This window comes from uncultured Lutibacter sp., from assembly GCF_947495725.1.
Lineage (GTDB): Bacteria > Bacteroidota > Bacteroidia > Flavobacteriales > Flavobacteriaceae > Lutibacter.
Genome location: NZ_CANLZZ010000003.1, coordinates 519,043 through 576,713 on the forward strand (window position 1 = coordinate 519,043; position 57,671 = coordinate 576,713).

Below are 57,671 nucleotides of genomic sequence, written 5' to 3' on the forward strand. Positions count from 1 at the left end.
AAGATTCTTTATCAATGAAACAAAAATACCCTAATGATGAAGTGCTATCTCCTGGTACAGTAATAATTACAGCAGCTGGACATTGTGATGATGTAACTAAGGTAGTTGAGCCAGTCCTGCAAAAAAATGACTTAAACAAAATATACTACGTAAATTTATCTAAGGATAATTTTAAATTAGGTGGTTCATCTTTTGCACAAACGCAAAATAAAGTTGGTACTGAAACTCCAACAATTAAAGATGCTGCTAGTTTTAAAAATGCTTTTAATACCATTCAACAATTAATTAAAGATGATACTATTTTAGCAGGACATGATATTTCTGCTGGAGGTATGCTAACTACGTTGTTGGAAATGACCTTTGCTCAAGAGAATATTGGTTTAAACATTGATATTTCTGCTTTAAATGAAGCTGACACTGTAAAAGTATTATTTGCTGAAAATAGTGGAATTATTTTCCAAAGTGCTTCAAATGATGTTCCTCAAATTTTAAAAGAAAACAATGTTGAATTTTTTGAAATAGGAAATGCAGTTGGAGGTGAATCAGTTAAAATCAAAAATAATGGAGAAGAATTAGAATTTAATGTTCCTGAATTACGAGACACTTGGTACGAAACTTCTTATTTATTAGATGATAAACAAACTGCAAACGGTTTAGCAAAAGATCGTTTTGATAATTATAAAAAACAACCTTTAAAATTTACATTCCCAAAACATTTTACTGGAAAACTTCCTGAAATTGATGCAACCAAACCAAGACCTAAAGCAGCAATCATTCGCGAAAAAGGAAGTAATAGTGAACGTGAAATGGCTAATGCAATGTATTTAGCTGGGTTTGATGTAAAAGATGTTCATATGACCGATTTAATAAGTGGTCGTGAAACGTTAGAAGATATTCAATTTGTTGGTGCAGTTGGTGGATTTAGTAATTCAGATGTTTTAGGTTCGGCAAAAGGTTGGGCTGGAGCATTTTTATACAATGAAAAAGCAAACACAGCTTTACAAAACTTCTTTAAAAGAGAAGATACACTTTCAGTAGGTATTTGTAACGGTTGTCAGTTATTTATGGAATTAGAAGAAATTAACCCAGAACACGAAGTTCACGGAAAAATGCTTCATAATGATTCTCACAAACACGAGAGTAATTTCACCTCTGTAACAATTCAAGAAAATAATTCTGTAATGCTTTCTTCTTTAGCAGGTAGTACATTAGGAGTTTGGATTTCGCATGGAGAAGGTAAGTTTAACCTACCTATGGAAGAAAGCGCTTATAATATTGTTGCCAAATATGGCTATGAAAGTTATCCTGCAAATCCTAATGGATCGGATTATAATACTGCTATGATGAGTAGTAAAGACGGCAGACATTTAGTTATGATGCCTCATATTGAACGTTCTATATTCCAATGGAACTGGGCAAACTACCCAACTAATAGAAACGATGAAGTTTCTCCTTGGGCAGAAGCTTTTGTCAATGCTAGAATATGGATTGAAAAAAATTCTTAATAAATTATACATCTAAAAACTCCTTCAATTGAAGGAGTTTTTTTTAACAAACTTATTTTATTTTTAATTATTATATAAAAACAAGCCCCATTTTCAATAGAAAAAAATGGGGCTTGTTTTATTTAATTTATAAATTTTTAAGCTGAAACTGATTTGTTTTCTTTACTAAATAAATATCCATAAAGCATCCCAACAAAGAGAGCTCCACCAACTATATTTCCAATTGTTGCAGGAATAAGATTTTTTACAATAAAGGTATTCCAAGTAATATCTGCACCTTCAAATATAGCCAAAGGAATAAAATACATATTTGCAATACTATGCTCAAATCCCATTGTTACAAAGGCCATAACCGGTAACCAAATTGCAAATATTTTCCCGGTAGTATCCTTAGCTGCCATTCCTTGCCAAACTGCTAAACAAACCAACCAATTTGCTCCAACTCCTTTTATAAATGTTACTAAAAAGGTATGACTTGTTTTCCCTAAAGCAATTTTATGCACTGAATCCACATATGGAGAACTACTTAAAATATGAGTTAAATGTGTAATTACATAAGCCACAAAAACAGCTCCTATAAAATTCCCAACATAAACCAATCCCCAATTTTTAAGAACCGTATTAATGCTTTGATTTTTATTCAATACATTTGGAATAAAGTAAGCGTTGTTACCTGTAAATAACTCGGCTCCAACAACTACAACCAAAATAAGACCTAATGGGAAAGCTGCTCCAAAAAAGAACTTTGCCAACCCTGGATTTCCTGCCGCTATCTCTGGAGAACCTCCTCCTATTATAATTGCTAACAAACCACCAAATGCTATATAAGCTCCTGCCAAAAAGGCTAAAATCAATGTTTTATTTATACTATAACTTGCTTTCTTTTCAGCTAATTTATTTACAATCTCAATAACTTCTTTTGGGGCATTCATGCTATTCAATTTCTATTGTTAACAACAATATTTTTTAATTAATTTTTACTTCTTTAAAATATTGACTTAATATTTTAGATGCTTCTTCCAATTCTTCAGGAGTGTTTTCTCTTGCGTCCTTTAATTGATATTCCCAACCTAATGCTTCCCATTTATGCATTCCTAATTTATGGTAGGGTTGAATTTCAATTTTTTCAATGGTTTTGTAATCTTTAAAATAACTTCCCATTGCATGTAACAATTCAGGTTTATTTGTGATTCCAGGAATTAACACATAGCGTAACCACATTTTTTTTCCAGATTTTTCTCTGTATTTAGCAAAATTAAATGTAGTTTCTTTACAACTCATTCCTGTTAATTCTAAATAGCCTTCTTCAGTCATATGTTTAATATCTAACATTACCAAATCGGCATATTCATCTAACAATTCTTGAGTGAAATGGTTTAATATTCTACCATTTGTATCTATATTTGTATGTATTCCTTCTTCCTTTAATCTTTTAAAAAAAGGAATTAATTCTTTGGATTGTAATAGCGGTTCACCACCTGAAACGGTAACGCCTCCTTTTTTTCCAAAATATGGTTTCATTTTTAATGCAAGTTCAACCAAATCTTCAATATGATATTCGGTTCCTCCCGAATTTTCAATTGTATCTGGATTATGGCAATACAAACATTTTAATTTACAACCTTGTAAAAATATTACAAGTCTAATTCCTGGTCCATCATGAGTTCCAAACGATTCTATCGAATGAACTCTTAGTATGTTCTCTTCTGTTTTGATAAGCTTTCTATTTAATTGTTAGTAGTAGTAATAGTAATTAGAAAACAAACCGAAAGGTTGAATAATCAACCTTTCAGTATATAAAAATATTTAGTAAAGTTTACATAGATTCGTGGAACGAACGTGTAATTACCTCTAATTGTTGTTCTTTTGTCAAACGTACAAAATTTACAGCATAACCTGAAACACGAATTGTTAATTGTGGATATTCATCTGGATTTTCCATTGCATCTAACAACATTTCTTTGTTTAATACATTAACATTTAAATGTTGAGCATTTCTTGAAAAATAACCATCTAAAGTAGTTGCTAAATTTTCTATTTGCTCTTCTTCATTAGCTCCTAATGATTTTGGCACAATTGAAAAAGTATTAGATATACCATCTTTAGAATCATCGTAATTAATTTTCGAAACAGAATTTAAAGAGGCAATTGCTCCGTTACAATCACGCCCGTGCATTGGATTTGCTCCTGGTGCAAATGCAACTCCTTGATTTCTACCATCAGGTGTTGAACCAGTTTTTTTACCATAAGATACGTTAGATGTAATTGTTAATACCGACATTGTTGGCTCGGCATCTTTATAAACTGGTAATTTTTTTAATTCATTATTGAAATCTGCAACAGCAGCACTTGCCAATAAGTCCACTCTATCATCGTCATTTCCATACTTTGGAAACTCTCCTTCAATTTCAAAATCAACAGTTAAACCTTGTTCATTTCTAATTGGTTTTACTTTTGCATGTTTAATAGCTGACAATGAATCTGCTACAATTGATAAACCTGCAATACCGTAGGCAATATTAATACTAGGATTTGTATCGATTAAAGCCATTTGGGCTTTTTCGTAATAGTATTTATCGTGCATATAGTGTATAATATTCATAGAGTCGTTATAAACTCTTGCAACTTCTTTCATGGCTATTTTAAAATTAGCCATTACTTTGTCAAAGTCTAAATACTCATCATTATAAGCTGGAATTCCTTTTACCATTTCAGTTCCAGTAAACTCGCAACGACCACCGTTTAAGGCTAATAATAATGTTTTAGCTAAGTTTGTACGTGCTCCAAAAAACTGAATAGATTTTCCTAATTCTTGGTAAGATACACAACAAGCGATACCATAATCATCAGAACCTCTTAAACTTCTCATTAATTCATCATTTTCAAATTGAATTGATGATGTATCAATAGAAACTTTAGCACAATAGTCTTTAAAGTTTTGCGGTAAACTATAAGACCATAGTATTGTAATATTTGGTTCAGGTGATGGACCTAAGTTATATAATGTATGTAAAAAACGGAATGAAGTTTTTGTAACTTTAGTTCGTCCATCTTCAAACATACCTCCAATTGCTTCTGTTACCCAAGTTGGATCTCCTGCAAATATTTCGTCATATGCTTCCATTCTTAAATGGCGTACCATTCTTAACTTCATTACAAACTGATCAATGTATTCTTGTGCTTCAACTTCAGTTATAACTCCTTCTTCTAAATCTTTTTCAATAAAAATATCTAAAAATGAAGAAACATTACCTAAAGACATTGCAGCTCCGTCTTGTTCTTTAACAGCTGCTAAATAAGCCATATAAGTCCATTGAACAGCTTCTTGAGCATTTTGTGCAGGACGAGCTAAATCTAAATTGTAATAGTTACCCATTACAACCATTTCTTTTAAAGCTTTTATTTGTTCTGAAACTTCTTCACGTAAACGAATTACTTTATCGCTCATTGGTCCTTCTATAGCTTCTAAGTCTGCTTTTTTGGCCTCAACTAATCTGTCTACACCATATAAAGCAATTCTTCTATAATCACCAATTATTCGTCCTCTTGCATAATTATCTGGTAAACCTGTTAAAAACCCTAAAGATCTAAATTTTTTAATTTCAGAAGTATATGCATCAAAAACACCATCGTTATGAGTTTTTACATATTTAGTAAATAATTCTGAAATATCTTTATTTGGTTTTAAACCGTGCTCTGATAACGCTTTTTGAACAACTTTAAAACCTCCAAAAGGTTTCATAGCTCTCTTTAAAAGTTCATCTGTTTGTAATCCTACAATTACTTCGTTTTCTTTATCAATATAACCAGCTGTAAAAGCGCTTACGCCTGAAACAATTTCCGTATCTACCGAACGAACACCATTATTTGCTCTCTCTTCTTTTGTTGCTTCTTTACAAACTTCCCATAATTTTTGAGTTTTTTCACTTGGCCCTACCAAAAAATCATGAGTTCCATGATAAGGAGTAACATTCTTTGTTACAAAATCTCTTAAATTAATAACATTGTTCCAAATTCCTTTTTTAAATTTTTCAGCTATCATATAATTATTATTTAATTTCAAATTTGTTTTTGATTTTACACCACAAAAATAAGTCATATTTAATCTATAAAAATGACATTTATCATTATTAAACAAGTGCCATAAGGTTGTGTTTTTTTTATTGTTTACTAAAACGTTTGAAGTATATAGTTAAGGATTTTATTTTTTTTATTTTTTTTTTACAAAAATATATTAGGTGTTAATTTTACACATAACAATGGTAATATTCAGTATTTAAACATTAGCAAATACATTTAAAAAGCATTGTTTTTTTAAGTAAATTTTCTTTTTTCGGAATTTTTCTAGATTTTATTAGGATATTCATATTTATTCTTAAAAATAATATTAATAAAATATTACCCTTAAAACTTAATAAACTATACTTTTTTGCAATTTCCCCTTTTTATCTTTATTTTTCATTATTCAATATATATAAATGACGAAGAAACCTACACGTTTATTTGATTTTGCATACAATCAATTAGAAAATAATCCAATAACTAATTGTTTTAATTCTAAAATAAATAATGATTGGGTTGCCACATCAACTCAAAGCTACATTAATCAAGCCAATACCATAAGTAGAGCTTTATTAAAGCTAGGTGTTAAAGCCAACGATAAAATTGCAGTAGTAACAACAACAAACAGAGTTGAATGGAGTATTTTGGATATTGCTGTTTTACAAATTGGGGCAGTTAATGTGCCTCTTTACCCAACCATTTCGTCGAACGATTATAAGTATATTATAAATCATTCCGATGCAGTATTTTGTTTTGTATCTGATAAAGAATTAGCAAACAAGGTAAATGTTATTAAAAAAGATACACAATTAAAAGATATTTATTCATTCGATACAATTGACGGTATTTCTAGTTGGAAATCTTTACTCGAACTTGGAAAAGACACCTCAAATCAAAATACAGTCGACACTTTAAAAAATGGAGTCTTAGAAAATGATTTAGCAACAATTATTTATACATCTGGAACAACAGGCACACCAAAAGGTGTAATGCTTTCTCACAAAAATATAGTTGATAATACCTTAGTTAGTGCGAAAGCGTTAGACTTAGCACCTGGCACATACAAAGTTATTAGTTACTTACCTATTTGCCATATTTATGAGCGCTTTGCCTTGTATTATTATCAATATATTGGATATCAAATTTATTTTGCTGAAAGCATTGAAAAATTAGGCGACAATTTAAAGGAAGTAAAACCCCATTTTATTCCTGTTGTACCTAGATTATTAGAGAAAATTTATGACAAAATTATTGATAACGCCTCTTCCCTATCCAAAATTAAAAAAGCACTTTTTTTCTGGGCTTTAGAACTAGCAAAAAAATACGAACCTTATCAAAAAAATGGATGGTGGTATTATTTTAAATTAAAAATAGCCAACAAAATTATTTTTCCAAAATGGAGGGAAGCATTGGGAGGAAATATAAAATTTTTAGTATCAGGAAGTGCTCCTCTTCAACCAATTCTAATTCGTGTTTTTACAGCAGCTAAAATTCCTATTTTTGAAGGATACGGTATGACAGAAACATCTCCGGGTATATCTGTAAACGATTTTAGAAATAATGGATTTAAAATTGGAACAGTTGGCAAAGCATTAGAGAGTATTGAAATAAAAATTGCTGAAGATGGAGAAATATTGGTAAAAGGAACCAGTGTTATGCAAGGTTATTATAAAAACAAAGAATTAACCGATAAAACCATTATTAATAATTATTTGCATACGGGAGATATTGGAAATTTAGATAATGAAGGCTTTTTAACCATTACAGATAGAAAAAAAGAAATATTTAAAACTTCTGGAGGAAAATATATAGCCCCAACACATTTAGAAGGTACCTTAAAAGAATCTCGCTTTGTTGAACAAGCAATGGTTATTGGTGAAGGCAGAAGAATGCCTGCAGCTATTATCCAACCTCATTTTGAGTTTTTAACCCATTGGGCAAAACGAAAAGGAATTAAATACAACAACTCTTTTGAAGAATTAATTAAAAATAAAAAGGTTATTAAAAGAATTCAAAAAGAAGTTTCTAAGGCCAATAAAAATTTTGGTAAATGGGAACAAATTAAACTATTTGAACTAACACCAAATGTTTGGTCTATTGAAAATGGCAACCTTACACCTACAATGAAAATTAAACGACAAGTAATTAAAGAAAAATACAAGCACTTAATATCAAAAATGTACGCCAAATAAATCTAAGTTCATCGATACGGAAATTCTTGTAAAATCATATTAATTTTTATACTTTGCAAAGTACAACCAAACCAAATTATAATGTCAGTAGAAGTTACAAGATTATTTGATTTTGCATATTATCAACTCGAAAATTACAACCTAAATAAAGCATTTACAACTAAATATAATGGAGAATGGGTTTCTACTTCAACAAAAGAATTTATAAAAAAAGGTAACGAAATTAGCAGAGGTTTATTAAAACTTGGTATTAAATCTGGTGATAAAATTGCTGTAATTTCTACAAATAATAGAACCGAATGGAATATTTTAGATTTAGGAATTTTGCAAATTGGAGCAATTAGTGTTCCAATTTATCCAACTATTACTAAAGATGATTTTGAATATATTTTTAATCATGCCGAAATTACTCATTGCTTTTTGTCCGATAAAGATTTATATAAAAAAGTAAAATCTGTTAAGAAAAACATTCCTACTCTTCAAGAAATTTATTCATTTGACGAAGTTAAAAAATGTAAAAATTGGACTAAAGTTATTGAACTTGGTAAAGATGAAACATCTCAAGTCGAAGTTCAAAAAATTATGGACAGCGTTAAACCTGAAGATTTAGCCACCATTATATATACTTCAGGAACAACAGGAAGGCCAAAAGGTGTTATGCTTTCTCATAATAACATTGTTACAAATGTTATTGACAGTATGCCTAGATTACCTTTAAAATTAGGAGATTTTAAAGCTTTAAGCTTTTTACCAGTTTGCCATATTTTTGAAAGGATGTTACATTATTTATACCAATATGCCGGATGTTCTATATATTTTGCAGAAGGTATTGATAAAATTGGTGATAATTTAAAAGAAATAAAACCTGATTTTATGACTGTAGTTCCTCGTTTACTTGAAAAAGTGTTCGATGGTATTATAAATAAAGGTTCGGAATTAAAAGGTATAAAAAAAGCACTATTCTTTTGGGCAGTAGATTTAGGTTTAAAATGGAAGCCTTACGAAGCAAATGGGTGGTGGTATTCTAAAAAACTTAAACTTGCTAATAAATTAATATTTAGTAAATGGAGAGAAGCTTTAGGTGGTAATTTAAGTACAATGGTATCTGGTAGTGCAGCCTTACAACCTCGATTAGCAAAAGTATTTGCCGCGGCAGGAATGCCAGTAATGGAAGGCTATGGATTAACCGAAACTTCTCCCGTTGTTGCCGTAAATATGTTAAAAGACAACTTGTTAAAAGTTGGTACTGTTGGTAAAGCAATTGGAAACGTTGAAGTTAAAATTGCAGACGATGGTGAAATTTTAATAAAAGGTCCAAATGTTATGATGGGATATTATAAGGATCCCGAAAAAACTGCAAGTGTTATGACTGGAGATTATTTTCATACAGGCGATAAGGGAGAATTAGATTCACAAGGATTTCTAAAAATAACTGGACGTAAAAAAGAAATTTTTAAAACCTCTGGAGGTAAGTATATTGTTCCTGCATTGTTAGAGAATTCTATGAAAGAATCAAGGTTTATTGATCAAATACTTGTTATTGGCGAAGGTCAAAAATTACCAGCAGCTATAATTCAGCCCGCTTTTGATTTTGTTAGAGAATGGGCCAGAATTCATCACGAACCAATTCCTGGCAACAATGAAGATTTAATTGCAAATCCACATGTTATTGAAAGAATTGAAAAAGAAATTAAAAAAGGAAATAAAGGTTTTGGTAAATGGGAAACAATTAAAAAATTTGAATTAACTCCTGATATTTGGGGAATTGAAAATGGACTATTAACTCCTACTATGAAACCAAAAAGAGACGAAATTCTAAAAAAATACAAGCATTTGTATAATAAAATATATGAAATTGAAAACTAAAAAATAGCGCTTAGCTTAACTATCTATAAAACTCTAGTCTGTAATTGGCTGGAGTTTTTTTTGTAAACATTTTAAATTGTCTGTAAAAAAACGAAAGATTTGGATAACCTGTTTCATAAGCAATTTGTTCAACTGAACCCTCCGTTTCTTTAAGTAATTCACAAGCCTTACTTATTATGCATTGTTCACACGCATCTATGAAAGAATTATACAATGAAATTGGAAAAGATATTGCATCTGCATATCCTCCATATTTAATGAAAGAAGTAATTCCAAAAATAAAAAATGTAGTATTAGAAAGGTTAAATGCTGTTAACTTGGAAAAACTGTTGATAAAAAATATTTAATTCAAAAAAAACATAATACAATTAAGTTATAAGCAAGGTTGCGAATTCATATTCCGTAATCTTGTTTTTTTATTTAATAAAATGAGACTTTCCCAATTGTTTTTATATTTTTGTAACACAACGAAATTTTATTAAATGGAACAATTTATAGTATCAGCACGTAAATACAGACCCCAAACTTTTGAGGATGTTGTAGGGCAAAAAGCCATTACAAATACGTTAGATAATGCTATAAAAAGTAACCATTTAGCGCAAGCTTTATTATTTACTGGACCACGAGGAGTTGGTAAAACAACTTGCGCCAGAATTTTAGCAAAAAAAATCAATGAAAATGCAGGAGAAACTAGTGAAGATGATTTTGCTTTCAATATTTTTGAATTAGATGCTGCATCTAACAATTCAGTAGATGATATTCGAAATTTAACCGATCAGGTTCGTATTCCACCACAAACAGGAAAATATAAAGTTTATATTATTGATGAGGTTCATATGCTATCTCAGGCAGCATTTAATGCTTTTTTAAAAACATTAGAAGAACCACCAGCACATGCCATCTTTATTTTAGCAACAACCGAAAAACATAAAATTATACCAACTATACTTTCTAGATGTCAAATATTCGATTTTAAACGAATTGGAGTTATTGATGCAAAAGAATATTTGGCTAAAATTGCTGTCCAAGAAAATGTAAATGCGGAAGACGATGCTTTACATATTATTGCTCAAAAAGCAGATGGAGCAATGCGTGATGCTTTATCTATTTTCGATAGAGTTGTTAGTTTCTCGGGTAATGAACTTACTCGTAAAGCTGTTACTGAAAATTTAAATGTTTTAGATTATGATGAATATTTTAAAACAACCGATTTATTATTAGAAAATAAAATACCTGAAGTTTTAATTCATTTTAATACAATTTTATCAAAAGGATTTGAAGGTCAGCATTTTATAAGTGGCCTTGCGTCTCATTTCAGAGATTTACTAGTAGCTAAAGATAAAATTACACTAGATTTATTAGAAGTTGGAGATAATGCCAAAAAGAATTATTTAGAACAATCTAAAAAATGTGATATTAGATTTTTATTGCAAGCTATTGATATGGCAAATGATTGCGATTTAAAATATAAAAGCAGCAAAAATCAACGTCTATTAGTTGAACTAACTTTAATGCAATTAGCCTCCATTACTTTCGATGGAGAAAAAAAAAACAATAAACCCTACATAATTGCGGCTATTCATTTTCAAAATAAAATTAAAAGAAAATCACAATCTAAACCTGCATTAGTTAAAAAAGAAATTGAGCCAGCAAAAGTTGTACCTTCAAAAGTTGTAACTAAAACAACTGCGGAAAAACAAGAACTTCCAAAACCTAAATTTGAAGTTAAAACAACAAGAAGAAGATCTGCACTTTCATTAAAAAGTATCAATCGAAAAAAAGAGCTTGAAACTTTGGAGGTTGAATATGACCAGGTTGAAGGCTTACCAACTGATGATTTTGACCAAAATAAAGTTATATTAATTTGGAATAAATATTCTGAAATACTTAAGGAAAAGGGTAAAAAAAGTTTAATGTCTGTATTAAATGCAAATACTCCTAAAGTTGAAGGTAATAATATTTTATTCGAACTTCCAAATCATTTAATGAAGGATCAATTGTTACAAGGAAAACACCCTTTATTAAAATATATTAGAGAAGGTTTAAATAATTTTAAAGTTGATATTGTAGTTAAGGTAAATGAAGTAGAAATGAAAAAATATGCCTATACACCTCAAGAAAAATATGTAAAGTTTAGAGAAAAAAACAAGGCAATTGATTTATTGAAAAAAACATTCGATTTAGATTTATAATAATTAAAAATTAGAAAATTCATTACAGATTATGATGCTAGGACTACAGTTTGAAACCGAAACTTCTTGGGCAGAAATTGCCAAAAATAATTTGCAGCAAATCTTAACCGATCACGCATATGCCGAACAAAAAGCATCTGCAAATGCAACATCTATAATTATTAATTATTCTGAAGAAACAGAATTAGTGCAAGAAATGGCGCTTATTGCTATTGAAGAAATGGAACATTTTAAAATGGTACACGATATTATGGTTAAGCGCGGAATGGTTTTAGGCAGACAAAATAAAAATGATTACGCAGCTCATCTTCAAAAGTATTTTCCAAAAACAAAAGATCGTTTAGAAAGTTTAATTCAGCGTTTGTTGGTCGCGGCTTTAATTGAAGCTAGAAGTTGTGAACGTTTTAAAGTTTTTGCAAACAATATGAAAGATGAAGAATTATCTAAATTTTATCTAGATTTAATGGCTTCAGAAGCAAATCATTACACTACTTTTTTAAAATTTGCTCGAAAATATCAAGATCGAGAAATTGTAGACAAAAAATGGAAGGCACTATTAAAATATGAGGCCGATTTTATGAAGGAAAGAGGAATTAAAGCAAAAGTACACGGTTAATGAGCGTCTTAAACTCCTACAAAACTGTTATTTGGGATTGGAATGGTACACTTTTAAACGATGTTCAATTATGTATTGACATTGTAAATGAGTTTTTACAAATCCAAAATAAAACTAAACTTAACAAAGAAAGCTATCAAAACGTATTTGATTTTCCAATAGTTGATTATTATAAAGCAGCTGGATTAGATTTTGAACAAAATTCATTTGAAGAACTTACTTATAAGTTTATATATAAATACAATTCAAACGTTTTAAAACAATCACTTCACAACAGTGCTCTTGAAGTACTTGACTATTGTAAAAAGAACAATAAAAATCAATATATACTTACCGCAGCAAATGAAAAAGATGTTTTGCAATTTGTAAATAAATTTAAAATTGAAAACTATTTCAAACAAATTACCGGTTTAAATAATTACAAAGCTGAAAGTAAAACAAACATTGGCATTAAACTAATGAACTTAGAACAAATTTGCACAAATTCAACAGTATTAATTGGAGATACCACACATGATTTTGATGTTGCCCAGCATTTAAATATTGACTGTATATTAATTGCTGATGGCCATCAAAATAAAGAGAAATTAAAATCTAAATCGAGTAATAATACTGTTATTATGTCTTCATTAAAAGAATTATTATATGTTTAGCAAAGAAGAATCGGCATTATTAAGAAAAGAATTTTGGACCAGTTTTGGAAAATCCTTTCCAAGAAAATGGTTACTATACAATACACAAATTAAGGATTTTAATTTTAAGTTTGTAGCTAACAAATCAGAAGCAATGGTTTGTTTAGATATTGAATCGTTCGATAAAACAAAAAATGAATTGCTTTTTGAACAAGTTTTAGAATTAAAGAATAATTTAATTGAAGATTATTTACCAGATGCTATATTTGATGAATTATACCCTTTGGAAAGTGGAAAAATAATTCATAGAATCTATGTAAAATATAATGGTGAATTTAATATTCATAACAAAAATACCTGGCAAGGTGTTTACTTATTTTTTAATGAAGCTATGCATCAATTTGAAGAATTCTATGAAGATTTTGAAGATTTTATTAAAAGAGCCATTTATTAAAAAGTAGAATTTACTTGTTGGTTTTCATTTTATAAAGTATAAAATTCTCATCTAAAAAATCCCTACTTTTGCACTATGAATTCTATTAAAAATGATACAATTATTGCTTTGGCAACATCGGCTGGTGTTGGTGCAATTGCCGTTATAAGGCTTTCAGGCCTAAATGCTATCGAAATTGTAAACAAGCACTTTAAATCTAAATTTGGAAAAAAAGAATTAACTACAGTAAAATCACATACAATTCACTTAGGAAACATTGTTGATAATGACCGAATTATAGACGAAGTTTTGGTATCTATTTTTAAAAATCCCAATTCATATACGGGTGAGAATGTAGTAGAAATAAATTGTCATGGATCGGTTTATATTCAACAAGAAATAATTCAACTATTTATAAAAGAAGGAGTTAGAAATGCCGATGCCGGAGAATTTACGCTTCGTGCTTTTTTAAATGGTAAAATGGATTTAAGTCAGGCTGAAGCTGTAGCCGATTTAATTTCTTCAACCTCGGCTGCCTCTCATCAAGTTGCTTTACAACAAATGCGTGGTGGTTTTAGTACCGAAATAGAAAATTTACGTCAACAATTATTAAATTTTGCTAGTTTAATTGAATTAGAATTAGATTTTGCTGAAGAAGATGTTGAATTTGCAGATAGAACCGAATTTACCAATTTAATTAATAAAATTAGTATAGTTTTAAAACGTTTAATTGATTCATTTGCATTAGGAAACGTGTTAAAAAACGGAATTCCAGTTGCAATAGTTGGTGAACCTAACGTTGGCAAATCAACCTTATTAAATGCACTTTTAAATGAAGATAAAGCAATTGTAAGTCATATTGCAGGAACTACAAGAGATTCAATTGAAGACGAAATAAATATTGAAGGTGTTGCTTATCGTTTTATTGATACCGCAGGTATAAGAAATACTGAAGATTTTGTTGAAAATATTGGAATTAAAAAAACTTTTGAAAATATTGAAAAAGCACAATTAGTATTGCATTTAATTGATGCTTCTAAAATAATTTTTCTTGAAAAAAGTATTAAAGAATTAAAAGAAAAATATCCTTCTAAAAAAATATTAACAATTGTAAATAAAGCTGATTTACTAACTGAAAATGACATTTCAAAACTAAATTCTCAATTCTCAGATTTATTAATTCTATCCGCAAAACAAAAATCAGGAATTGAAGAATTAACAAATACATTAACGCAATTAGCAAATAAAGGTGCGTTAAGTAATAATGAAACTATAGTTAGTAATTCCCGTCATTTTGAAGCTTTAAATAATGCTTATAACTCTATAAAGGAAGTTCAAAAAGGATTGGAAGCTCAAATAAGTACTGATTTATTTGCAATTGATATTAGACAAGCTTTATTTCATTTAGGAGAAATTACAGGTGAAGTGACCACTGAAGATTTGTTAGGTAATATTTTTGCTAATTTCTGTATCGGAAAGTAAAATCGTTTCCAATAAATGATAATAAACTTTAAATTTCTACAGAAATACATAATTTCTAAAAAAAACAAAACCCAACTGAAAAAACAGTTGGGTTTTTAATTCATTTTAATTTTTAAGCTTAAAGCACTTCAATAATATCTTTCTGAGCTAAACGTGCTTTTGGCAAACCAAAGTTATAATCCTCCGACTTTTTGTGATAACCCATTGCAATAGCAAAAGTACATTCATAGCCTTCAAATTCTTTAGCAAAAATTTCACCAATAGCTTTGGAATCCACGCCTTCCATTGGAGTTGAATCAATTCCTAAACGTGTTAAAGTATGTAATAAATTACCTAAAGCTATATATGTTTGTGCCTTTGTCCAATTTCCATTAAAACCATTTTCATCTGAATTTAATTCTGCAAAAGCAAATGCACCATTAAGCATATCTTCTGCTCTTTCTTGTGGTAAATGACCCGATGAAACTTCAACATCTACAACTTTTTTATAATCCTCTTTGGTATAGTGTGTTTTATTTCCAAATAAAATACAATGGGACGCTTTTGTTGCGTGGTGTTGGTTAAACTGAAAATTGTTTTCGAATGTTTTTGAGAAGCGTTGTTTGGCCTCATCACTTTCAATAACTACAAATTTCCAAGGTTGCGAATTAATTGAAGAAGCACTCATACGCAAAGCTTCTTTAATCACTTGCATATCTTCTGTTGAAATACGCTTTGTTTCATCGTACATTTTGGTTGTATAACGCCAGTTAAGGTCTTTTATAATTTGATTCTCCATTTTTAATCTATTTTTTTAAACTTGTATTTACTTATTCTCTGTTTAATTGAGATACAAAAATGTAGCTTTTAAACTAACAAAAAAAGGTAAATTTCATATATAAAATGGTAAAAAACGAAGTTATTTTATTACCAATTATTCTTTCACTAATTTTTATCTTGTTAAAAAATCCTAAACATAAAACTAAACTCATACGTTTCTACTGGAAGTAAATACTGTTTTAATGGTATTGGACCACAACTTGCATTACCCAAGCCTAAAATTTTAGCATCTAAATTTAAAACTGTTTCGTTTCTGCTTTTTAAAAATGCAGGTCTACTAGCTTTATCCAAATCGCTTGCATCATAATGTAATGCAGAAAAAACAAATGGTGCATCTGCTTCAATTTTTAAAGCAGATTTCTTATTATTTTTGAAAGCTAACGCTAACCAGCGAGCATCTGAACGTGCTCCATTTTCTTGTGGAACTAAATATGGTGTAAATAAATCTGTAGCTGTTGAATTGTAAATTCCTAGATGTGCAGATTCGTTTCTATCAGGGTAGTTTTCCTGCGGACCTTTTCCGTACCATTCTACGTTTTCTAAACCTGAAACCAATCCTAATTTAACACCAACTCTTGGTAAAGTTACCATATCATCAAATCCTGTTGGTATTACTTTATTATTCATTTTAACAGTTCCGTTTCCTGAAATATCATAAACACTTTCGTGCTTAAAACTTCCCTTTTCAGATTTATAATCTATAACAACCTCAACGGAAACCAATGAAGAATTTACTTGTTTTGATTTTATTGAAACTACGTTTTGTTCCAAACTCTTCAACTTTGCTTCAGCCCAACTTTTCTTGAATTTACTATCATTCTCAATCGGTGAACGATACACGTTTAATTTTGGACCTTTTATTGCTCCACTTTGAGCAATCAGTTCTTTTTTATTCTTTTGAATTGATGAAATAATCCCTGTATTTTTATCAAAAATCACGCTAAAATTTTTCCCAACAATATCAATTTCACTTACAGTTTCTTTAACTGAAACTTTTCCTGAAGACTTTAATTCTGAAGGTTGCCATTTTTGAAGTATTACTTCTTCTTTCGCTACTTCGTGACCGGCTTCAGCCCAAATAGTCGCATTTTTTAAACGATAACTAAATTGAAGTACATACTCTGCGTTATCTTTTAACTGAGGTAGTTTTACTTCAAACTTTCCTGTTTTTTGTGGAGCAATATTTAATTCTGAAATAGTTCCTTCTTTAACTTTTTCTCCATTTTTCAGTAGCGTCCAGTTTCCAACAAAATAATCTAGATTTGTAAAGTAATATTTGTTTTTTATATGAAATTCCTGCTTCGAATTTTCATCTGCAGTTATTTCAATAAATTGTTGTGCTTTTTTAACTTCTAAAATTGTCGGTTTTATAGTTCTATCAGCAAATATAATTCCTTTGGCACATTCATTTTTTAATTCCAGTACATTAGAAAAATCGCCGTTAACAGGAAGACTATCTATTGGATGATAATCCAATCTATGACTTTCTCTTTTACTTCCGTCAGGCATTTTTTCATAATACGTTTGGTTTACCCAATCCCAAATATAACCACCAACAAACGATTTATTTCTGTCAACCACACGCCAATATTCAGCAAAATTCCCTAACGAGTTACCTTGAGCGTGTGCATATTCAATCATTATATATGGTTTCTCATATTTTGGCTCTGCCCAAAAACTCAACAATTTCCAGTGTTGTTGTTTATCATCGTCTTCAATAAATGGATACATTGAACTATTTAAATCAAAATAATTCTTTTCAGACCAACAATCTGTTTCTCTTCCATCATATGAAATAGGTCTGGTTGGATCAAAACGACGAATATAATCGCTCATCAATGCAAAATTTTGCCCCCAACCAGATTCATTTCCTAAAGACCAAAATATAATTGAAGGATGGTTTTTAGCACGTTCAACCATCGCCACAGTTCGGTCTAAAGCAGTTGCTAACCAACCAATATCACTACCTGGCAAACCATTTCCTCTAATAAAATAATCTGGAGATTCTAATGCTTCATCCATTACATACAATCCGTATTTATCGCATAAGCCATACCATCTAGGATCGTTTGGATGATGACTAGAACGAACCGCATTTATATTATGTCGCTTCATTAATAATATATCCTGAATCATTGATTCTTCAGATAAAGTTTTACCAGTTTCAGGATGTGTTTCACCACGGTTTACCCCTTTAATTTTAATTGGTTGTCCGTTAATACATACTTGTAAATCCTTTATTTTTACTTCTCTAAAACCAAAAGGACTTTGCGTTACTTCAACTGTTTTTCCATCTTTATCAATCAAACTCAATACTACTGTGTACAAGTTAGGAAATTCAGCAGACCACAACTTCGGACTTTCAATTTTAGCTGAATAATTTAAAATAGTTTCTGCTCCTAAATTCCCCATTCGCCAACCTAACGTTGGACTTTTATCTTTAGATTCAGAAATTATTTTTCCATTTTCATCATAAACTGCAATATTTACTTTGTAAGCTTTGGCTACTTCTTCACTATTATTCTGAATTTTAATTTTAGCCTTAAAAACTGCATCTTTATAAGCTTCGTCTAAACTTGAAGTCAAATAAAAATCTTTGATTTGTACCGGAGGTTTACTTTGTAAATAAACATCTCTAAAAATCCCACTAAACGTCCACGTATCTCCAGATTCTAAATAACTACCAGTTGTCCAACGGTATACTTGAACAGCCATAGTATTAGTTCCTTCATTTAAATATGACGAAATATTAAATACTGAACTTGTCATAGAATCTTCATCATAACCAACCAATTCTCCGTTTATCCATAAGTAAAATGCACTTGAAACTCCATTAAAATGAAGTAATGTTTGTCGGTCTTTCCAATTTTTAGGAACTTCAAAAGTGGTTCTGTAACTTCCTACCGGATTATCATCTGGCACACTTGGAATTTTAATTTTTTCATCTCTTACCAAAGCACCAAGTCCTCGATGTGAAGGCACTCCGTAACCTTGACGCTCCCAACAAGAAGGCACAGGAATAGTTTTCCAATTACTATCATCAAATGATGGTTTATAAAAATCTGTTGGTTTATCTGCTGGTTTTGCCACCCAATTAAACTTCCAATCTCCCGATAAATCTTTGTAATATGTAGATTCTTTATAATTTCCTTCTAAAGCCGAAGCAACATCAGGAAATACATAATGCGTTGCCGAATGTGGTTCAGTACCAACGGTATAAACTTGTTTATCTTTCCAAAATTCTTGTGCGTTGATAAAAATTGTTGGTGTTAGCAAAAACAACAACAAAATTGATTTCAATAATTTGTTTATCATAATTCTATTTCTTAATGTTTTCAATATGCAGCTACTTGTACTCTATACTATTTTGGTAATTTCAACTTAAAATCATGCGAACCTGGTGCAAAATTACTATGAAATGCTTTTGTACCACTTCCCCACTTTTCCCATTCTACTTCAACTCTGTTATCTCCCAAAACAATATTCAGCAATTTTTCTTTCATAGCTTTGGCAATTGATTTGTACTTTTTATCAAATGCTACATTGTTAATTTCTTGTGGATCATTAGTAATATGATATAAAGCTGGATCTAAATCTTTATAATTTGCATTTAAAGCCCATTTCATATTATCGCCGTGTTTAGTGTTAGGACGAGTTTGTATTGAAAACACATATTCGTTAGTACGAATAAATGCACGTGGACCTGTAACGGCATGACTTTCGCCAATAACATAATCACGAACTGGTCCTTTCCCTTGTACAACCTTTGCTAAATCTAAACCATCTAAATAACTAAATTCTTCATTTTTTAATTTAGCTCCAGCAGCAGCCAATGCGGTTGGAGCAATATCTACAAACTCTGTAAAATCACTAACAACCTTTCCCGCTGGGAATTTATTTTTATCAGAAGACACCACTACAATTGGGTTATGACTATCAATATCCCACGGAGTAAATTTAGAAATAGCACCATGCTCATTCAATTTCCAACCGTGATCTCCATGAACATAAATAACCATCCATTCTTGTTTGTTCGACTCGCTATATTTTATAAAAGTATCTACAGCATCACCTATTAATTTATCTCCATAAGCACAAAAAGCAAAATAATCTTGAATCATAGTTTGTTTGTCTTTATCACTATAATTATTAGTGAAATTCCTATCAACTACTTTTTTCATTTGCTTTGCCATTGCGGTATATTCTTCATCGCTAAGCTCTGGAACTTTATATTTGTGTTGCTTAAAACGCTCTCTATAATCGGCAGGTGGAAGCACTGGTGTGTGTGGAAAATCATACCCAATATGACAAAATACAGGTTTAGAAGAGTTGATTCCTTTGTAAGTTAAAGAACCAACTGAAAAAGGTTTGTCTGCATTATTTAAATAATCTTGAAATACAGAAGTATAATAACCATCACGAGTTTTCCCAGCCTTGCGTGCACTTACACCTCCAATAATCATTCCCATATCAAAAGTAGCTTTCTTTTTACCTTTAATTTTACGCAACAAATCGTACTTTTTCACAGTAGCCTCCGCAGTTCCTTTCTTTTGAAAACCCATATCTTCAATTTCAGTAGAAATGTATTCGCGTTCACCATTATCATTAACTATAAAAGAATAATTTTTTGGCGTTTTTAGTTTATTTCCGTTTACCTCTTTTAGCCAATCACTTCCCCACGCAGTTAAATTTTCTCTTGCTAAAGTTCTAAAATCTATATCTGTTTGATAAATAGCGTATGGCTTGGTTTTTCCATCTTTTAATGTTTTAATACGTACACCTAGTTTACCTACATGAAAAGTTTGATAACCTAATTTTACCATTTGCTCTGGCAAGGTAGGTTTTGAATGTTCTAATGTATTATTGTGGTATTCAAACTCGTAAATTCCAGATCGAAAAGGGTAACGCCCGTAATGCATAGAAGCACGAGATGGCGCACAACCCTGAGCCTGACAATAGGTATTAATAAAAGTAGTTCCCATTTCAGCCAACTTGTCAATTTCTGGAGATTCAACATAACCCAATTCACTCATTTCATTTCCAGTTATCATTTTATTGAATGAACGCACTGCATCATAACGATGATCGTCTGTTAAAATATAAAGTACGTTTGGTTGCTGAGCAATAGCTTTTCCAACAAATAGAAAGCTTAGGATTATTAATGTTGTTTTTATTGTTTTCATATATATCTTTAATTTTTTTAAATATTATCATTTACTATTGCAGAATTCTCTAACAATATTACTAGTTATTCTTAACTAAAAGTTGTTCTAATTTTTTAATTGAAGTAATAAATGGTTTATTTCCTTGGCAATGGGTAGCTTCATAGTCTACATACAATGTTATTAAGTTATTGGAAAGATTTACTACATTTAGTCTCAACACAAATTTAATGGTATAAAAGACATCTATTGACTTCAATTGGTTTAAAAACGGAAAATTAACCGAAAAATTAACGGTTAATTTTGTTGGTATTCTTAAGAAAGAATTTCATATTTTTACAGCTATGAGCAACCATCTTAACACAGATAAGATAAAGGAGTACTTACAGAAAATTTGTTCTTCTCCTGAATTTGTAAAATCTACTCGCTACACCCAATTGTTGAAATTTTTAACCGAACAAGCTCTTAAAAATGTTCATGTGAAAGAGCAAACTATTGGTATGGATTTGTTTAAAAAAAATTACAACCCCATAAAAGATGATGGTAAAGTTCGTGTGTACATGTTTAACCTACGTAAGAAATTAAAAACCTATTATTCTGAAATTGGTAAAGAAGACATTATTGTTTTTGTGCTAAAAAAAGGCTCATACGACATTGAATTTTCAGACCAAAAAACAAACCTTGAACAAAACCCTAAAACAGAAAAAAAAGCCTCTACAATTCAGCAAAAAAGAAATTTTTATAAACCTTTAAGCTACGTATTAGCTTCAGTTTTGTCATTTGTTTTTATAGCACTTGCTTATCAATTGTTCAACACAAAAGAAGTTTATTGCTGGGAACCATTTGTAGCTAAAAATACAACAAACACTGTTGTACTTGCTGACCAAGTAATTATGAATAAACCTAAAGAACCTAATGGCAAACTTTATACAAACTTTGAAGTTAACAGCGCTATTGACTTTATTAACTTCAACAAAAAACATCCTGAAGATTCCTTAGCGCTTTCAAATTACACATTTTTTACAAAAGCAATTCCTTATTCTTTAATTGGCTTAACTCAATTCTTTTCTGAATATAACACTTCATTAACACCTCAAAACGAAAGTGAATTAAAATATGATGTTGTTAAAAGAGGAAATATTATTTATTTAGGGCAGCCCAAAACTATGAGTTTATCCAAAGAAATTTTCCTTAAAAACAGTAATTTTTTTGAATGTAATCCTAATTATTTTACAAGTTCTAAAAATGGAAAGTTAAGAACTTACAAACCTAAATACGGCGATAATATTCGTATGGAATATGCAATGGTGTCTTATTTACAATTAAACAGTGGTCATAAAGCGCTTTATTTTGCTTCCAATCATGACATTGGTGTAATGGCAACAGTTGCACATTTTACAAACCTAGATTTACTTGAAAAATTTTACAAAAAACTCCCTTCAAAAGATTCATATTTTAATGCTTTATTTAAAGTTGAAGGTTTAAACCGTTTAGATACCAATTGTGAATTGGTTGAGCTAGAAATTATTGAATAATCAACTATACATCTCCTCGTATTAATTTTATTTACAAAAGTTTAAACAACCTTTAAAGTTTCAAAAACTTATTAATCTTATTTTTAATTTGAATAATATATACACCCGAATTGAATTTAGAAACATCTATAGTATAATTTTTTATAAGTTCCTAAATCCAACACATTACCCAATAAATCATAAATTATATATGGTGTATTATTTTCAATAAAACTCAATGAAATGTTGTTACTCGAAGGGTTAGGATATACAACTAATTTATCATTTTTTTCAATCTGTTTAGAAATAAATCCTTCACACTTTTTACTTGAAAAAACCTCCAATTTATCACCGGGATTAACATCAACTTCAAAATTATTTAGGTTCGAATTCATTACAAAAGATCCATTAATTGATACGCTATATGGTGCAGTACCGGTTTTCATACTTATAGAAGCCTTGTTTGATTTAACAGCTACCTTACCTGAAATAGTTAAAGCCTTTTTTATTTCAAGATTAAAACAACTTTCATAACAATTGTTTGGAACGGAAATACAAAACTTGTAATTCCCTGCATTCAAATTTTCAATTAAAATCTCATCCGAAAAGCTATACTCAATATCATTTAAATATAATTTATAATTGTTGGTTGTTTTTGCTTTTATTTCCAATTTTCCATTATTTTGGTTAGAATAGATTTCTCCAATTGTTTTAATCGAAAAATTATCATTTCCCCATTCTTCTTTTACAATAATTTTAGTAAAATCATATGCTTCTACTTCATAATCCAAATTATGTGTACCAATATCTGAAACCCATTCTGGCCCTGTATGATTTGCAACCCATTCTGCTTTTATTTCTGCTGCCTTTTTTGTTAATATCTTTTCTTCCTCTTCTGAAAATGCACTAGGCGGTCTGATATTAGGAATATTATCAGGAATACAATCACGAATAATTGAAGTTTCATCAATTTTAACGGTATAGTTGTTTTAGGATTGAAAACATTATTAATTTGAGTGGAAACCGCTCCACCAATTCTTGAAGTTAATAATAAATTATCGCCAAAATTTCTAGAGCAACTGCTCCAGTAACTTCTTTTTTGGTTAGAGAGCCATAACCTATTACCACAACTTCCTCTAAGCTTTCAAAATTTGAAATAAGTTTAACATTATGAGTTGAACCCGTTACTTTAATAGTTTGATCTGTCATACCTAAATAACTAAATACAAGGTAATCGCCAACTTTAGCGGAAATAGTATAGTTTCCATCAAAATCCGTTGCTACTCCATTACTTGTATTTTTTACAATAACTGAAACGCCCGGAATAGGCATTCCATCATCAGAGCCTGTAACAACCCCTTTAACCTTCATTTCTTGTGCTTGTAAATTAGTTGTAAAACACAACAAAAATAGTAAACATGGTAAGAGTGAATTTCCCCATGTTTTTTACGCCATTAATACATTTTTAAATTCATTTAATTTGGTTTAGTTTACATTTTATTTAGTTCTTGTTATTCTATAATTATATTTGTTTTTTTTATTAATTTTTATTCCTAAAACTGACTCAAGTCACATAAAATCTAAAATTTGCTGTTTAAAAACATTTCAACTTTTTATGTAAAACTAGAATAGGAAATCAGCAGAATTAGGATAATATTTAAATATTTATTTTTGATCATTTTCAAACAAAATTATAGCCGTTAATTTTATTCAAAGTTTCAATGTTTAACTCACTTTTATGTTTTTATTAGATTTAAAAATGTTCGTCTGAGTATAAAAATCCCTTTGTCAATAGGCTAAATCAAAAAATTGTAGATTGTTTAAGTATATCTTATATAGATTTATTATAATCTTTAAAATGTTTATTATAATTCTCTCTTTTTTAGATATTCACTTTTATAAAACGCTTCTTTGTTTATATAAAAAACAGAAAGCCTAAAGAGTGATTCTCTTTAGGCTTTTCTTTCCAAACTTAATTTCAAATAATATTCTTTGCTCTTCCTTATTTTTTTATCTTTTGAGCTTCTTTGTATAAATTCATTATTCTATAAGCTCTGAATTGCTGACTTTAATTTTGAAACTGATGGATGATCATTAACTCCTCCAGCTTTTGCATTTTCATCAAAGAATATATTGAAACTGTTTAAAGCTTTTTCTTTATCATTTCCATGTAGATAAAGTTTTGCCAACATTAGATTTCCCATAATGATACCGGTTTCTTTATCAGCAGCAAAACTAATAGCTTTTTTTGTAAAATCATTTACAATCTCACTAGATGAAGATAGCTTTGGCGAATTCAAAATTTCATCGCAAATTCCATGATAATTATAAATATATTGCTCTTTACCTTTTAATAATTCTGCATTTTTTATTTTAGAATCATACCATGTTTGTAACTGATTATTTGCTAAGTAATAGGTATATTGAAAACTTTTCTTTAAAGCTTCAACATCACCTAAATCAAATTTTTTATTGCAGCTTTCTACCTCAGTATTCAATGCTTCCAAACTTTCACATTTTTTAGCAAATTCATTCAAATATCCATAAATTGGACTTGTAAAAATACTACCATACTCAAAAGGTTCTAATAGCTCTTTCAATTTGTGTTTGTTTTCTAATAAGTAGTTGTATTCCTTACTATTATACGCGAAATTGGCTCCAGAAATTATATAAAACTGCTCCTTATTCATATATTCACTTAGAGAGGTTTTAGCAATAATTTCACGAGAAACATTTTGCATTTTATCACGATCTCCTTCTCTTTTTAAGCCCTTTAAATAAGTTATTAAAAAATCATAATCTCTGTTACCATTATTATACTTTTCTGTTAATGCTGATATTCTCAGGCTTGGATCTAAAGCTGTTTTTGCCCCTGTAATTAATTCTTCAGCTTTCATTCCTCCAAGTAATTTTTGAACTTCATTACCGTTTGAATCAATAAATAGTAACGTAGGATAGGCTTGTACTCCATATTTTTTATTCAAGGCAATTCCTTCCCCTTTTTCCATATCCATTTTAACATTCACAAAATTCTTATTGAAGTAATCTCCTACTTTTTCTTGTGTAAAAATGTTTTTTGCAAGCCATTTACAAGGACCACACCATGTTGTATAGCAATCCATAAAGATTAACTTATTCTCTTTTTTTGCTTTTTCCAAAGCTTCATCAAATGTTCCGTGCTCAAATTCTATTCCTTGTGAAAATACATTGCCACTTACAAAAATTGCAATTAGAATAAATATTTTTTTCATTTTGTTTATTTTCAGTATTAATTAAACTTATTTTAAAAACTTCTTTAATTCCTCTGTTAAATTATTTGAGTAATGATGTTTATAAACAATTTCACCTTCAGGTGAAATTAAAATTAAATGAGGAATTGCCGTAATTGCATAAGTATCTGAAACATTTGTTTCATCATCAATTAATTGAGTCCATGGTAATTGATGTTTTTTTACAGCTTCAACCCATTTATCCTTGTTAATATCGGTACTTACACTTAAAATTGATAATTCGTCTTCATCGTATTCAGCTCTAATTTCCTTTAGCTCTGGAAAACCAGCTATACAAGGTCCACACCAGTAGGCCCAAAAGTCTATTAATAAGAAACTTCCTCTGTATGATTTTAATGAAACCTTTTTATTTTCAAATGAATTTAAAGTGAATATTGGAGCTTCTTGGCCAACAGCTACTTTTTCTAAATTGTCTTTTCTTTTAATTAATTGTTTTAAATAAAAGTTATTATGAATTGAAGTATCAAAACTTGTTAGAATGGTATTTAATGTAGGTAAATCTGCTGCCCAATAAAACTTGTAAACGATAGCCGCTAATGATTGACTTTTTGAATTTTCTTTAATTGCGGCTAATAAATTTACCCCATAGTTTGATTTAAATTCAGCTTCATCTTTAGATAAATCTTTTTTGTATTGAATTGTTTTCATTTTTGAATACCCTAAAACTTCATCTAATTTTTGAAATTCTTTGTGTAGGTTGCTTCCTTCAACAACAAGTTTATCATCACCAAAAGATAAATTATATGTTCCAGGTCCAGTAAAAATTTCAGCGCTAAATCGTTTATCATTTAGTGAAATATTGAAATTCCTAAGCACTTGAACTGTGTCAAGATTAAATGTGTTGTTAGTTATATCAACCTCTTTTTCAATGGTTAATCTCTTTGACTCTTCCATCGTTTTAACTAGTTGATATGGATAAACCACTACCTTTCCACTTTGTCCATCCAGAAGTTTTAAATTGAATGTACAACCTGTAACCTTTTTATTTACTTTTTGTTTGCAAGATTGAAGCAATAACATCCCACATAACAATACTAATATTGTTTTGTAATTTTTCATTTTAAGTAAGTTTGAAAAGCTTCTCAATAGAAATATTGAGAAGCTTTGAATTGTATTAGTTTTTAATCTCTATTGTTTTCACCAATTTCTGGATTCTGTAAAATATACTTTGAGGCAATTGGTAATGCCCAATTTTTACTTCCTGCTGGCAATGTATAAGTACTACCATTATAAGTGTGAACAAGATCTATTTTAGATGAATCATAAACGTTGTATCTTTTTAAGTCGAAATAGCGATGTCCTTTCATAACCAGTTCAATTCTTCTTTCTTTTTTTACTAAATTTAAAACTACATCTTGATCTATTTCTGCTAAAGGTTCAAAAGTTCCTGTATCCATCCTTTTTTCACGTAGTGTATTTAAATCATCTATAGCTAAAGAAACATTATTTAATCTTGCGTTACATTCGGCTCTTGTAAGTAACATTTCAGGTACCGATGGTCCAATAGGTTTAAAATTTCTTACAAACCCCATTGTATAAATACTTTCTGTTCCTGATACTCCAAAAAGAAATGGCCCTCCAAATTGTCTTCTTCGTTGATCGTTTACAGCTAATAAACTCAAATAATCATCAGATGCTATTAAAAAATTATATGTTGAATTAGAAGATTTACTCCATATTATTTCAGGATCATCCTGTGCAAGGCTAGGTGGATTTGCAATTCCTGGAAAAAACCAATCTGCGTATGAATTAAAATCAACAAGCGTATTTGATAATAACAAAGCTTCATTGGCTGCATCACGAGCATCTTCAAAATTACCCATATACAAATAAACTCGAGCTAAAAGACTGTAAACCCCAGCTTTTGAAGGTCTATGAATTAACTCAGGTAAATTCGGTAAATAATCCAAAGCTTCATTTAAATCACTAAGAATAACATCATAAACTTCTTGTACTGAGGCACGCGGATACTGAACGCCAGATAATTCTGTTCCTAACCTTAATGGTACTCCTGAATCTTCATTTGCTGTTGCAGGGTTGTAGTGCACTCCATATAAATTAACTAAAGAAAAGTAAGCAAATGCTCTGTGTGCATGAGCCTCAGCTTTTAAAGCCATTTGTTCATCTAAAGTTCCACCAACCGCATTTAAAATATCTTCTATAATAATATTTGTAACGTATATTTGACCATATAATGCTTGCCAATCTCCATCTTCTTGAGCATCGGTATAAATATTATCATTTTGTGTGAAAATATTTGTTGAAATACTACCATCAGGATAAAAACTCGAAAGATTTTCTGTAATCATTACATCGTCACTAGCCAACTCAGTATTAGAATAGGAATTTTCAAAACCTGGAGATATAACTTGTAAACCCTGTGTGTTCCCAAATTTTTCAGTTTGATCTAACAATAATCTGTAATCATTAACTTTTTTTGGAATAATCCTTCCTTTTGGTTCTATGTCTAAAAATTCTTCTCTGTTACAAGAAAACACTATAAATGAAAGACAAAGTATATATATAATATTTTTCATAATTAACATTTTAAAAATTAGCATTTAAACCTAAAGTAAACGTAGGTCTTAAATTAAATATTAAACTTTCTGGGTCAACATTCCATTTGTTAAAATTAATTAACGCCAAATTTGTTGCTTGAAAGCTTACGCTTAACCTGTTTAAACCTGCTGAACGTGCAGTTTTTTCGCTTAACTCATAAAAAAGTACTACTTCTTTTAACCTAATATGAGAGGCATCATCAATAAGCTGACTTCCGTATTTATAATAAGTTGTGTAAGTATCGAGTGAAGCATCTGCTCTTGTAGTTGGAATTCTTGGAATATCGGTTATTGCTTCATCGCCTGGGTTTTGCCATCTATTTTCAAAATCTCTATGAATATAATGATTGCCTCCAAATTTATTTGGTAATTCAGCATAATTTAAAAAGTTTGTATTTCTAAATACATGACCAAGTTTAAAGCTCGTTAATGCCCTTAAAGTAAAGTTGTTGTATGAAAATTGGTTAACCCAACCTCCATAGAATTTTGGAGTAGTAGTTCCCTGATATTTAAGTGCTTCAACAACATCAATATCTCTGTTTACTAACTCTTCATTTTCATCCAAAAATTGAGGGTCACCTTCACTATTTAAACCTTCAAATTGATAACTGTAAAGATAATTTAATGGTGTATTTACAAGAGGAGATCTCAAAACAGTATATGCATAAGGTGTTTCATCAGGTACATCAACTTTAGTTACCTCGTTTTTATTATAACTAAAATTCAATGATGAATTATACTTAAACTTTTCACCATCAACTACTAGTCCTTGGATAGAGATATCAACACCTTTATTTTCCATTTCGCCTGCGTTGATCAGAGCAGAATTAAAACCTAATATTGATGGGAATATTACATTTGATAATAAGTCTTTACTTTTTCGGTTGTAATATTCAATACTACCATTTAATCTGTTATTAAACATTCCAAAATCAACGCCTAAATTAGTTACATAAACCTTCTCTAACCTTAATTCAGGATTTTTTACATTTGATATAAAGGCATATTGGTTTCCTGAGAAAGGGTCACTTGATATACCAGCTTGTACAAATGGGCTTGTTGAATTATTTACGTTACCATTACTACCATAAGTTGTTCTTAATGACAATCTATCAAATATTTTACTCTCAAAGAAATCTTCTTTATAAATATCCCACTTACCACCTACTGAAAATAAAGGAATGTTTTTATACTTTTTACTTGCTCCAAAAAGATTTGCATCATCTAAACGTATACTTCCTGTTAATGAATACTTTCTGTCATATGTATAAGCAAAATTACCATAGTATGAAATGAATCTATTTTCATTTTCATAAATAGCTTCTTGATTAGGTATTTGATTTTGACCAAAAAAGTATACCGTTGGAAATAAATCTGCATAGTTAATATTTTTCGCAAAATCTAATGATTGATCATCATAACCATACAATCTATTTCTATAATAATCTTCCAATTCCTTTCTTGCTTCATATCCAGCAATTGCGCTAATATTGTGCAAATCTTCTTTAAATGACTGATTATAATTTAATTGTAATCTTCCAGATTGTGTTTCATTATGCTGATTATTAATATCCAAAAAACTTCCCTTTGGTATGGCACTAACAATACCTCCCCCAGAATTTGTTGTATAAGTATTTATTAAATTTCGTACCTGAAATGTATTTTCATTAAATAAATTTTCAGTTTTAATTGAACCTTTTTCAAATTGATACCTACCTTCTAAAGATAAATAATCGGTTATTTTATAATTTAAAGCTGCCTGAAGTCTTATTTGAGAATTTACATCTCTGTTATTATTATTTTCAAACTCTTGCATTAAATTATAATCCCAATTGTAAGGGTAACCATTTTCTACACTCCGTATTTCTTTAAATTCATCGTAAAACCCTTGTGGCTGTGATAAGTACTCACCATCACTTCCTAAAATATTTTGGTATTGGTCTAAACTTTGAGCGTTAAAAACTGATAAACCATTAAATTTTGTCTTATTGTGTGAATAGTTAATTCTACCGGTGAAAGTAAGTTTAGACGTTAAATCAATTTGATTGCTAATGTTTGCAATAATCTGATCTCTATCATTATTTTTGAAAGAATTAATATTTCTATTTTGATTATAAACTAAAGAAGCTTGATAGCTACTGTTTTCTCCTCCACCACCAACGCTAATATTATGCTGCATCCAAGTTTGATTAGCTAAAAATAAATCTTCAAATTGACCTCTACTATCTATTGTTTTTAAGTTGTTTAGTACTGAATTTGCCTCTTCATCTGAAATTTGCCCTTCATTTAGTAATAGATAAGTTTCTAAACCTTTACTTATACTTGATGAGTTAAAATCGTTTGGTAAGTTTCTCCAAGAATTATCGGCTATATGCTTTTCAAATTCTAAAAAACTTTCAGTAGAACCATATAACTGATCGTGTAAATCTAATTGTGATGTTATTGAAAAATTTGAAGAATAATTAATTGTTGTTTTGCTGTTTTTGGAACCTTTACTTGTAACTATAACTATTACTCCATTGGCAGCTCTAATACCCCAAATAGATGCTGCAGCAGCATCTTTTAAAATTGTAATACTCTCAACATCATTTGGGTTAATGGTTTCCAATCCTTGTTCTATAGGAAATCCATCAACTACAATTAAAGGTTTACTAATTGAATTGATAGTACTTGTACCCCTAACTATTGCAACATTATTTCCATCATCATCAGTATCAAATAAAATACCTGCAACTTCCCCTTCAATTTTATCGAATACATTTTGAGATGTTTTTACACCTAACGTTTTAGTATTTATGCTTTCAAAAGATCCAGTAGCGCGTTCTTTAGAAAGTTTTTGATAACCTGTGCTAATTACAACTTCTTTTAAATCGTTAGTATTTTCTAATAAGGTTACATTTAAAACACTTTGGTTCTGAATTTTAAACTCTTGGGTTGCATACCCAATGTACGAAAATCTAATAACTTCTCCTGGCACAACTTTAATTGTGTAATTCCCTTCAAAATCAGTAGCTAAACCTCTCATTTTTGCACTTCCCTTTGTACCTACCAATACATTAACACCCGGAATTGGATTTCCATCTTTATCAATAACTTTACCCGAAATACTTTGTTGAGGCATTTCAACTAAATCGGTTCCTACAAAAGCTGGTCTTCTTTTTAAAAGAATTGTTTGATCTTCTGTGAAATCATATGTAAACACTGTATTAGATAAACACATATCTAATAATTTATAGGTTCTTATAGTCCCTTTGTTTAAATTAAACTTAGATGAGCTTTCAAAAACATCAGAGGGAAAAACAAATGAATAATCAGTTTGATTTTCAATTAAATTAAAAACTTCATCAATTGACAATTGAATGTCATTATCAATTTTAATTTTATCATTCTGAGAAACACCTATATTAGGTGTTAAAGCGAAAATGGTTGTACAAAAGAGAAAAATAAAAACTCGCATAATATTTTTAAACATATTCCTTTTAACCCAAGGAACAAGGTTACTAAATTTAATTTCCATAAATTTGCTTTTTGGTTAATTAATATTTCATTGATTGATCACTGTATAGGGATGAAGTTATGTTTGGTAGACGACACTTCATTCCTTTTTTTATTTTATATAAATAATTCTATCTTCTATTTTATAATTAATTCTATTTAAATTTTCTAGCGTTATTAATGCGTGTTCAACATTTTGGTATTTTTTAAATACCCCTGTAATCTTAACATTTTTTGCAGTCTCATTTTCGAAAACAAATTCAATATCATACCATCGTTCTAAAATATTTGAAATTTCAAGGAGTGATTTATTCTTAAATCGTAATAATCCAGTTTTCCAGGCAGTTTCAAATGCAGCATCTACTTTATTTATGTATATTTCCTTTGAATCTTCATTATAAACTAATTTATGGTTAGGTACCAACTCCTCATTTGAATCGTTAACATTAATAGAAACTTTTCCTTCAACTAAAATCGTTTCAACTGTGTTTTCGTTTTTATAAGCCTTTACATTAAACTCAGTACCTAAAACTTCAATAAAATGATTGTCTTTCTTTACTCTAAATTTATCACCGTTATGTAAAACACTAGATGATACATCAAAATAAGCTTCACCATAAATCAACTCTACATCTCTTGGCTTACCCTGAACAAATTTTACAGGATATTTAAATTGAGAATCTGCATTAAGCCAAACTTTTGTACCATCGGACAACTCCATATAAAACTCACCTCCTCTTGGAATAGTTAAATAGTTGAAAGCAATTTTTTCAACAGGTTTCTCTTTATTTGAATGGTAAACAATTTTCTCACCATCTGAACTTACTTTTTCCGATTTATACTCCTTCCCTTTTTCTAAGGCTACATTAGTCCCATCTTCCAAAGTTAAGGTGGCCTTATCAGTCCCAATTTCTATGTTATTTTCAATTACAACAACTTCGTTCTTTTTAGAAAACTGATTTTTAGTTAAAATATACCCCACACTAACTAAAATAAGCAAAGCTGCAGCATATTTTAAACTAGATTTCATATAGATTATATATTTTTTCTTTTGAATACGTTTAAATAATTTTCTTTTTTCAATTTCTGAATCAAAATCCATTAAATTATATTCCACATAATAATTTAGCTTTATAAAATTTTCGAAATGTTTTTTATTTTCCTTTTCAATCAACCAGTCTGAAAGATATTCCAAGTCCTTCAAAGATGCAGACTTTGAAAAATATTTCACAATTATATTTTCTATTCTTTTTGAGATCATTTCCTAGATTTCTTATACATATGAAACAATAATTTTACAATACCCTTAAAGAAACTTAATTTTTTTTTTACATTGCGAAAGTTTTTACAAAAAAAATGAAGAAAGACTTTTCAAATAATAAAATATTAATCAAAGAATTTAAAAAAGGAAACGAAAAAGCCTTAAACTACATCGTGGAAACATATCATCATAGATTATGCTTGTATATTTATAGTTTATCTAATGACTATGATGGTGCAAAAGACAGTGTTCAAAATGTTTTTATGAAATTGTGGGAAAAACGCTCTCAATTACCTGAAATTAAATCTTTTAAAAGTTATTTATACAAAGCAGCCTATAATGATTTTTTAAATCAAATAAGAGGAAGAAAAGAAACATTAATATTTGAAAAAATTCATATAGAAACAATCGGTTCAATTGAATCAGAGAATTCTGAAGATTTAGATGAGAAAATAAAAGCTGTAAAGAGTGAAATTGAAAATTTACCTCCAAAATGCAAAGAAATATTTTTAATGAGTAAACAAGAAGGCTTAACTTATATTGAAATTTCTGAGCACTTAAACATTTCTCTAAAAACTGTTGAAGGGCAAATGTTAAACGCTTTTAAAAAATTAAAAAGTAAATTGGGTAATAAAATTAATTTACTTTTTTTAATTTTTGATTTAAGAGGAGGTTTTAAATCTCGTTAATTTTTATCAAGTAAAGTAAAATAAATTCCATCTCATAAAATTTTCGAAGCCATCAAGTAACTTTGAATAAGGCTTTATAATCTTCGTTTCTATCAATATTATGTCTATTATAAAAAGTAGCAACTGAGTCTTTTTTAGCAAAATATTCTAAGGCACTAATCACCCCACCATCCAGATCAGAAAGGAAAAAGCTCATTTCGTTTTCAGTTGACATAGAAAACTTAGCTACCACGGTATAGTCTGTAATTACCATTGTGATTGTACGTTTAAAGTACTCTGTGTATTTCGCTACAGCTGGTACCCACTAAGTCGAATTATACCGTATTCCTATTTCTAAAACAGGTACTCCATAAACCCCTGTTCTAAAAGATTGTTGTCCTGTAAAAATTGCGGTTCTCGAAGGGGAACATGTTGGGTACATATAAGCATTATCAAATATTAGACTTTCATTTGCAAGTGCATCTAAAGCTGGAGTTTCAAAATAAGTTGATCCATTAAAACCAACATCTGCATACCCCAAATCATCAACCAAAATAAATACGATATTTGTTTTTTTTGATGAGTTATTCGACACTTTTGTTTTTAATTGAGATTTACAAGAAGTTAGTACAATTGAGCATAGTAATAATATTTTAAAATTTATTCTTAATTTTTGCTTTATAAAACTCATATTTTTAATTCTCAATTATTAAATAACTTTTTATTACTAGTCAAAACTATTTTTATTATTAAAAACAGTCGTATGCAACAGTCTAATGAATGTTTCTATAAGTGTTAATTATGCTTTTTACCAATTAAATTAGACCTTTTTGTTAATTATACTTTAGAGAAAAAAATAAAACTGCCTAGTATTTTATATACACACAATCTTTAAATAAAGTATATTTTGTTTTCTATTTTTTCTTTTGAAAAGAATTTCATTATAAATAGTAGGAAAACCTCTTTAAAAAAACTTGTTTGTTTCAGTGCCATTTTAGTGATTCACTCTCTCGTAAAATGCTAAAAAACTTTATAAAATGTTGTTTTAATTCTCCCTTTTGAATCACCTAAGTTAATAGATAAAAGTTCTCTTTCTTCTATAACCTTAAAATTAAAAGGAGGCGCAATAATGTCTATTCCGCTTTGTTTTTTCAATCTAATTCCTTGTCCCGAAATAATATCTTTATTAGGAATAAAACTTCTATTTGGCAAATGTTCTGTAAGGATTACATATTTGTAATTAGTTAACTTCTTTATGTTTTTATGAATTTCAGCATTCGATAAATGTTGGTATACTTGTCTAATTAAAACGCAATCTGCACTAGGCAAATTATCTTCTGCAATATCTAAACAAAGAAATTCTAAATTTTTATTTTTAAATTTTTTTCTATTATAATTTATAAGGTTATAAACAATATCCACGGCAACATAATTATTTGAGTATTTAACTAAATCCTTACCTACATTGAAATCGCCACAACCTAAATCACAAACATTAAGTTGAGGATTAAACGACTTTAAGAAAGATGAAATTACACTTATATAAGGCTCTATTATACGTGAATTATGAGAACCATCTCCGGAATAAAAATAACCGTTAGCTCCTCCCCAAAGATTCATTTCATAAATTTGTTCCATCGCTGCTTTAGTGGGCCAAGGTTTCTTAGATTTTAAAGTTTGTTTTTTGTTACTCATTATTGCTTAAAACTTATTGGTTAAACTTATAAAAAAAGATTTAAATTAAATATTAATTCATTAACAACTTAACCCTCAATTAATAACACTTCAATCATTTTTTCATACTCCAATTACACCCATAAATTCAATAAAAAATTACATTTAAAAGTATATATTCGCAGTTGTTTTTTTAAAAGAACCTACTAACAACCATTACTAAAAAAATTAATGAACAACCTAAAAAACTGGTTAAATTATTATAAAAATAGTTTAACAGATAGTGAAAACTTGGCGGTAGATATTTCAAGTATTAAAAATTTATTTCATCAAAATTATTGTGATTTAGGTGCAGCAACCATTAATTCAAAAAATGCCGCAGCAATATTCGATGCTGAAGAAAGACGTATTAATAGGTTAAAAGGAATTTCTAAAAAAGATAGTACAAAATGGCACAAAGTAGATGAAATTGAAATTATAATAGCTCCATTTCAATTAGATTACCATTCTAACAGTGATAATTTTTACAAAAAAACAATTCATCCATTTTGGATTAGTGCTAAAGTTAATCGTTCTGGTCAACTTTCTCCTCCAAAAGAAATGTTTCCGCTAATTGTTCGTAATTATTTAGACCCAATAGCTGATGTTGGAAACGATTTTATTTTTTCAACAATTGATACCATATCTCGAGTTAGAGATATAGAAAAACCTTTAAGGGATAATGAGGAGTTAGATTGGAGCATATATTGGGACTATGTAAACCATATATTTTCAGAAGTAACTTATGGAAGTATTGATAATTATTTTGTTGAAGGCTACAAAACCAATCCTAAAGTAACTTATTTTGCTAAAAGCTCAAAAATTTCAACCGCAAAAAGTATTCTATTTTTATATGAAAATTTAGTTAAGGCTAATGAAGAACTTCCGCTGGTTTCAAAAATAATAAATCCAAAAAACAGAGAGCGAAAAGAGCCAATTACAGATCAAGGATTTTTGGATAATAATCATTTACATTTAGGACAAATGTCTAATGAATTTCCACTTTCAATTAGTCAACGAAAAACCTTATTATCTTACTTAACCGCTGAGCAAAATGCAATTTCTGCAGTTAATGGACCGCCCGGAACAGGGAAAACAACTTTGTTACAAAGTTTAGTTGCAACCGAAGTTGTTAAAGCGGCAATAAAAGGAGAAGAAGCCCCTATTATTTTAGCTTGTTCATCTAACAATCAGGCTGTTACAAATATTATAGATAGTTTTATCAACTCTAAAAGTAGTATGGATAATTTAGCCGAACGCTGGATTCCAAACTTTAACGGTTATGCTACTTATTTACCTTCAAACTCAAAAAGTGAAAAAAAATTAGAAAACATAAATTACTTAAAAGGAAATATGTTTGGGTATGAAGGTACTTTATGCGATTTAGAAAACGAAGATTATTTACTAGATGCAGAAAATTTTTATTTTAACAAATACTACAACTATTTTGGATCTACTGTTAATTCTTTAGAAGATGCTTGTGAACAACTTCAAAAAGGAATTATAACTATTGAAGATAAACTTATTGAAGGTGTTCGAATTTCGAAAAACTATTTAGTTTCAATTGAAAAAGTAAATAAACTATTACTTCACGAAGAAAATTATATTAAAAAAAATGAGATTAAAATCTCAAAACTTCAGCAATGGAGAACTATCATAAATTCAATTAAAAAATTTTCTAAAGAAGCTAATTTTATTGATGAAATAAAACGCTTTTTTAAAGTTGATTCAGAAGAAAACTCACCAAGCTCCGAACATTTATTTATTGTAAAAAGCGATGTTCTTGTTAACAACAATAAAGCTTTAACTTTTATAAAAAATTGTATTACCGATCTTAATTTAGCCCTAACTTCAAACTTAAAATTAAACAATTGGAAACATCAAAATAACATAAAGGGATATCCTTTTGTTTCTGAAGAACAAATGTGGGAGTTTGAGTATAAAAAAATAGAATCTAACAATAACTCCCATAGTTTTTTTTATGATGAATTGGATTTAAACTTACGCCATAAAGCATTTTTACTAGCTACACATTATTGGGAAGCTAGATGGATTATCGAAACGCAAGATACGCTAGAAAATGAAACAGAAAAAGGAACTGGAGAAAATACAGTAATTGCAAAATGGAAACGCAGAGCAATGCTTACTCCTTGTTTTGTAGCCACATTTTATATGGCTCCTACTCATTTTCTATTTAGTCAGTTTCAGGGTGAAAATGAAAATGGAAAACCTATTTTTGAATACCTTCCACTTTACAATTTTTTAGACTTATTAATTATTGATGAAGCTGGGCAAGTAACGCCCGAAGTTAGTATTCCTGTATTTTCACTAGCACAAAAAGCTATTGTTGTTGGCGATTTAAAACAAATTGAACCAATTTGGACTATTCCTCCTAAAATTGATATGGGAAACCTTTCCAGTGAAAATATTGTTACCAATCCAACTCAAAATGAGTATTTAAACGAAATTGGTTTTTTGGCCTCAAGCGGAAGTATAATGAAAATGGCACAAAATGCTTGCGAATATGAAACATCGTTAGTTTCAAAAAAAGAAAGTGGTTTATTACTATTAGAACATAGACGATGTAATGATGAAATTATTGGTTTTTGTAATGAATTGGCCTATGATGGCATTTTAAAACCAATGAAAGGTAATGCACATAAAGATCAAATTTTCCCATCTATGATGGCGTATCATATTGAAGGAATTAGCGAACGAAAATTTAATAGTAGATATAATATAAAAGAAGTTAATTCTATTATTTTATGGCTAAATAGAAACAAAGAAGATATTGAAAAAGCATATAATGTAGATTCCATTGAAAGTATTTTAGGAATTATTACTCCATTTACTAGCCAAAAAACTGAACTTTCTAAAGCTTTAATTAAATCTGGATTTAAAGTAAACGACATTAAATTAGGAACGGTGCATGCGCTTCAAGGTGCTGAACGAAATATTGTGTTATTTAGTTCGGTTTATAGCAATGAAGACGAAGGAACTCTCTTTTTTGATAGAGATAACAAACCAAATATGTTAAATGTAGCTGTTTCAAGAGCTAGGGATAGTTTTATTTTATTTGGAGATACCAGAATTTTTGATGAAACTAAAAACACACCTTCTGGAGTATTAAAAAGACATTTAAACATGTATGAAATGCCAAGTTAAAACTAGTTTAAATTTTTCTTTTCATCTATAAAATTAATCTGAATAAACTTTCGCATAATTCTTTTTTAAAAAAATAGAATGATATTAAAATAAAAAAACCAGAGAAGTTAATCTCTGGTTCAAATATCATCTTTCAAATTCAATTAATTAATTCACGAAAACAAAGTTTAATGAAAGATGTGAATATTTTTAATAACCTAATAGTTCTTTAAGCTTTTCATCTAATTCTTTTTTAGATGGGTTTCTTAATAATATTTTTTGATTTTCGTCCATTAAAAATGTTGTTGGCAAAAATGGAACCCCATACAGTACAGAAACCTTTCCATAAGCTCCTTTTCTGCTACCTTCTTTAGCTGCATCAAATAAATGAATCCAAGGTGTTTTATCTTCTTCAATAGCTTCTCTCCATTTTACTTCTTCATCTGCTGTTCCTATACCAACTATTTCAAAACCATTTGCCCCATATTTTTTTCTTAATTCTTTTAAATGAGGAAATGATGCTCTACAAGGACCACACCATGAAGCCCAAAAATCTACAAGTTTATACTTGGCCTTTACTTCTGATAGTTTTACAGAGGCTCCTTTTACAGAGTTTAACGTAAAATCTGGTGCAACAGAGCCAATACCCAATGATTCAAAAATATCTGTATATGTTTTTTTGTAATATTTAAACATGGCAGTATGTATTGCATCACCTTTAAATATTGGGTAGAATTTTTTCATTTCTTCCTTAGACATTCTACCTTCACTAAATTGAGAACCTAATATCCAAGGAGCTAAGGTTGATTCTGGATGATCCAAAGCATATTGTTTCAAATAACCAACGCGTTCATTATTTCTTTCAATTTCTAAGTCATAAAATTGCAATCTCCATTCGTTATAAGCTTTTATTTTGGCTTCATCTTTAGAATCGTATGCTTCAGCCATTCTTTTTCTCACTTCCTTTAAAGCTAAGAACTTTTCTTGATTCATTATACTATCAATTTTTGCTTGTTGCTCTTCGTACATAGCATTCAATTTGGAACCTGCAACTTTTGCTTCAAGCTGACCACGATCAGATTCTGCTGTGTTAAACTCTAAAGAAATTTCACTGTTTTCAATAAAAAATTCACTACTAAATTCATCTCCAATCATAATTCTTACCCTATCTGGGTGTTTAACAGTTCCTTTAAAGTTAAAAAAACCATTTGTCATTTGGGTACTGTCTATAACCTTCGGTTTTGCTGATCTATCTGTAAAATTGAATTCAGCTAGTTTCACTGTAGCTTGGTCTAAACCCTTAACAGTTCCATTAATAGTATAGCCTGCAAAAACCTCTTCTTTTTTTGTTTCCTTACAAGATGTAACTATCATTAAAAATGAAACAACGACTAAAAAAAATTTATAATTCATAATTATTTATTTATTAAGTAATTCCTCTAATAATTGAAAGGCTTCTTCTCCACCTCCTAAATATTTTTTTACAATAGTTCCTCTTCTATCTACAATAAATTTGGTTGGAAAACCTTGTACATTAAATCTGTTTACAAAATTGTCTGGTGTATTTGCTTTATCACTCATTAATTGTGTCCAAGTATACCCATGTTTATCAACAAATTCTTGAATTTTTTCTTTTGTATCTCCTGAATTAATCCCAATAACAACAAGGTTTTCTTTATGTTTTTCTTGAAATTCTTTTACTTGTGGCATTTCAGCTACACAAGGGCCACACCAAATTCCCCAAAAATCGATTAAAACATATTTTCCTCTCAATGAATTTATGTCAAATTCCTTACCATCTAGAGTTGCCGAAGTTTTGACTGATGGTACAGGAAAACCTTCTTTAGTGGTTTTTGTACCTTCAATTCTTGATGCAACATTTTTATAATCTTCATATTCTGATAATTCTTCATTTGACAAAGCATTAAATAATTCCTCCGCGGTTGCATCATCAATTTGGCGTCTTAGCATCATATCATTTAAATAAAATGCCGCAGCTACAGATGTTGGATTACTTTTTATATGAGATTTTAATACTTCTAGGTTTTCATTAAATACTTTTTCTGCTTCCTTTTCATTTTCTTTTATTTTTAATGAATCCTTTTCATAGGTATTTTCAACTGCAAGGTTTCCCATTTTGTTATAATTTGGAAAAACCAATTTATTTACTTTGGCCAAACTTTCATTTAATTTATCTCCACTTGGGTAAGCATCCATAAAATCTGTTGCTTTTCCTTTTACGGTAATATTTGCACCTGGAAATGCGTAAAAAGTTAAGTATGCACATTTTACAGGGAAAAATCCTCTCCCATCTGCAGGAATTTTAAACAATTTTTTATCTGGGCCCGTAAAGCCCGGATAAGTTCTAATCATTGCTGTTTTTGAAATAGTATCTGAAAATTTAAACTTACCATCAACAACTACAATAGAATCGGGTTTTGTTTCTCTAGTATATTTCTTATCTGGATGTCTGAAATATAAATTTCCATTTAAACCTTCAATTTCTCCTTCTATAACAAATTCTTTTAGATTCTTTTCCTCTGTTTTACAACTTATAGTTAAAATTAATATTGATAAAACAATTAATGATATTCTAAATACTTTTTTCATTTTTTATTTTTTATATACGCTAAATAATTTTATTAATTCTTTATTAATGATTTATTTATAATTTCTGCTTTTAAATCAATACCCAAATAATTCTTCTAGTTTATGATCCAGTTCTTTTCCATTTAATTGACGACCTAAAATAATTCCGTTTTCATCGATTAAAAATGTAGTTGGTAAAAACGGAACTCCGTAAAGTTTTGAAACTTTTCCATAGGCACCTTTTTCATATTTTCCTTTTTTACCTGAACTAACCGTATTAGGATCTCCATCAAATACATGGTGCCATCTTGTCTGATCCTCTTCAATTGCTTTTTTCCATTTTTCACCAATATCGGCAGTTCCAATGGCTACAACTTCAAACCCATCCTTATGGTACTTTTTATAAAGTTCTTTTAAATGAGGAAATGATGCTCTGCATGGTCCGCACCAGCTTGCCCAAAAATCAACTATGATATACTTTCCTTTTAGTTTTGATAAAGTTAATTTACCATCATCTAAAGTTGGGAGTGTAAAATCTGGAACCTTATTACCTATACCAAGATTTTCAAAAATATCTTTATAAATTTTTGTGATATAATATTTATAAAAAGATGTTTCTTTAGCATCACCTTGAAAGATATTGTAGTATTTTTTTAGATTATTCTTTGACATACTATTCTCAGAATACATATTTTCTAATAAATATACTGAAACAGGTGAACTCGAATTGTTCTCAATAAAATCAAATTTGATTTTTGCAAACTTCTCAGACTCTTGTATTAATTGCAAATACAATTCTTTTCTTATTTTCTCTATTTTTTCTTTTTCTTCGTTGGTCTTGGCATTTTGTAACTGGTCATAGGCTTCCCCACTACGTTCTCTTATTAACTTATACGCTTCACTTTCAAAAATAGCATTAGCTTCGGCTTCTACTTTATTATACACATCATGCATTTTAGAGCCTGAAACACTCACTTCATAATAAAATTTATTCTCTTCAGAATTGAACAAATCAACCGTAATTGCACTATTTTCAAGAAAAAACCTTGCTTTTTTATTAGCAACGACTAGGTTTACCATATCTGGTACATCTACCTTTCCTTTAAAATTGAATTTTCCATTAACTATTTGTGTACTATCAATTACAGCAACAGCTTCATGTTTTCCTCTATCTTCAGTTAGTTTCACCCAACTTTTATCCACTCCATTTATTGTACCTGAAATAGTGAAACCGTTATGTTCAGATTTTTTTTTACAACTTATTATTAGTGTAAGACTTAATGCAAAAAAAGTTACTAATTTAAAATATGAATTCATATAGATTTTTTAGATCCCTAATTCTTGAAATAATTTTATCAATTCTGGATTTGAAGGTCTTGGTGCACTTGGCTGTACAATTTTCCCCTCAGGATCGATTAAAATAAACTGAGGAATCCCTTTTATTTGGTATTTCTGAACAAACTCGGAATCAAAATCTTTATCAGCAATAATTTGAACTCCTGTTAGTTCTTCATCTTTCACAAATTTTTTCCATTTTTGGAATGCTTTATCTGTATCTACAGAAAGACTCACAAAAACAATATTTTCATTACCGTGGTATTTTTTTTCAACTTCTTTTAAGAACGGAATTTCAGCCTTGCAAGGTCCACACCAGGTTGCCCATACATCGATATACACAAATCTCCCTCTAAAATCTGTTAATGAAGTTGTTGTACCATCAACATTTCTATAATCTACAAATTCAGGCGATGGTTGACCTGGCTGTGTAGCAACTAAATCTTTATACTGAGACGTAATAGCTTCTTTATATGTTTTATTAGAAACATTAGCCATAAAGTAATCGTAATATTCTTGAATGTTATGACTTCTTGTAATATCATATTTAGCAAACATGATACACAATTCATCTAAAATATTTTGATTACTAATTTTTTCCTTAATTAACTCTAATTTTTTAATTGGATCTGCTTTCCAAACATCATCTACAGAGTTTGCAAACGCATCACTAAAAAAACTTCTCAACATAAATTGATAGACTGTAGAACGTTGAAATTCACTAAAATCTTCAAAATTTACTTCTGAAACAATATCAAAAAAGCCTTCTGATATTTCAGCTTTTTTTCCATCATTGGTTCTTTCGAACATTTCTGGATAATAAACATATGCCATCACTTTGTTATAAAACAAATCTTTCTTTTCATTTTCTATAAACTCAGCTGACAACCCATTGATACTATTTAATAATGATAGAAACTCTTGTTCTTCTTCATTCTCTTTTTTTATGAATGTTACTTCATCACCATATTTTTTATTTCGTTCTTCAATACTTCTTCTTTCCTTAATTTGTTCTTTTTTAATCAAATAAGTATTTTCTTCAGCTCCAATTCCTTCAAACTGCATTGAATTATTAAAATCATCACTATTTGCAGTAAACTGAATATGTTGACCTGGTTTAACCACAAACCTAGCATAGCCTCTTTCTTTACCTATTGAAAACTCACGAGATGACGTGATATATAATGTATCAACAAATGCTCCTTTTTCATCAACTTTTAGTACTTTTTTTATTGCTGGAACTGAATCAAAACTAATACTTGTAAACATAGAACTAAGCTTAACTTCACCTCCATTTACATTTTCTAAAACACCGCTTACAATAGTGTAATTCACCTCTTGTTTTGGTTCGCAAGAAGTTAAAACTAAACTATAGCAAAGCCCTATAAAAAGAATGTTCTTTAAATTTTTCATACTTCTTTATTTCAAATTAGTGTTAATTAATTCATACAATTCTGTAGTGCCAGGTCTTGGAGCTTCTCTTTTAATTATATTTCCGTTTGAATCAATTAAAATGTAACGTGGAATACCTTGCACCATTAAATCTTTCTTAAATGTGTTATTATTTAAAGATGTAATTAATTGAATTCCTGTATGTAAACCTTCTTTGTTTTCTGTTACCTTTTTTTTCCAAACTGCAACATCTTCATCAACAGAAACGCAAACAAACTCAATATTTTTACCTTTGTATTTTTCTTTTAGAGCGTTGAATTTTGGCAATCCTTTTATGCAAGGTGCACACCAAGTTGCCCAACAATCTAATAGCACCATTTTTCCTTTAAAATCGGATAATGACACTTCTTTACCTTTAATATCAATTAATGTGAATTGAGGTGCAGGTTTACCATCGGCATAAGCATTTTCACCTGCTTTAAAATTTTCAAATCGCTTTAAAACTTCTTTATCTGTTATTTTTTGATTAATTACTTCATTTAAATAACCCCTTATTACCATATCATTACTTCGCATATAACTAATTGAATATCCGTTATACATATCTTTTTTAATTATTTCTGGAAAGCTACAGGTGTCTAAATATTTGGTTTTAGCTTTAAAGTAATCCAATGATTCACGCTCATATTGAGATAAAACCGACTGCATTTTAGCGTGATAACCTTCTCGAACATACATTGCATAACGTGAACTTTTATGATATAAATCGAAATTGTTTTGAGGAATTTCATTTTCAAAATATGCCAAATAATTTTCAGGAATAATCCAATTTTTATCTGGATTATTCTTATTGGCGTACCTTTCATATAATTTAAATTTAAAATTATACTTCAACAATAATTCAACATTAAAAACTTCTAAAAATGGTTTACGAATCGATTTTGAATCGACATACCTTTTTACAATTACTCTTTCATCCTCCATTAATTTTAATTGGTAAGCTTCAAACTCTGTGGGATCTTTCTTATCAATTTCTGGAAGATAAACCTCTTTATAATCTACTCTATTATATTGGTAAGCTGGCGCATTTACCATTAACTCATATAACAATTCAGTTTCATCATTATTTTCACCCGAAATTAATACAGCGTTTTTATCTCTAGCTTCTATTTTATTTAAATCAATAATTAAATTTAGCTTCGTTCCTTCTTTTAAATATATAGGCAGGCTACTTTCCGCACCTAAAGAAAGGCTATATTTTCCTTCCGAGATTGAGTCGTAAATTACCTTAAAATTCCCATTTGAATCTAATTCAATTGAATTATTAAAATTAGAACCATAAATCCCTAAAGGCTTATTATAACCAATTACTTCTCCACTTATGGTTACGTTTATATTATCATTTAACTTTTGTACTTCTTGTTTAGTTTCACAAGAAATTAATGTAAATACTATTTGTAGAAACAAACAATTAATTAAAGATTTTTTTATCATAAAATTGGTAGTGAAAATGTTTTTATATATAACTAAGTCTAATTTTTAAGAAACATCCCCGAAAACTAATAGTTAATTATTTGTTAATGTAAAAAAGAAAACTCAAAAATATATGGAAATTACTTAATTTTTATAGGTTGTAAAATTATTTAGGCTTAGCTTTATTTAACATTAAAACTATAGTAATTTGGCGCTTATTAAAACAAAGGTCTCTTATTTAGATATATTTGTTCAATTTTTAAATACAAATTTTACAGTACCTTTTAACAATAAATTTTCGTTTAAAAAGCAAACCTCTATTTAAATTCCTTATACTATTTACAAACCTTAATTTAATAGAAATTCTTAAGAATTATTTCTATAATCAATTGGAGATTTACCAATATATTTTTTAAATATTTTACAAAAATATGCATTACTTTTATATCCGCATGCTTCTGCTATTTCAATACAAGATTGTGACGATGTATTTAATAATAGTTGAGCTTTTTCAATACGTTGTTTATTAATATAATCTATAGGTGTTAGCCGGGTTAATTGCTTAAACCTTTTTGAAAAATGCCCTGTTGATAAAAATGCCATTTCTGAAAGCATACTAACTGTTAACTCTTTATTTAAGTTAGAATGAATGTACTTTACAATACTTAAAATACTATTAGTAGCTTTTTTTTCGAAATCAATTTTAACAGATCCAATAAATTTTGACAGCAATAAAAAAAGTAATCCTGACGAAGTTAAACTACGTTGTGCATCTTCTATTGAAAGGTTCCAAAATTTGCTATTAATTCGTTGGTATATTTTTGGATCCTTTGCTGGTAATGCCTTGTTTGGGTTTAGTATATAAAGTTTCTTAAAGTAATCAATATGTTCTTTATTAGCCTTAATCTCATAGCTAAAATTAAACAATTGATAAATACTTATATCATTTGGAAGTTGAATAGTAAACGTTGCATAATAATGAGTAAACTCACTTTCACAAACATAGCTACAATGTGTAAAACTTGGTATAAGGTAAAGATGGTCTTTTTTTAGATGAATTTTTTTATTTCCTATATAAATAAAGGCTTCTCCTTCTGTAACCAAAAACATTCTTGAAAATGAACTAATAACATTTTTGTAATTCCATTCCTTACCAACACTACTATTAGCAACAGAAGTAAGATCAAATGTTATATTTTTTAAAAGTTCTATGTTATTCATTAAAGAAATTTAAATTGTATCAAAAAAACTATATTTTTTATAGTTATATTGTAAATGTACAACAACTTATCGTTTTTGTTATACATCTCCACCTTAATACGATTTAACTTTGTCTTTAAATTTAATTTGGATTTATAAATTTAACATTCTAAAATATACACAATAACCATTATAATATAACTTAATTATGCCAGAAAATACACCAATAGAAGAACATAAAAATATTCCTTTATATAATACCGAAACATGGAAGTATGAAGATTTTGAATTAGGCAGAAAGGATAGATCTATTAGTAGAACCATTTCAGAAGGAGAAGCTATGCAATTTAATAGTTTAGTTTTAGATATGCATCCTTATGTTGGAGATCAAGAATTTGCAGAAAAAGAAGGTCTTTTTGGTAAAAGATTAGTGGCAGGTGCAATGGTTTTTAGCTTAGGTTTGGGTTTAATGGCTAATAACAATGTAAATACCTTTAGTTATGGATATGATAAATTACGATTTATTAAACCTGTTTTTATTGGTGATACTATATATACAGTTCGTACACATTTAAATAAGCAGCCAAAGTATAAAGAAATGGGACTTATTACTGTTAGCTATGAAATTTATAAAGCTCCAGGAGAATTAGTATTATATTGTGAGCATTTACAAACTGTAAAATATAAAAACCCAGAAAACTTTAGTATTAAAGATTCCTAAAAATGGCACATATGAAAACTCAATTACTACTAATTGCTTCTTTTTTAATATTAACATCATGTAATACTAATAAACAAGTTGTTGTAACACCTAAAAACGCTGTAAAACATTTTGAACCTAATTGGGAGTCATTATCTCAATACGAATGCCCTGAGTGGTTTAGAGATGCTAAATTTGGTATTTATACACATTGGGGTGTTTATTCTGTTCCAGAAACGGAATCTGATTGGTATGGACATAATATGTACAATAAGGAGCACCCAAATTACAACTCTCACAAGGAAACTTATGGAAAATTAGACAGTTTTGGTTATAAAGATTTAGTTCCTCTATTTACAGCTTCAAAATTTAACGCAGATGAATGGGCAGATTTATTTGTAGAAGCTGGAGCTCGTTTTGCCGGTCCTGCAGGAGAACATGCAGATGGTTTTTCAATGTGGGATTCAAAAGTAAATCCTTGGAATTCTGTAGATAAAGGCCCTAAACGCGATGTTGTTGCAGAAATGGAGAAAGCAATTCGTAAACGCGGATTAAAATATGTGGTAAGTTTACACCATTCATGGTTATGGGGATGGTTTCCAACTTGGGACGAAACTACTGATTGTTTTGATCCAACAAATGCATCGCTGTATGGAGAGCAACTCCCTAAATCTGCTTGGAGAGTAGAAGATACCAAAGGATATTACAAAGTGAACCCAATGCCAAGTATTGATTTTGAACGTGTTTGGCTTGAAAAAGTAAAAGAAGTAGTTGATGGTTATTCCCCAGATTTATTATGGTTCGATAATCGTGTACAAATACTTTCAGAAAAAGTACGCCAAAAAATGATGGCTTATGTATATAATCATGCCGCAAAAAATAATCTAGAATTTGTTTTAACATTTAAACGTCCTGATTTTCCATTGGGAACAGGAACAGTCGATCTTGAACGAAATAGAATGGCTAAAATTTACCCTGAACCTTGGTTAACAGATAATTCTATTTCTAAAAAGTTATGGATTTGGCATAAAGATTTAGAATGCTATCCAACAAATAATTTAATTGATGACCTTGTAGATATTGTTAGTAAAAATGGAAATCTATTATTAAACGTAGCTCCACATCCAAATGGAACAATTCCTGAAGACCAAAAAAACCGTCTTAAAGAAATGGGTAAATGGTTAAAATTAAATGGCGAAGCTATTTATGAAAGTCGACCTTGGTTAATATTTGGTGAAGGGCCAACAGAAACAAAAACAGGACATTTGGCAGATATGCATTTTGATGGTTTTGGTGATGAAGATATCCGATTTACTACGAGAAATGGACAATTGTATGCTATCGCCTTAGGTTGGCCTAAATCGGGAATTTTATCAATAAAATCATTAAGTTCAACTTCATTTAATAGTAAAATTAATAAAGTTGAATTAATTGGTAGCGATACTAAAATAGCTTTTAAACAAAAAGAAAATGCGTTAGAAATTAAATTACCTAATAATAAGCCTTGTGAACATGCGTTTGTGTTTAAAGTAAATTAAAAAATAATAAAACTCCCAAATAGCTTACTAATTGGGAGTTTTTAACAATAATTAATTAGAACTTAAATCACTTCTTCTTCAAAGGAAATAATAAAATTATTTTGTTTTTCCTGAACTTTTTAGCGCTTTCATAAAATCTTTAAAATGTGGCATCAATTTTTTAAATAATGGGAACTCTATATTTTTAAGCATTACACCCGAAAATAATTTTAATCCTACACCTAAGGAAGCTACATCAACATTTGTAAATTCAGGATGTTTTTTCAATTTTTCAACAATTTCAAATAAATTGTCGTGACTTACGGTTTCAAATTCTAATTTTTCTTCACCTATTTTGCCTTCTTTATTTATTTCTTCTACTGTTATTTTATAATTCATAATTTTAGTTTCCTTTTTCAAGTTGTAACATTAACACCTCAATTTCTTGAATTTTTTGCTTATCTAAAGGTTTATTCATACCTACTACATATAGAAATGACATAATTAAAACCATACCTACTCCAAATACGAATACTTTTCGAAGACTTAAATATTTTTTAATGGGTTTAAAGTTGAAATACACGTGAAATGCTCCTGAAAGAGTCATTAATATTCCGAATATTTTGTGCACAGGATGCATTTGTAATTGAAATTCAAGGCTGTTTAAGAATATCATCAACATTCCTGAAGATGCCAACGCCATTAACGATACTAAAAGTGTTATTGATACTGTTTTTCTAAACATAATAATTGAGTTTTGATAATTTTTTTTTAAGTCAATTCGAATATTTCGAATCTTCACAGTAACCTATCAACATAATTCGAACTGACTTTTACAGGTTTTAATGGGTTATTACATTACCCTTCATTTTTTGCATTTCTTTTATCGGCGGATCTAAAACTATCATATGCATAAACATTGTTTGGATATTTTCAACAGCATTTATTCGTACATTTCTAACTTTTCCAGCCCAATTCATTATATATTTTGAAGCTCCCAATTCAGCAGCAGTCATAATTTTTTCTTTATACTCGTAGTGAGCAGCAGAACCGTGATATCTTTGAGTTATTTCTTCTAATAGCTTGTGATATTCAGGAGACATAGCTACTTCAAAAACAATTTTCTTCATATCTTTTATTTGCGCTTCGTATTGTTCCATATGAAATCTCGTTCCTATAATTCTTTCGTGACCAATTACTACAAATTCAAAATTGTAATTATCTAAAAGGTATCTTGGTAATTGAAACGCAAAATCTGGATCTGAAGATTCTCCCCAATGAATCCAAGGTGCAGCATCTGGGTGGAACATATCTATAGCAAATAATATTTTTTGCTGTGGAGCATACATAATAATATCTTTTTGCGAATGCCAGTTACGTCCTAAATCTTTAAATTCTAATCGTAAACCTCCTGTTTCTAACACATATTCATCTTTCCAAGTTACATCTGGCAATGGTCTTTTTGGATCTTCTGCAGCTTTTAAAAACTCGGTCATTTCTTCATTTCCAATTAAAATAGCAGATTTAGGATATAAATATGCTCCTTGAGCGTGATCTGCGTGATGATGCGAGTAAATTACATGGGTAATTGGTTTATCTGTAATTTGTGGAATTAACTTCAACGTATAAGGAGAAACTCCTGGAACCGGATCTACTACAACTACACCATTATCGGTTACAAAAAACACCATGTGTTCAAAATTATCATGAACAAAATATGCGTTTTCTGCTATTTTATAATAGTTAAACCCCTCTTTTGGCAATTTTTCATATACATAATCTCGTGATGCGTATTTAGCTTTTGTTTTTTCAATATCGAATTTACCTTGAGCAAATATTGATGTGTTTACTATAAATATTGATATTACTAGTACTAATATGTTCTTTTTTGTTTTCATTTTTCAATCATTTTAATTTACGAATCAAAATTATTCGTTTTCTAAATGATTGATAAGACACTAATTACTGAAAGCATGGTACTTTTCAATGATTGGCTAATTAATTATCAATAAAACAAATTATAAATAAGACTTAATAAAAAATTTAATTACATTCAGAATTACAACCAGTTAGATTGTATTTGATCACTAGTGAAGAAATTTATTAAACAGTGATTTGGTATTTCTTTCTAATTTCTTCTCTGTAGTTAGATGGAGTTTGTCCTGTTTCACGCTTAAAATACCTACTAAAATATGAAGTATCTTCAAAATTAAGAGCGTAACCAATTTCTGCCGTAGTTAATTCGGTATTGGCTAATCTTCTTTTTGCTTCAAAAATAATTTCTTGGCGTAAAAGTTGTCCTGGCGAATAACCAGTAATATTTTTTACAGTGTCTCTTAAATGAGTAGAACTTATTCCTATTAAATCGGCATACTCTTGAACCGATCGAATTGTAAGGTAATTTTCTGAGACTAATTGTCTAAACTTACGAACCATTATGTTTGTTGTGTCTAAAATATCCTTATTTTGTTCTTTGGCATGTATACGAAACAAACTTACCAATAAAATATGTACATAGGCACGAAGCATAGAAAGACTGCTATCAGACTTTCTCAAATATTCTTCATTTAAACCCTTAAATAATTCCTGTACTTTAGGAGAATTAGCATTATTAATTTTAACACTCGGAGCCTTACTTAAACTATTAAAAATTGCCAAATCTCCTTCATGATTAAAAGCTGTTGCTGGCGGAATTAGAAATTCTCTTGGAAAAAGTAGTACTTTTCCTTGTAATCCTTTTTTTAATTTCCAAAAATGAATTTGCCCCTTAGATAAAAAATAAAATGCAGGTGCTTTTATTTCATATGAGTCGTAGTCAATTATATGCTGTCCCTCACCATCTTCAATAAAAATAATTTCATAAAAATCATGTCTATGAGGAATTGTGGCTTGTGCCTTTTGACTCATAAGATCAAATTGAGTTATTATAAATGGAAAGTTGGGGTCTATAGAAAGAGCTGGATGACCATCTTTTATGTTTACATCTTTATTTGTATCTGAAAAAAGATGAAATGGAATGTCTTCTTTTATTTGCAAAATATCCTTTTTTTAATCTGCCTTTTAAAATTAGAACAAAAATATAATTATGCCCAATTTTTAGTTAAAACTTTAATTAAAATTAATTAATTAGGGTTTCCTTCAATATCATTTACACAATTTTAAAGCTTTACTCTTAATAAATTTCTTTCGTTTTTAATAAAATCCTCATTATTATTAATTGCGTGTGATATATTCTTATCATCAGAAAAAAAATATTTTCCTGCTAATTCATCTGCTTTTCCACTTATTAAAGTTTCAATTAAATCTATAGAATCATTAGCTTCAGACATCTTTCCATATTTAAGAATGTGCTCTAGTTTTGGCATATACTTTCTTGCAACTTCAGATTCAACTAAAATTTTAGTACGATCATTTTTTATAAATCCAGGATTAAATGCAAAGAGTTTAATTTTTAAGCCTTCATCCTTTAATTCTATATTAACGGTTTCTGTGAATTTCACAATTCCTGTTTTAGCTGCTCCATAAGCCGACCCAAAAGGTTTAGGCTCTTGTACTCCTCCACCTCCAAGATTTATAATATAACCATAATTATGTTTTTTCATTAAATTTATAGCTACTCGAGTTCCAACAAATGTAGTGTATAAATTAAGTGAAACTTCATTCCACCAATTTTCAGGTTTCAATTCCCACGTTGGTCCAATGGCATTGTGATTATTTACCCCAACATTATTAATCCAAACATCAATATTTCCTAAATCTTTTATAAGTTTATCTCCAACTTCAGCAACTAAATTACTAATCATCATATCAACAACCTCAAATGAAGCATTTCCTCCATTTAATTTAATTTCATTAACTAATGCTGTTAACTTTTTTTTATTTCTACCCAAACAAATTATATGATGTCCATTACCTGCCAATCCTTTTGCTAACATGCTTCCAACGCCTCCGCTTGCACCAGTAATTACGATTTTTTTCATATTATTATTTTAAATTACCTATAAATTGCATTCTAAAGATAGAATACCAAGTTGCACATTACTTAATTTGTTTTTTGCTCCGACCAATTTTATTTCATTCCTTTCCAATATCCAAAATACACCTGTTTTCCTTCAAATTTATCATTAAAATTAATTTTAATCTACATTTTATATAATTTAAAAATCAAATCTTGGATTAATAACGCTGCTAAACATTGATCCAAATGAAAAATTCAATCCCACTCTAGTATAAAAATTATAGCCCGAATTTACTTGTTTTTGACTAAGTAATAATTCATCTAAAGATAAATCTCCTCCTGCTAAATTAATTTGATTTTTAGTAATTGCATAATCTCCACTAATATTAAAAGTTAATCCACTTGTAATTCTAAAATTAGTACTCAATCTAAAATTAAAAGCATTTAATGAACTATCATTTAAATAACTATCATACATTATTGATCCATTTACACTTCCCCATTTTTGTTGAACACTCCCACTTAATTCCGCAGATTGCTCCCATAAAAATTCTTCATCTTTATTAAAAATCGTTTTTTCATCGTAATTGTAATTTACACCTCCAACTCTATATGATAATGTAATTTGTTTTGTTGCAGATTGCTTATAATCGAAAAAACTATATTCTATAGCTGGTTTAAATTTTATATATAATTTTTGATTTGCATATGTAGATCTTCCTCCTTCTAAAAAAGCACCAACCGACCAATGATTTGATATACTAAATGCATCATATATGTTTACATCTATGGTTTTATTTGTTGATGATATTTTAAAATCGCCATAATCATAATCAGATTTACGATTATCATAACTAGTTCTAATTAAAAATTTATTCTTATCGGTTACCCTTTTCATTGAAAAATTTACACCAAAATTACTATTTTCAGAAGTTTCTTGTCCGCTATAACCTCCATTTACACCTATACTAAATACCCAACTATTCCATTTATCTTTAGACTCAATATTGTTTACAGTTACAGGTTTTGGTTTACTTATAGAGTCATTTTCATTATTACTAGAATAATCAATTAACGACTCATATCTATCGTAATGTTTATACAAAAAAATGGATGACCCCATGCGAATATTTTGAAGCATTAAATCTCTATTTTCTGAAAATGAGTTAGTTGGAACAGTCGAAAATGAATGCTTATTATAAGCTTTTTCATAATAATTCTTACCAAAATACTCCAACTCGTGCTCAAACCCTCCACTCCCATTGGTTTGGGTACGAACCATAATATGAACATCCGCATATTTTTGATCTCTAACAAACTCAAAATATTTAATAGATTCTTGTTGTATATAACTTACATCACAATAATCACAATCTAAAAACAATTTAAGCTTTGGTACAAATCGATATGGACTTAAATATGAAATTGAATCTTGTGGTTTTTCTTCTTGACCAAATAAATTTGAACATAAAAAAATTGATAAAAAAATGAGTATTTTTTTCATGTAAATAAGATTGATTAGTGAATTGGTTTTAATTCCTTTTTGCTTTTAAGTCTCAAAATAATTCCTAATCCCTTACTTAATACTCGTTAAAATTTAATCAAAAAAAAGATTCTTTGAATAATTATAATTAAATAATTTGGTGCATTTAAGTATCATTTAGTAGTTGTAACACTGTTTTTTTCTTTATTTCTCAATAAAAATAATATTTTTATAAAAAAAACACATACAGCTGCAAAACTGTTAGTTAACTGTTCTTTTTTAACCAAATGCGTGGTCGTAAATTAACTAAACAAAAGGTTCACATACTCGGTTTTATAATTTCTTTAACAATTTTTATATACATTTGTTTTCTAATAAAAATTAAAAAATGTCTGAAAAAATATTTCTTGATGATGACATATTATTAGAAAGATTGAAGGCTGGGGACAATCAAGCTCTTACAGAGATTTATAATACTTATTGGAAATCACTTTTTTTATCATCATATTCTTTATTAAAAAACAAAGAGGTATGTGAGGATATTATTCAAGATGTTTTTGTAGATATTTGGAAAAAAAGAGAAACTATAAAAATAACCATTTCTTTAAAAGCTTATTTATATGCCTGTACTAGATATAAGGTATATGATTATTTCCGAAAAAATAAAAAAGGAGTAAACGTAGATTTAATTGAAAATTTAAATACACGAATTTACCAAGCAACACCTGCTACCAAATTAATGCACAAGGAATTAGTTGAGCACATCAACTCTGTTGTTGATTCGCTTCCAAAAAAATGTAGAGAAATTTATATTTTAAGCAGAGAAGAACAATTAAGCCACAAAGAAATTGCACAAAAACTCAATATCTCAACCAAAACTATTGAAAGTCATATAACAAGAGCCCTAAAAACTTTAAGAACTTCAATGGGAGGACTTGTAAGTTTAGAAATGATTATATGGCTGCAAAACCACATTAATTAGCTTATAAATTTCTAATTATAACCTTAACTCCTTTTCCATATTACTTAAAAAACAAAAAAATTAATTTTTTTTTAAATAAAAACTAAGGGATATTCCCTTTTAATTACACTAATACTACAAATAGCTTAATTATTTTAATAAATAATGAAACAAGAAAAACTAAATAAGGAAGAATTTCTAAACATTGTGGATAAATTCCTTAATGGAAATAGCTCCTTTGCTGAAGAAGAAATACTCATTAATCATTTTGAAAGTTTTCAATATAATAACGAGTGGGAAACAGAACTTGGACTTGAAGAAGATGTAAAACAAAACATACATTCAAAAATCTTAAGTAAAATAAATGACGATGTTAAACAACCTACAAAAGTAATTAACATCAATTATAAAAAGTTTATAAAATATGCTGCGGCCATATTAATAGTGTTTTCAACGGGGTATTTTTTAGTTAACAAAGAAATGACTAAGAAAAATCCTTATGCTATTAAAATAAATAATAACATTCCTATTGGTACTGATAAAGCATCATTAACCTTGGAAGATGGTTCTATTATAGAATTAGAAAAAGGAAAAGAATATAGTCAGGTAAATGCAAAAAGTGATGGTGAAAAAATTGTTTACACTGCTAGTTCTATAGAAAAGAATAAAAGAGTAAAAGAAAAAATAGCATTTAACTATTTAACAATTCCTCGAGGAGGTGAATTTTTTGTTGAATTAGCAGATGGTACTAAAGTTTGGCTAAATTCTGAAACCCAAATTAAATACCCAACCAAATTTGTAAAAGGTGAAATGCGTAAAGTAGAATTATTATATGGGGAAGCTTATTTCGAAGTTTCACCTAGTGATTTACATAATGGCGATAAATTTAATGTAATAAGTGAAGGACAAGAAATTGAAGTGTTAGGTACACAATTTAACATTAAAGCTTATAAAGATGAAGATGCTATTAAAACAACTTTAGTTGAAGGAAAAATAGCATTAAAAACCGATAACACAAACGAAATATTATTACCTTCTCAACAATCAATTTACGATAAAACTAACAAAGAGGTTGTGTTTAATAATGTTGATGTTTATAATGAAATTTCTTGGAGACACGGGGAGTTTAACTTCAACAACAAAACCTTAGATGAAATTATGATTGTTCTTTCTAGATGGTATGACGTTGAAATTGAGGTTCAAAATAAAGAGAATCAAAAATTTAAATATAACGGAACCTTAGGAAAAAATCAAAATATAGAAATTATACTATTAACGTTAAAAAACACCAATAATTTAAAATATAAAATTACAAATGATAAAATAATTATTAAGTAAAAATAAGGGGGTTTAAAGTATATACCTGCAAGTAACATCTTCCGCCCCCTTTCATTGAATCAATTAAATCAATTAATGTTTAACTAACACATTGCAAATTTATGGAAATTAAATTTACCCATGCGATTTTCTTAAAAAATCGCTTATTTAAAACAATTATGAGATCCTTTATTTTCTTATTCTGTGCATTAGCGTTTGGATTTACTCCTAGTACGAGTTTATCTCAAAATGCTAAAATAACTATTGACACAGATAAAACAATTACCGTTGATGAGGTATTTAAATTAATCCAAGATCAGACAGACTATAAATTTATTTATAGAAATGATTTGTTTAACAATGCACCATTGGTGAATGTTAAAAAAGGAACAATTAAAACTTATAAACTTCTAGACAAAAGCTTGGCACAGAGTAATGTGCAATATGATTTCTTAGAAGGTACAATTATTCTTTCAAAAAGACCCGTAGAAAAAATTTTAGAAGAAGTTCAACAAGTTACTATAACTGGTACCGTTACAGATGTAAGCGGTGAGCCATTGCCTGGTGTGAATGTTTTAGTTGGGGCTAAAGGAAGTACAACCGTAAGAGGTGTAGCAACTGATTTCAAAGGGAATTACAGTATAAAAGCTACTAAAGGTGAGTATATTAGATTTTCTTATGTTGGATTTTTAACCCAAGAAATACTTGTTGCCAATCAACAAGTAATTGATATAGTTTTAGCAGAAGCTGCCTCTAATTTAAATGAGGTAATAGTTGTAGGATATGGAACAACACAAAAGAAAGACCTAACAGGATCTGTAACTACTGTTAAAGCTTCAGAAATAGAGCAAGTAAAAACTCAATCCGTTGAAAGAGCTCTTTACGGAAAAGTTCCTGGTGTAATGATAACTGGTTCAGGACAACCAGGCTCAAGCGCTTCTATTAATATTAGAGGGCTTAGTCAAATAAATGGAGATAACCAACCATTATATGTAATTGATGGTATACCAATGAATATTAATGCAAACAGTAGAAGTCGTGATGGACTATTAAGTGTTGGTGGAGTTCAATCCAATCCACTTTTAGCAATTAATCCTTCAGATATTGAAAACTTAACCGTTTTAAAAGATGCATCTGCAGCC

At 29.2% G+C, this 57,671-nt stretch carries 46 protein-coding genes (2 of these 46 only partly in view); 17 read left to right on the forward strand and 29 right to left on the reverse strand.

The window, feature by feature from the left end:
- Positions 1–1,505 carry the final stretch of a phosphoribosylformylglycinamidine synthase gene (gene purL / locus Q0776_RS09275; RefSeq protein WP_298367374.1) on the forward strand. Its footprint begins 2,161 nt before the window's first position, so 1,505 of the gene's 3,666 nt are visible here — the last part of the coding sequence; its start codon lies beyond the left edge, outside the window; its stop codon occupies positions 1,503–1,505.
- Positions 1,506–1,642: 137 nt separating this feature from the next.
- On the opposite strand, the gene Q0776_RS09280 is transcribed toward purL, so the two are convergent.
- The 3 genes from Q0776_RS09280 to pflB all read right to left on the reverse strand — a co-directional run bounded on the left by Q0776_RS09280 (position 1,643) and on the right by pflB (position 5,547).
- Positions 1,643–2,437 carry a formate/nitrite transporter family protein gene (locus Q0776_RS09280; protein WP_298367376.1) on the reverse strand — a complete coding sequence of 265 codons (795 nt, stop codon included), beginning with the start codon at positions 2,435–2,437 and terminating at the stop codon, positions 1,643–1,645.
- 34 nt (positions 2,438–2,471) lie between these two features.
- The gene (gene pflA, locus Q0776_RS09285; protein WP_298367493.1) at positions 2,472–3,221 is read right to left on the reverse strand and encodes a pyruvate formate-lyase-activating protein; all 750 of its coding nucleotides are present in this window, start codon (positions 3,219–3,221) and stop codon (positions 2,472–2,474) included.
- 100 nt (positions 3,222–3,321) lie between these two features.
- The gene (gene pflB / locus Q0776_RS09290) at positions 3,322–5,547 is read right to left on the reverse strand and encodes a formate C-acetyltransferase (RefSeq protein ID WP_298367378.1); all 2,226 of its coding nucleotides are present in this window, start codon (positions 5,545–5,547) and stop codon (positions 3,322–3,324) included.
- Positions 5,548–5,983: 436 nt separating this feature from the next.
- Here pflB and Q0776_RS09295 point away from each other — a divergent pair, with 436 nt between their 5' ends.
- Both Q0776_RS09295 and Q0776_RS09300 read left to right on the forward strand, forming a co-directional pair.
- A complete protein-coding gene (locus Q0776_RS09295) occupies positions 5,984–7,759 on the forward strand; it encodes a long-chain fatty acid--CoA ligase (protein ID WP_298367380.1) in 1,776 nt (591 codons plus the stop codon).
- 81 nt (positions 7,760–7,840) lie between these two features.
- Complete coding sequence (locus tag Q0776_RS09300; RefSeq protein WP_298367382.1) at positions 7,841–9,625, forward strand: AMP-dependent synthetase/ligase; 1,785 nt, start codon at positions 7,841–7,843, stop codon at positions 9,623–9,625.
- Positions 9,626–9,644: 19 nt separating this feature from the next.
- On the opposite strand, the gene Q0776_RS17810 is transcribed toward Q0776_RS09300, so the two are convergent.
- Positions 9,645–9,839, reverse strand: a complete 195-nt coding sequence (locus Q0776_RS17810) for a helix-turn-helix domain-containing protein (RefSeq protein WP_366139130.1) — start codon at positions 9,837–9,839, stop codon at positions 9,645–9,647.
- Between Q0776_RS17810 and Q0776_RS09305 the strand changes: the two genes are divergently transcribed.
- The 6 genes from Q0776_RS09305 (at position 9,823) to mnmE (ending at position 14,980) form a co-directional block, all read left to right on the forward strand.
- The gene (locus tag Q0776_RS09305; protein WP_298367384.1) at positions 9,823–9,972 is read left to right on the forward strand and encodes a hypothetical protein; all 150 of its coding nucleotides are present in this window, start codon (positions 9,823–9,825) and stop codon (positions 9,970–9,972) included. The genes Q0776_RS17810 and Q0776_RS09305 overlap by 17 nt on opposite strands.
- Positions 9,973–10,107: 135 nt before the next feature.
- Complete coding sequence (gene dnaX, locus Q0776_RS09310; protein ID WP_298367385.1) at positions 10,108–11,817, forward strand: DNA polymerase III subunit gamma/tau; 1,710 nt, start codon at positions 10,108–10,110, stop codon at positions 11,815–11,817.
- Positions 11,818–11,851: 34 nt separating this feature from the next.
- Positions 11,852–12,433 carry a tRNA-(ms[2]io[6]A)-hydroxylase gene (locus Q0776_RS09315; RefSeq protein WP_298367495.1) on the forward strand — a complete coding sequence of 194 codons (582 nt, stop codon included), beginning with the start codon at positions 11,852–11,854 and terminating at the stop codon, positions 12,431–12,433.
- Positions 12,433–13,086 carry an HAD hydrolase-like protein gene (locus Q0776_RS09320; protein WP_298367386.1) on the forward strand — a complete coding sequence of 218 codons (654 nt, stop codon included), beginning with the start codon at positions 12,433–12,435 and terminating at the stop codon, positions 13,084–13,086. The genes Q0776_RS09315 and Q0776_RS09320 overlap by 1 nt, the downstream gene beginning before the upstream one ends.
- Positions 13,079–13,519, forward strand: a complete 441-nt coding sequence (locus tag Q0776_RS09325) for a DUF4268 domain-containing protein (protein ID WP_298367387.1) — start codon at positions 13,079–13,081, stop codon at positions 13,517–13,519. The genes Q0776_RS09320 and Q0776_RS09325 overlap by 8 nt, the downstream gene beginning before the upstream one ends.
- Before the next feature lie 75 nt (positions 13,520–13,594).
- Positions 13,595–14,980 carry a tRNA uridine-5-carboxymethylaminomethyl(34) synthesis GTPase MnmE gene (gene mnmE / locus Q0776_RS09330; RefSeq protein WP_298367388.1) on the forward strand — a complete coding sequence of 462 codons (1,386 nt, stop codon included), beginning with the start codon at positions 13,595–13,597 and terminating at the stop codon, positions 14,978–14,980.
- 118 nt (positions 14,981–15,098) lie between these two features.
- On the opposite strand, the gene Q0776_RS09335 is transcribed toward mnmE, so the two are convergent.
- The 3 genes from Q0776_RS09335 to Q0776_RS09345 form a co-directional block, all read right to left on the reverse strand.
- Positions 15,099–15,758, reverse strand: a complete 660-nt coding sequence (locus tag Q0776_RS09335) for a nitroreductase family protein (protein ID WP_298367390.1) — start codon at positions 15,756–15,758, stop codon at positions 15,099–15,101.
- Between the two features lie 161 nt (positions 15,759–15,919).
- A complete protein-coding gene (locus tag Q0776_RS09340) occupies positions 15,920–19,114 on the reverse strand; it encodes a glycoside hydrolase family 2 TIM barrel-domain containing protein (RefSeq protein WP_298367392.1) in 3,195 nt (1,064 codons plus the stop codon).
- Between the two features lie 47 nt (positions 19,115–19,161).
- The gene (locus tag Q0776_RS09345) at positions 19,162–20,982 is read right to left on the reverse strand and encodes a sulfatase-like hydrolase/transferase (RefSeq protein ID WP_298367394.1); all 1,821 of its coding nucleotides are present in this window, start codon (positions 20,980–20,982) and stop codon (positions 19,162–19,164) included.
- Between the two features lie 323 nt (positions 20,983–21,305).
- Here Q0776_RS09345 and Q0776_RS09350 point away from each other — a divergent pair, with 323 nt between their 5' ends.
- Positions 21,306–22,496, forward strand: a complete 1,191-nt coding sequence (locus Q0776_RS09350) for a hypothetical protein (RefSeq protein WP_298367396.1) — start codon at positions 21,306–21,308, stop codon at positions 22,494–22,496.
- 116 nt (positions 22,497–22,612) lie between these two features.
- Here Q0776_RS09350 and Q0776_RS09355 read toward each other — a convergent pair whose 3' ends face one another.
- The 7 genes from Q0776_RS09355 to Q0776_RS09385 all read right to left on the reverse strand — a co-directional run bounded on the left by Q0776_RS09355 (position 22,613) and on the right by Q0776_RS09385 (position 33,049).
- Entirely contained in the window at positions 22,613–23,266 is a 654-nt protein-coding gene (locus tag Q0776_RS09355; protein WP_298367398.1) for a hypothetical protein, read from the reverse strand.
- A gap of 253 nt (positions 23,267–23,519) precedes the next feature.
- Positions 23,520–23,846 (reverse strand): carboxypeptidase-like regulatory domain-containing protein, encoded by a 327-nt coding sequence (locus tag Q0776_RS09360; protein ID WP_298367400.1) that lies wholly within the window; start codon positions 23,844–23,846, stop codon positions 23,520–23,522.
- A gap of 674 nt (positions 23,847–24,520) precedes the next feature.
- On the reverse strand, positions 24,521–25,726 hold the full coding sequence (locus tag Q0776_RS09365) for a thioredoxin domain-containing protein (protein ID WP_298367402.1): 1,206 nt from the start codon (positions 25,724–25,726) through the stop codon (positions 24,521–24,523).
- A gap of 27 nt (positions 25,727–25,753) precedes the next feature.
- A complete protein-coding gene (locus tag Q0776_RS09370; RefSeq protein ID WP_298367404.1) occupies positions 25,754–26,824 on the reverse strand; it encodes a TlpA disulfide reductase family protein in 1,071 nt (356 codons plus the stop codon).
- Between the two features lie 62 nt (positions 26,825–26,886).
- Entirely contained in the window at positions 26,887–28,302 is a 1,416-nt protein-coding gene (locus Q0776_RS09375; protein WP_298367406.1) for a RagB/SusD family nutrient uptake outer membrane protein, read from the reverse strand.
- A 10-nt stretch (positions 28,303–28,312) separates the two neighbouring features.
- Positions 28,313–31,840 carry a SusC/RagA family TonB-linked outer membrane protein gene (locus Q0776_RS09380; protein WP_298367408.1) on the reverse strand — a complete coding sequence of 1,176 codons (3,528 nt, stop codon included), beginning with the start codon at positions 31,838–31,840 and terminating at the stop codon, positions 28,313–28,315.
- 90 nt (positions 31,841–31,930) lie between these two features.
- On the reverse strand, positions 31,931–33,049 hold the full coding sequence (locus Q0776_RS09385; RefSeq protein ID WP_298367409.1) for a FecR family protein: 1,119 nt from the start codon (positions 33,047–33,049) through the stop codon (positions 31,931–31,933).
- 125 nt (positions 33,050–33,174) lie between these two features.
- On the opposite strand from Q0776_RS09385, the gene Q0776_RS09390 reads away from it, so the two are divergent.
- Positions 33,175–33,768, forward strand: a complete 594-nt coding sequence (locus tag Q0776_RS09390) for an RNA polymerase sigma-70 factor (RefSeq protein WP_298367410.1) — start codon at positions 33,175–33,177, stop codon at positions 33,766–33,768.
- Positions 33,769–33,820: 52 nt separating this feature from the next.
- Here the strand turns inward: Q0776_RS09390 and Q0776_RS09395 are convergent, their stop codons facing one another.
- The 3 genes from Q0776_RS09395 to Q0776_RS09405 all read right to left on the reverse strand — a co-directional run bounded on the left by Q0776_RS09395 (position 33,821) and on the right by Q0776_RS09405 (position 35,442).
- Positions 33,821–34,021: a hypothetical protein gene (locus Q0776_RS09395; protein ID WP_298367412.1), complete on the reverse strand. Its 201-nt coding sequence runs from the start codon at positions 34,019–34,021 to the stop codon at positions 33,821–33,823.
- Between the two features lie 51 nt (positions 34,022–34,072).
- Positions 34,073–34,438: a sulfatase-like hydrolase/transferase gene (locus tag Q0776_RS09400; RefSeq protein ID WP_298367414.1), complete on the reverse strand. Its 366-nt coding sequence runs from the start codon at positions 34,436–34,438 to the stop codon at positions 34,073–34,075.
- Positions 34,439–34,767: 329 nt separating this feature from the next.
- Positions 34,768–35,442, reverse strand: a complete 675-nt coding sequence (locus Q0776_RS09405) for a methyltransferase domain-containing protein (protein WP_298367415.1) — start codon at positions 35,440–35,442, stop codon at positions 34,768–34,770.
- A 210-nt stretch (positions 35,443–35,652) separates the two neighbouring features.
- On the opposite strand from Q0776_RS09405, the gene Q0776_RS09410 reads away from it, so the two are divergent.
- On the forward strand, positions 35,653–38,625 hold the full coding sequence (locus Q0776_RS09410; protein WP_298367416.1) for an AAA domain-containing protein: 2,973 nt from the start codon (positions 35,653–35,655) through the stop codon (positions 38,623–38,625).
- Between the two features lie 189 nt (positions 38,626–38,814).
- On the opposite strand, the gene Q0776_RS09415 is transcribed toward Q0776_RS09410, so the two are convergent.
- From Q0776_RS09415 to Q0776_RS09440, 6 genes are all read right to left on the reverse strand, one after another.
- Positions 38,815–40,017 (reverse strand): TlpA disulfide reductase family protein, encoded by a 1,203-nt coding sequence (locus tag Q0776_RS09415; protein WP_298367417.1) that lies wholly within the window; start codon positions 40,015–40,017, stop codon positions 38,815–38,817.
- 6 nt (positions 40,018–40,023) lie between these two features.
- Positions 40,024–41,214: a TlpA disulfide reductase family protein gene (locus tag Q0776_RS09420; protein ID WP_298367418.1), complete on the reverse strand. Its 1,191-nt coding sequence runs from the start codon at positions 41,212–41,214 to the stop codon at positions 40,024–40,026.
- A gap of 75 nt (positions 41,215–41,289) precedes the next feature.
- The gene (locus tag Q0776_RS09425; protein WP_298367420.1) at positions 41,290–42,510 is read right to left on the reverse strand and encodes a TlpA disulfide reductase family protein; all 1,221 of its coding nucleotides are present in this window, start codon (positions 42,508–42,510) and stop codon (positions 41,290–41,292) included.
- Positions 42,511–42,519: 9 nt separating this feature from the next.
- A complete protein-coding gene (locus Q0776_RS09430) occupies positions 42,520–43,941 on the reverse strand; it encodes a TlpA disulfide reductase family protein (protein WP_298367423.1) in 1,422 nt (473 codons plus the stop codon).
- A gap of 6 nt (positions 43,942–43,947) precedes the next feature.
- Positions 43,948–45,414: a TlpA disulfide reductase family protein gene (locus tag Q0776_RS09435; RefSeq protein WP_298367425.1), complete on the reverse strand. Its 1,467-nt coding sequence runs from the start codon at positions 45,412–45,414 to the stop codon at positions 43,948–43,950.
- A gap of 345 nt (positions 45,415–45,759) precedes the next feature.
- Positions 45,760–46,614 (reverse strand): AraC family transcriptional regulator, encoded by an 855-nt coding sequence (locus Q0776_RS09440; protein WP_298367428.1) that lies wholly within the window; start codon positions 46,612–46,614, stop codon positions 45,760–45,762.
- A gap of 187 nt (positions 46,615–46,801) precedes the next feature.
- Between Q0776_RS09440 and Q0776_RS09445 the strand changes: the two genes are divergently transcribed.
- Positions 46,802–47,314: a MaoC family dehydratase gene (locus Q0776_RS09445; RefSeq protein ID WP_298367430.1), complete on the forward strand. Its 513-nt coding sequence runs from the start codon at positions 46,802–46,804 to the stop codon at positions 47,312–47,314.
- A gap of 11 nt (positions 47,315–47,325) precedes the next feature.
- On the forward strand, positions 47,326–48,831 hold the full coding sequence (locus Q0776_RS09450) for an alpha-L-fucosidase (protein WP_298367432.1): 1,506 nt from the start codon (positions 47,326–47,328) through the stop codon (positions 48,829–48,831).
- A 96-nt stretch (positions 48,832–48,927) separates the two neighbouring features.
- Here Q0776_RS09450 and Q0776_RS09455 read toward each other — a convergent pair whose 3' ends face one another.
- The 6 genes from Q0776_RS09455 to Q0776_RS09480 all read right to left on the reverse strand — a co-directional run bounded on the left by Q0776_RS09455 (position 48,928) and on the right by Q0776_RS09480 (position 54,272).
- Positions 48,928–49,209, reverse strand: a complete 282-nt coding sequence (locus tag Q0776_RS09455; protein WP_298367434.1) for a DUF3861 domain-containing protein — start codon at positions 49,207–49,209, stop codon at positions 48,928–48,930.
- Positions 49,210–49,213: 4 nt separating this feature from the next.
- Positions 49,214–49,555: a hypothetical protein gene (locus Q0776_RS09460; RefSeq protein ID WP_298367436.1), complete on the reverse strand. Its 342-nt coding sequence runs from the start codon at positions 49,553–49,555 to the stop codon at positions 49,214–49,216.
- 97 nt (positions 49,556–49,652) lie between these two features.
- Positions 49,653–50,708 (reverse strand): MBL fold metallo-hydrolase, encoded by a 1,056-nt coding sequence (locus tag Q0776_RS09465; protein WP_298367438.1) that lies wholly within the window; start codon positions 50,706–50,708, stop codon positions 49,653–49,655.
- A 205-nt stretch (positions 50,709–50,913) separates the two neighbouring features.
- Entirely contained in the window at positions 50,914–51,846 is a 933-nt protein-coding gene (locus Q0776_RS09470; RefSeq protein WP_298367441.1) for an AraC family transcriptional regulator, read from the reverse strand.
- A gap of 122 nt (positions 51,847–51,968) precedes the next feature.
- Positions 51,969–52,790 (reverse strand): SDR family oxidoreductase, encoded by an 822-nt coding sequence (locus Q0776_RS09475; protein WP_298367444.1) that lies wholly within the window; start codon positions 52,788–52,790, stop codon positions 51,969–51,971.
- A 177-nt stretch (positions 52,791–52,967) separates the two neighbouring features.
- A complete protein-coding gene (locus Q0776_RS09480; RefSeq protein ID WP_298367446.1) occupies positions 52,968–54,272 on the reverse strand; it encodes a hypothetical protein in 1,305 nt (434 codons plus the stop codon).
- Positions 54,273–54,639: 367 nt separating this feature from the next.
- On the opposite strand from Q0776_RS09480, the gene Q0776_RS09485 reads away from it, so the two are divergent.
- From Q0776_RS09485 to Q0776_RS09495, 3 genes are all read left to right on the forward strand, one after another.
- Positions 54,640–55,233, forward strand: coding sequence for an RNA polymerase sigma-70 factor (locus Q0776_RS09485; protein WP_298367448.1), 594 nt, complete (start codon positions 54,640–54,642; stop codon positions 55,231–55,233).
- A 144-nt stretch (positions 55,234–55,377) separates the two neighbouring features.
- Positions 55,378–56,550 carry a FecR family protein gene (locus Q0776_RS09490; RefSeq protein ID WP_298367451.1) on the forward strand — a complete coding sequence of 391 codons (1,173 nt, stop codon included), beginning with the start codon at positions 55,378–55,380 and terminating at the stop codon, positions 56,548–56,550.
- Between the two features lie 158 nt (positions 56,551–56,708).
- Positions 56,709–57,671 carry the 5' portion of a TonB-dependent receptor gene (locus Q0776_RS09495; protein ID WP_298367454.1) on the forward strand. The gene runs 2,487 nt beyond the window's last position, so only the first 963 of its 3,450 coding nucleotides appear in the window; its start codon is at positions 56,709–56,711; the stop codon falls past the right edge of the window.

Excerpts from the sequence above, each read along its gene's own strand:
- Q0776_RS09485 (WP_298367448.1), top strand. The coding sequence starts at position 54,640 with ATGTCTGAAAAAATATTTCTTGATGATGACATATTATTAGAAAGATTG.
- Q0776_RS09400 (WP_298367414.1), bottom strand. The coding sequence starts at position 34,438 with ATGAGTTTTATAAAGCAAAAATTAAGAATAAATTTTAAAATATTATTA.
- Q0776_RS09445 (WP_298367430.1), top strand. The coding sequence starts at position 46,802 with ATGCCAGAAAATACACCAATAGAAGAACATAAAAATATTCCTTTATAT.
- Q0776_RS09350 (WP_298367396.1), top strand. The coding sequence starts at position 21,306 with ATGAGCAACCATCTTAACACAGATAAGATAAAGGAGTACTTACAGAAA.
- Q0776_RS09480 (WP_298367446.1), bottom strand. The coding sequence starts at position 54,272 with ATGAAAAAAATACTCATTTTTTTATCAATTTTTTTATGTTCAAATTTA.
- Q0776_RS09405 (WP_298367415.1), bottom strand. The coding sequence starts at position 35,442 with ATGAGTAACAAAAAACAAACTTTAAAATCTAAGAAACCTTGGCCCACT.
- Q0776_RS09425 (WP_298367420.1), bottom strand. The coding sequence starts at position 42,510 with ATGAATTCATATTTTAAATTAGTAACTTTTTTTGCATTAAGTCTTACA.
- Q0776_RS09440 (WP_298367428.1), bottom strand. The coding sequence starts at position 46,614 with ATGAATAACATAGAACTTTTAAAAAATATAACATTTGATCTTACTTCT.
- Q0776_RS09375 (WP_298367406.1), bottom strand. The coding sequence starts at position 28,302 with ATGAAAAATATTATATATATACTTTGTCTTTCATTTATAGTGTTTTCT.
- Q0776_RS09420 (WP_298367418.1), bottom strand. The coding sequence starts at position 41,214 with ATGAAAAAAGTATTTAGAATATCATTAATTGTTTTATCAATATTAATT.
- Q0776_RS09455 (WP_298367434.1), bottom strand. The coding sequence starts at position 49,209 with ATGAATTATAAAATAACAGTAGAAGAAATAAATAAAGAAGGCAAAATA.
- Q0776_RS09450 (WP_298367432.1), top strand. The coding sequence starts at position 47,326 with ATGAAAACTCAATTACTACTAATTGCTTCTTTTTTAATATTAACATCA.
- Q0776_RS09415 (WP_298367417.1), bottom strand. The coding sequence starts at position 40,017 with ATGAATTATAAATTTTTTTTAGTCGTTGTTTCATTTTTAATGATAGTT.
- Q0776_RS09410 (WP_298367416.1), top strand. The coding sequence starts at position 35,653 with ATGAACAACCTAAAAAACTGGTTAAATTATTATAAAAATAGTTTAACA.
- pflB (WP_298367378.1), bottom strand. The coding sequence starts at position 5,547 with ATGATAGCTGAAAAATTTAAAAAAGGAATTTGGAACAATGTTATTAAT.
- Q0776_RS09305 (WP_298367384.1), top strand. The coding sequence starts at position 9,823 with ATGAAAGAATTATACAATGAAATTGGAAAAGATATTGCATCTGCATAT.
- mnmE (WP_298367388.1), top strand. The coding sequence starts at position 13,595 with ATGAATTCTATTAAAAATGATACAATTATTGCTTTGGCAACATCGGCT.
- Q0776_RS09340 (WP_298367392.1), bottom strand. The coding sequence starts at position 19,114 with ATGATAAACAAATTATTGAAATCAATTTTGTTGTTGTTTTTGCTAACA.
- Q0776_RS09320 (WP_298367386.1), top strand. The coding sequence starts at position 12,433 with ATGAGCGTCTTAAACTCCTACAAAACTGTTATTTGGGATTGGAATGGT.
- Q0776_RS09345 (WP_298367394.1), bottom strand. The coding sequence starts at position 20,982 with ATGAAAACAATAAAAACAACATTAATAATCCTAAGCTTTCTATTTGTT.
- Q0776_RS09430 (WP_298367423.1), bottom strand. The coding sequence starts at position 43,941 with ATGAAAAATTTAAAGAACATTCTTTTTATAGGGCTTTGCTATAGTTTA.
- Q0776_RS09390 (WP_298367410.1), top strand. The coding sequence starts at position 33,175 with ATGAAGAAAGACTTTTCAAATAATAAAATATTAATCAAAGAATTTAAA.
- Q0776_RS09380 (WP_298367408.1), bottom strand. The coding sequence starts at position 31,840 with ATGGAAATTAAATTTAGTAACCTTGTTCCTTGGGTTAAAAGGAATATG.
- Q0776_RS09300 (WP_298367382.1), top strand. The coding sequence starts at position 7,841 with ATGTCAGTAGAAGTTACAAGATTATTTGATTTTGCATATTATCAACTC.
- dnaX (WP_298367385.1), top strand. The coding sequence starts at position 10,108 with ATGGAACAATTTATAGTATCAGCACGTAAATACAGACCCCAAACTTTT.
- Q0776_RS09280 (WP_298367376.1), bottom strand. The coding sequence starts at position 2,437 with ATGAATGCCCCAAAAGAAGTTATTGAGATTGTAAATAAATTAGCTGAA.
- Q0776_RS09370 (WP_298367404.1), bottom strand. The coding sequence starts at position 26,824 with ATGAAAAATTACAAAACAATATTAGTATTGTTATGTGGGATGTTATTG.
- Q0776_RS09365 (WP_298367402.1), bottom strand. The coding sequence starts at position 25,726 with ATGAAAAAAATATTTATTCTAATTGCAATTTTTGTAAGTGGCAATGTA.
- Q0776_RS09360 (WP_298367400.1), bottom strand. The coding sequence starts at position 23,846 with ATGAAGGTTAAAGGGGTTGTTACAGGCTCTGATGATGGAATGCCTATT.
- Q0776_RS09335 (WP_298367390.1), bottom strand. The coding sequence starts at position 15,758 with ATGGAGAATCAAATTATAAAAGACCTTAACTGGCGTTATACAACCAAA.
- Q0776_RS09490 (WP_298367451.1), top strand. The coding sequence starts at position 55,378 with ATGAAACAAGAAAAACTAAATAAGGAAGAATTTCTAAACATTGTGGAT.
- Q0776_RS09295 (WP_298367380.1), top strand. The coding sequence starts at position 5,984 with ATGACGAAGAAACCTACACGTTTATTTGATTTTGCATACAATCAATTA.
- Q0776_RS09460 (WP_298367436.1), bottom strand. The coding sequence starts at position 49,555 with ATGTTTAGAAAAACAGTATCAATAACACTTTTAGTATCGTTAATGGCG.
- Q0776_RS09325 (WP_298367387.1), top strand. The coding sequence starts at position 13,079 with ATGTTTAGCAAAGAAGAATCGGCATTATTAAGAAAAGAATTTTGGACC.
- Q0776_RS09465 (WP_298367438.1), bottom strand. The coding sequence starts at position 50,708 with ATGAAAACAAAAAAGAACATATTAGTACTAGTAATATCAATATTTATA.
- Q0776_RS09435 (WP_298367425.1), bottom strand. The coding sequence starts at position 45,414 with ATGATAAAAAAATCTTTAATTAATTGTTTGTTTCTACAAATAGTATTT.
- Q0776_RS09395 (WP_298367412.1), bottom strand. The coding sequence starts at position 34,021 with ATGGTAATTACAGACTATACCGTGGTAGCTAAGTTTTCTATGTCAACT.
- Q0776_RS09315 (WP_298367495.1), top strand. The coding sequence starts at position 11,852 with ATGCTAGGACTACAGTTTGAAACCGAAACTTCTTGGGCAGAAATTGCC.
- Q0776_RS09475 (WP_298367444.1), bottom strand. The coding sequence starts at position 52,790 with ATGAAAAAAATCGTAATTACTGGTGCAAGCGGAGGCGTTGGAAGCATG.